The sequence below is a fragment of the Crocinitomix algicola genome (assembly GCF_001661595.2).
GTDB lineage: Bacteria > Bacteroidota > Bacteroidia > Flavobacteriales_D > Crocinitomicaceae > Crocinitomix > Crocinitomix algicola.
Genome location: NZ_LYPF02000019.1, coordinates 1 through 57,671, shown reverse-complemented (window position 1 = coordinate 57,671; position 57,671 = coordinate 1). Strand labels below are relative to the sequence as shown.

At 35.0% G+C, this 57,671-nt stretch carries 55 protein-coding genes and 1 tRNA gene (1 of these 56 running past the window's edge); 33 read left to right on the top strand and 23 right to left on the bottom strand.

Going from position 1 to position 57,671, the window contains the following annotated elements:
• The 7 genes from A8143_RS12605 to radC form a co-directional block, all read right to left on the bottom strand.
• A protein-coding gene (locus tag A8143_RS12605) for a GSCFA domain-containing protein (protein ID WP_070138273.1) crosses the window boundary here: on the bottom strand, window positions 1-616 show its 5' portion. It extends 317 nt beyond the left edge of the window; 616 of the gene's 933 nt are visible here — the first part of the coding sequence; the start codon lies at window positions 614-616; its stop codon lies beyond the left edge, outside the window.
• Window positions 613-1,332, bottom strand: a complete 720-nt coding sequence (locus tag A8143_RS12600; RefSeq protein WP_070138272.1) for an ABC transporter ATP-binding protein — start codon at window positions 1,330-1,332, stop codon at window positions 613-615. Before A8143_RS12600 ends, A8143_RS12605 begins: the two co-directional genes overlap by 4 nt.
• The gene (locus A8143_RS12595; protein ID WP_070138271.1) at window positions 1,319-2,332 is read right to left on the bottom strand and encodes an iron ABC transporter permease; all 1,014 of its coding nucleotides are present in this window, start codon (window positions 2,330-2,332) and stop codon (window positions 1,319-1,321) included. The genes A8143_RS12600 and A8143_RS12595 overlap by 14 nt, the downstream gene beginning before the upstream one ends.
• Before the next feature lie 16 nt (window positions 2,333-2,348).
• Window positions 2,349-3,461 carry an ABC transporter substrate-binding protein gene (locus tag A8143_RS12590; RefSeq protein WP_070138270.1) on the bottom strand — a complete coding sequence of 371 codons (1,113 nt, stop codon included), beginning with the start codon at window positions 3,459-3,461 and terminating at the stop codon, window positions 2,349-2,351.
• A complete protein-coding gene (locus A8143_RS12585; RefSeq protein ID WP_139134349.1) occupies window positions 3,458-4,711 on the bottom strand; it encodes a polysaccharide deacetylase family protein in 1,254 nt (417 codons plus the stop codon). Before A8143_RS12585 ends, A8143_RS12590 begins: the two co-directional genes overlap by 4 nt.
• Window positions 4,705-5,853: a non-hydrolyzing UDP-N-acetylglucosamine 2-epimerase gene (wecB, locus tag A8143_RS12580; RefSeq protein WP_070138268.1), complete on the bottom strand. Its 1,149-nt coding sequence runs from the start codon at window positions 5,851-5,853 to the stop codon at window positions 4,705-4,707. The genes A8143_RS12585 and wecB overlap by 7 nt, the downstream gene beginning before the upstream one ends.
• Window positions 5,854-5,936: 83 nt before the next feature.
• Entirely contained in the window at window positions 5,937-6,632 is a 696-nt protein-coding gene (radC, locus tag A8143_RS12575) for a RadC family protein (RefSeq protein ID WP_070138267.1), read from the bottom strand.
• 102 nt (window positions 6,633-6,734) lie between these two features.
• Here radC and A8143_RS12570 point away from each other — a divergent pair, with 102 nt between their 5' ends.
• The 3 genes from A8143_RS12570 (at window position 6,735) to priA (ending at window position 10,314) form a co-directional block, all read left to right on the top strand.
• Window positions 6,735-7,340 carry a hypothetical protein gene (locus A8143_RS12570; protein ID WP_070138266.1) on the top strand — a complete coding sequence of 202 codons (606 nt, stop codon included), beginning with the start codon at window positions 6,735-6,737 and terminating at the stop codon, window positions 7,338-7,340.
• Window positions 7,337-7,765 carry a rhodanese-like domain-containing protein gene (locus A8143_RS12565; protein WP_245676509.1) on the top strand — a complete coding sequence of 143 codons (429 nt, stop codon included), beginning with the start codon at window positions 7,337-7,339 and terminating at the stop codon, window positions 7,763-7,765. Before A8143_RS12570 ends, A8143_RS12565 begins: the two co-directional genes overlap by 4 nt.
• A 65-nt stretch (window positions 7,766-7,830) precedes the next feature.
• Window positions 7,831-10,314 carry a replication restart helicase PriA gene (gene priA, locus A8143_RS12560; RefSeq protein WP_070138265.1) on the top strand — a complete coding sequence of 828 codons (2,484 nt, stop codon included), beginning with the start codon at window positions 7,831-7,833 and terminating at the stop codon, window positions 10,312-10,314.
• A 71-nt stretch (window positions 10,315-10,385) separates the two neighbouring features.
• Here priA and dnaA read toward each other — a convergent pair whose 3' ends face one another.
• Window positions 10,386-11,822, bottom strand: a complete 1,437-nt coding sequence (gene dnaA / locus A8143_RS12555) for a chromosomal replication initiator protein DnaA (RefSeq protein ID WP_070138264.1) — start codon at window positions 11,820-11,822, stop codon at window positions 10,386-10,388.
• A gap of 228 nt (window positions 11,823-12,050) precedes the next feature.
• On the opposite strand from dnaA, the gene A8143_RS12550 reads away from it, so the two are divergent.
• The gene (locus A8143_RS12550) at window positions 12,051-12,461 is read left to right on the top strand and encodes an acyl-CoA thioesterase (RefSeq protein ID WP_070138263.1); all 411 of its coding nucleotides are present in this window, start codon (window positions 12,051-12,053) and stop codon (window positions 12,459-12,461) included.
• A gap of 16 nt (window positions 12,462-12,477) precedes the next feature.
• Here the strand turns inward: A8143_RS12550 and A8143_RS12545 are convergent, their stop codons facing one another.
• Entirely contained in the window at window positions 12,478-12,789 is a 312-nt protein-coding gene (locus tag A8143_RS12545) for a hypothetical protein (RefSeq protein ID WP_070138262.1), read from the bottom strand.
• A 33-nt stretch (window positions 12,790-12,822) separates the two neighbouring features.
• Between A8143_RS12545 and mnmD the strand changes: the two genes are divergently transcribed.
• From mnmD to A8143_RS12485, 12 genes are all read left to right on the top strand, one after another.
• Window positions 12,823-13,500, top strand: a complete 678-nt coding sequence (gene mnmD, locus A8143_RS12540; RefSeq protein WP_070138261.1) for a tRNA (5-methylaminomethyl-2-thiouridine)(34)-methyltransferase MnmD — start codon at window positions 12,823-12,825, stop codon at window positions 13,498-13,500.
• A 42-nt stretch (window positions 13,501-13,542) separates the two neighbouring features.
• Complete coding sequence (locus A8143_RS12535; RefSeq protein WP_070138260.1) at window positions 13,543-14,433, top strand: TerC family protein; 891 nt, start codon at window positions 13,543-13,545, stop codon at window positions 14,431-14,433.
• Window positions 14,414-16,435: an NAD-dependent DNA ligase LigA gene (gene ligA / locus A8143_RS12530; protein WP_070138338.1), complete on the top strand. Its 2,022-nt coding sequence runs from the start codon at window positions 14,414-14,416 to the stop codon at window positions 16,433-16,435. Before A8143_RS12535 ends, ligA begins: the two co-directional genes overlap by 20 nt.
• 3 nt (window positions 16,436-16,438) lie before the next feature.
• A complete protein-coding gene (locus A8143_RS12525; RefSeq protein ID WP_070138259.1) occupies window positions 16,439-16,936 on the top strand; it encodes a DUF6913 domain-containing protein in 498 nt (165 codons plus the stop codon).
• Entirely contained in the window at window positions 16,923-17,813 is an 891-nt protein-coding gene (dapA, locus tag A8143_RS12520; protein WP_070138258.1) for a 4-hydroxy-tetrahydrodipicolinate synthase, read from the top strand. Before A8143_RS12525 ends, dapA begins: the two co-directional genes overlap by 14 nt.
• 115 nt (window positions 17,814-17,928) lie before the next feature.
• Window positions 17,929-18,825, top strand: a complete 897-nt coding sequence (locus A8143_RS12515; protein WP_070138257.1) for a hypothetical protein — start codon at window positions 17,929-17,931, stop codon at window positions 18,823-18,825.
• Between the two features lie 6 nt (window positions 18,826-18,831).
• A complete protein-coding gene (locus tag A8143_RS12510) occupies window positions 18,832-19,359 on the top strand; it encodes a hypothetical protein (RefSeq protein WP_070138256.1) in 528 nt (175 codons plus the stop codon).
• 70 nt (window positions 19,360-19,429) lie between these two features.
• Window positions 19,430-20,458 carry a DHH family phosphoesterase gene (locus A8143_RS12505; RefSeq protein WP_070138255.1) on the top strand — a complete coding sequence of 343 codons (1,029 nt, stop codon included), beginning with the start codon at window positions 19,430-19,432 and terminating at the stop codon, window positions 20,456-20,458.
• Between the two features lies 1 nt (window position 20,459).
• Window positions 20,460-20,987, top strand: coding sequence for an FKBP-type peptidyl-prolyl cis-trans isomerase (locus tag A8143_RS12500; RefSeq protein WP_139134348.1), 528 nt, complete (start codon window positions 20,460-20,462; stop codon window positions 20,985-20,987).
• Window positions 20,980-21,888 carry an FKBP-type peptidyl-prolyl cis-trans isomerase gene (locus A8143_RS12495; RefSeq protein WP_070138253.1) on the top strand — a complete coding sequence of 303 codons (909 nt, stop codon included), beginning with the start codon at window positions 20,980-20,982 and terminating at the stop codon, window positions 21,886-21,888. The genes A8143_RS12500 and A8143_RS12495 overlap by 8 nt, the downstream gene beginning before the upstream one ends.
• 107 nt (window positions 21,889-21,995) lie before the next feature.
• Window positions 21,996-22,556, top strand: a complete 561-nt coding sequence (locus A8143_RS12490; RefSeq protein WP_070138252.1) for an RNA polymerase sigma factor — start codon at window positions 21,996-21,998, stop codon at window positions 22,554-22,556.
• Window positions 22,549-24,120: a hypothetical protein gene (locus A8143_RS12485; protein ID WP_070138251.1), complete on the top strand. Its 1,572-nt coding sequence runs from the start codon at window positions 22,549-22,551 to the stop codon at window positions 24,118-24,120. Before A8143_RS12490 ends, A8143_RS12485 begins: the two co-directional genes overlap by 8 nt.
• On the opposite strand, the gene A8143_RS12480 is transcribed toward A8143_RS12485, so the two are convergent.
• Together A8143_RS12480 and alaS are read right to left on the bottom strand one after the other, a co-directional pair.
• Window positions 24,115-24,321, bottom strand: a complete 207-nt coding sequence (locus tag A8143_RS12480) for a hypothetical protein (protein WP_070138250.1) — start codon at window positions 24,319-24,321, stop codon at window positions 24,115-24,117. The genes A8143_RS12485 and A8143_RS12480 overlap by 6 nt on opposite strands.
• Before the next feature lies 1 nt (window position 24,322).
• Window positions 24,323-26,941, bottom strand: coding sequence for an alanine--tRNA ligase (gene alaS / locus A8143_RS12475; protein ID WP_070138249.1), 2,619 nt, complete (start codon window positions 26,939-26,941; stop codon window positions 24,323-24,325).
• Window positions 26,942-27,072: 131 nt separating this feature from the next.
• On the opposite strand from alaS, the gene A8143_RS12470 reads away from it, so the two are divergent.
• The 3 genes from A8143_RS12470 to A8143_RS12460 all read left to right on the top strand — a co-directional run bounded on the left by A8143_RS12470 (window position 27,073) and on the right by A8143_RS12460 (window position 29,435).
• Entirely contained in the window at window positions 27,073-28,044 is a 972-nt protein-coding gene (locus A8143_RS12470; protein ID WP_070138248.1) for a M23 family metallopeptidase, read from the top strand.
• An 84-nt stretch (window positions 28,045-28,128) separates the two neighbouring features.
• Entirely contained in the window at window positions 28,129-29,184 is a 1,056-nt protein-coding gene (locus A8143_RS12465) for an endonuclease (protein ID WP_070138247.1), read from the top strand.
• Entirely contained in the window at window positions 29,181-29,435 is a 255-nt protein-coding gene (locus A8143_RS12460) for a hypothetical protein (protein WP_070138246.1), read from the top strand. Before A8143_RS12465 ends, A8143_RS12460 begins: the two co-directional genes overlap by 4 nt.
• Here A8143_RS12460 and A8143_RS12455 read toward each other — a convergent pair.
• Window positions 29,416-30,063 (bottom strand): MBL fold metallo-hydrolase, encoded by a 648-nt coding sequence (locus A8143_RS12455; RefSeq protein WP_070138245.1) that lies wholly within the window; start codon window positions 30,061-30,063, stop codon window positions 29,416-29,418. The two genes, A8143_RS12460 and A8143_RS12455, sit on opposite strands and share 20 nt — an antisense overlap.
• 148 nt (window positions 30,064-30,211) lie before the next feature.
• Here A8143_RS12455 and A8143_RS12450 point away from each other — a divergent pair, with 148 nt between their 5' ends.
• The 7 genes from A8143_RS12450 (at window position 30,212) to A8143_RS12420 (ending at window position 39,496) form a co-directional block, all read left to right on the top strand.
• Window positions 30,212-33,415 carry a TolB-like translocation protein gene (locus A8143_RS12450; RefSeq protein ID WP_070138244.1) on the top strand — a complete coding sequence of 1,068 codons (3,204 nt, stop codon included), beginning with the start codon at window positions 30,212-30,214 and terminating at the stop codon, window positions 33,413-33,415.
• Window positions 33,415-33,837: a sulfite exporter TauE/SafE family protein gene (locus tag A8143_RS12445; RefSeq protein ID WP_070138243.1), complete on the top strand. Its 423-nt coding sequence runs from the start codon at window positions 33,415-33,417 to the stop codon at window positions 33,835-33,837. The genes A8143_RS12450 and A8143_RS12445 overlap by 1 nt, the downstream gene beginning before the upstream one ends.
• Window positions 33,838-33,849: 12 nt before the next feature.
• Window positions 33,850-35,028: a M20 metallopeptidase family protein gene (locus A8143_RS12440; protein ID WP_070138242.1), complete on the top strand. Its 1,179-nt coding sequence runs from the start codon at window positions 33,850-33,852 to the stop codon at window positions 35,026-35,028.
• A gap of 1 nt (window position 35,029) precedes the next feature.
• A complete protein-coding gene (locus tag A8143_RS12435) occupies window positions 35,030-35,737 on the top strand; it encodes a hypothetical protein (RefSeq protein ID WP_070138241.1) in 708 nt (235 codons plus the stop codon).
• Between the two features lie 61 nt (window positions 35,738-35,798).
• Complete coding sequence (locus A8143_RS12430; protein WP_070138240.1) at window positions 35,799-37,034, top strand: 4-hydroxy-3-methylbut-2-enyl diphosphate reductase; 1,236 nt, start codon at window positions 35,799-35,801, stop codon at window positions 37,032-37,034.
• Window positions 37,027-39,048, top strand: a complete 2,022-nt coding sequence (gene uvrB, locus A8143_RS12425) for an excinuclease ABC subunit UvrB (protein ID WP_070138239.1) — start codon at window positions 37,027-37,029, stop codon at window positions 39,046-39,048. Before A8143_RS12430 ends, uvrB begins: the two co-directional genes overlap by 8 nt.
• Before the next feature lie 43 nt (window positions 39,049-39,091).
• Window positions 39,092-39,496 carry a hypothetical protein gene (locus A8143_RS12420; protein WP_070138238.1) on the top strand — a complete coding sequence of 135 codons (405 nt, stop codon included), beginning with the start codon at window positions 39,092-39,094 and terminating at the stop codon, window positions 39,494-39,496.
• An 8-nt stretch (window positions 39,497-39,504) separates the two neighbouring features.
• Here the strand turns inward: A8143_RS12420 and A8143_RS12415 are convergent, their stop codons facing one another.
• Window positions 39,505-40,023, bottom strand: coding sequence for a hypothetical protein (locus A8143_RS12415; RefSeq protein ID WP_070138237.1), 519 nt, complete (start codon window positions 40,021-40,023; stop codon window positions 39,505-39,507).
• 28 nt (window positions 40,024-40,051) lie between these two features.
• Window positions 40,052-40,531 (bottom strand): hypothetical protein, encoded by a 480-nt coding sequence (locus A8143_RS12410; protein ID WP_070138236.1) that lies wholly within the window; start codon window positions 40,529-40,531, stop codon window positions 40,052-40,054.
• A 149-nt stretch (window positions 40,532-40,680) separates the two neighbouring features.
• Between A8143_RS12410 and A8143_RS12405 the strand changes: the two genes are divergently transcribed.
• Window positions 40,681-41,913, top strand: a complete 1,233-nt coding sequence (locus A8143_RS12405; RefSeq protein WP_070138235.1) for a DUF1015 domain-containing protein — start codon at window positions 40,681-40,683, stop codon at window positions 41,911-41,913.
• Between the two features lie 6 nt (window positions 41,914-41,919).
• A complete protein-coding gene (locus A8143_RS12400; RefSeq protein WP_070138234.1) occupies window positions 41,920-42,585 on the top strand; it encodes a YggS family pyridoxal phosphate-dependent enzyme in 666 nt (221 codons plus the stop codon).
• Here the strand turns inward: A8143_RS12400 and A8143_RS12395 are convergent.
• The 7 genes from A8143_RS12395 to hisS all read right to left on the bottom strand — a co-directional run bounded on the left by A8143_RS12395 (window position 42,582) and on the right by hisS (window position 53,737).
• Window positions 42,582-43,592 carry a pirin family protein gene (locus A8143_RS12395; RefSeq protein ID WP_070138233.1) on the bottom strand — a complete coding sequence of 337 codons (1,011 nt, stop codon included), beginning with the start codon at window positions 43,590-43,592 and terminating at the stop codon, window positions 42,582-42,584. The two genes, A8143_RS12400 and A8143_RS12395, sit on opposite strands and share 4 nt — an antisense overlap.
• 56 nt (window positions 43,593-43,648) lie before the next feature.
• The gene (locus A8143_RS12390; RefSeq protein ID WP_070138232.1) at window positions 43,649-46,048 is read right to left on the bottom strand and encodes a TonB-dependent receptor domain-containing protein; all 2,400 of its coding nucleotides are present in this window, start codon (window positions 46,046-46,048) and stop codon (window positions 43,649-43,651) included.
• A gap of 138 nt (window positions 46,049-46,186) precedes the next feature.
• Window positions 46,187-49,528, bottom strand: a complete 3,342-nt coding sequence (locus A8143_RS12385) for a T9SS type B sorting domain-containing protein (RefSeq protein ID WP_083261371.1) — start codon at window positions 49,526-49,528, stop codon at window positions 46,187-46,189.
• 170 nt (window positions 49,529-49,698) lie between these two features.
• Window positions 49,699-50,376 carry a hypothetical protein gene (locus tag A8143_RS12380; RefSeq protein WP_070138230.1) on the bottom strand — a complete coding sequence of 226 codons (678 nt, stop codon included), beginning with the start codon at window positions 50,374-50,376 and terminating at the stop codon, window positions 49,699-49,701.
• Window positions 50,377-50,412: 36 nt separating this feature from the next.
• Entirely contained in the window at window positions 50,413-50,886 is a 474-nt protein-coding gene (locus A8143_RS12375) for a hypothetical protein (protein WP_070138229.1), read from the bottom strand.
• A 3-nt stretch (window positions 50,887-50,889) separates the two neighbouring features.
• Window positions 50,890-52,371, bottom strand: coding sequence for a histidine ammonia-lyase (gene hutH / locus A8143_RS12370; RefSeq protein WP_070138228.1), 1,482 nt, complete (start codon window positions 52,369-52,371; stop codon window positions 50,890-50,892).
• Window positions 52,372-52,375: 4 nt separating this feature from the next.
• Window positions 52,376-53,737 carry a histidine--tRNA ligase gene (gene hisS, locus A8143_RS12365; protein ID WP_070138227.1) on the bottom strand — a complete coding sequence of 454 codons (1,362 nt, stop codon included), beginning with the start codon at window positions 53,735-53,737 and terminating at the stop codon, window positions 52,376-52,378.
• A gap of 144 nt (window positions 53,738-53,881) precedes the next feature.
• On the opposite strand from hisS, the gene A8143_RS12360 reads away from it, so the two are divergent.
• The 4 genes from A8143_RS12360 to A8143_RS12345 all read left to right on the top strand — a co-directional run bounded on the left by A8143_RS12360 (window position 53,882) and on the right by A8143_RS12345 (window position 56,631).
• Window positions 53,882-54,760 (top strand): cation diffusion facilitator family transporter, encoded by an 879-nt coding sequence (locus A8143_RS12360; protein ID WP_070138226.1) that lies wholly within the window; start codon window positions 53,882-53,884, stop codon window positions 54,758-54,760.
• A 65-nt stretch (window positions 54,761-54,825) separates the two neighbouring features.
• Complete coding sequence (locus A8143_RS12355) at window positions 54,826-55,554, top strand: hypothetical protein (RefSeq protein ID WP_070138225.1); 729 nt, start codon at window positions 54,826-54,828, stop codon at window positions 55,552-55,554.
• Window positions 55,555-55,557: 3 nt separating this feature from the next.
• A complete protein-coding gene (locus A8143_RS12350) occupies window positions 55,558-55,857 on the top strand; it encodes a rhodanese-like domain-containing protein (RefSeq protein ID WP_070138224.1) in 300 nt (99 codons plus the stop codon).
• Between the two features lie 198 nt (window positions 55,858-56,055).
• Entirely contained in the window at window positions 56,056-56,631 is a 576-nt protein-coding gene (locus A8143_RS12345) for a hypothetical protein (protein WP_070138223.1), read from the top strand.
• Here A8143_RS12345 and A8143_RS12340 read toward each other — a convergent pair.
• Window positions 56,628-57,152, bottom strand: coding sequence for a shikimate kinase (locus A8143_RS12340; protein WP_070138222.1), 525 nt, complete (start codon window positions 57,150-57,152; stop codon window positions 56,628-56,630). The genes A8143_RS12345 and A8143_RS12340 overlap by 4 nt on opposite strands.
• A 202-nt stretch (window positions 57,153-57,354) precedes the next feature.
• Between A8143_RS12340 and A8143_RS12335 the strand changes: the two genes are divergently transcribed.
• Window positions 57,355-57,430 (top strand) — tRNA-Lys (locus A8143_RS12335).
• Between the two features lie 100 nt (window positions 57,431-57,530).
• Here the strand turns inward: A8143_RS12335 and A8143_RS12330 are convergent.
• A complete protein-coding gene (locus A8143_RS12330) occupies window positions 57,531-57,671 on the bottom strand; it encodes a transposase (RefSeq protein WP_245676510.1) in 141 nt (46 codons plus the stop codon).

Here is a 57,671-nt window from a genome sequence, read left to right as displayed (position 1 = left end):
ATAATAAAGTAGATTTACTGATGTTGTTCTCATGCAAGCCGTTTTTAACATGTCTTACAGGACTGACTGTCAAAACAATATTCAAACCGGGATTAAATTCAAGCAGTCGTTTAAATAAGTCTATAAATATACTCTTTAGCTGCTCAAGTTTGAGACCTATTTTTTGAAAATGAAATTGAGGGATTTTATGACAATTTGCTACAATTTCCTGAGTATTCAGTTCCTTATAAACCCATGTCGTTCCAAATGTAATAACGAGAAAATCAGTCTCCTTAATGTTTTTTACAAACTGTTTTTGAATATTTTGAATATTTTCGAGTAATTCCTTTTTATTCGAACCGAAAACGCTCGAGTGAAAATCGTAATGAAAATGAAGACCATCCCTTTCTACAAACAATTTGTCATTTTCATGATGATCTAATGCATTATGAATGTTTTTTGAGATTGAAAGAGGATTAAATAAAATGCCAAAAGGGTTATGAACAGTATGAAATCCACCTTTTTCTAAAAAGGAATAAAGATGATTTGCAAAGCATGAGCCAATTGTCATTATTCGGTGGCTATGCTGGATATCTTTATCCTGCTTCCCTATTATTACTTCTGTTCTAAATTTCATATTTCGTCACTCTTTAAACCAAAACTTGACAAAATTGTTGATTCAAATTGATGAGGATCGTTCAGCATTATTAACTTCTTTTGCGTGATCAATAAAACATGGTTCACCTGAGATTCCAATCCTTGGATATCGTGAGTTGAATACAATATCAGTTTTCGTTGTTCAGTCGCAATCCTTTTAATGAGTGCTTTCAGTTTGAACCGATTCACAAGATCCAAAAATGCTCCAGGTTCATCTAATAGAATAACCTTAGTTTCTTGGGCAAGTGCTTTTCCTATCATTATTAATTGTTTTTCACCATCACTTAAAGAGCTAAACTCGAGATCAGCAATTGATGCTAGGTCAAGTTCTTCTATTATTTGATTTACTATACGAAGGTCATCTTTCTTTGTTTTTGCAAAAACATTTTGATACGGCAACCTTCCTAATAACAAAACATCTCTCCCACTATGATTTCCAAAGATATTATTCTTTGCGTGTACAATAGAAATTTCTTTCGCTAATTCATTTCGTGTATACGCATTAATAGGCTTATCATTGAGCATAATTTTTCCTTCAAACTCCTTATGCAATCCGGTGGCTGTTTTCAATAGAGTAGATTTTCCAACTCCATTTCGACCAACTAACGCAATAACTCCTCCTTTCAGTTCGAAATCTTGCGATTCGAAAAGAAGACGTCCCCCTACTTTTATTTTTAAATCTTTAAATGCTAACATTTTTACGATTTAAGTTTATAATTACCCAAATAATTATGGGAGCACCTATTATTGCAGTGACGGTATTTAAAGGTAATGCGTTACTTGACATTCGTACAGTAAAATCGGCTAAGATTGCTAAAAAGCCTCCTCCTAGAAAAACCAAGGGTAAGACAATTGCATGATTTTTTGACTTAACGAGAACACGAATAAACTGAGGAACGGCAATTCCTATAAACCCAACAGGACCGCAATAGACAGTTACAATTGATGCTAAAACCCCTGTGATTAAGATAATTAAGTTACGAGTTTGTTTAATATTAATTCCAAGTGAGGCAGCGGCATTATTCCCAGCTACAAGAGCGTTCAGAGGTTTAATCAATAAAAACGTCAAAATAAATCCAAATCCAATGATACTCGTAAATAGCCCCACTTCAAAAGAAGAAAGCCCTTCAAAACTACCCAAACTCCATACATTATAATCCCTGGTCTCTGTTTTATCAGCCCATAGAATAAGCACATTTATAAAAGCCGATGTAAAATATCCGAACATTATACCTGCCACTAAAAGGGTGACTGAATTTTGGATAAAGCGAGCAATAATTAGGAGTAAAAATAAAACCCCTAGAGCACCTACAAGTCCAGCAATTACAATACCAATATTTCCCCAAGTTGAACCAAAACTTGCTCCGCCTAGAACGATAATAGCTACTCCTAAAGAAGCTCCAGAGGTTATCCCTAGAACACCTGGACCGGCCAATGGATTACGAAAAAAAACCTGCAAAATTAATCCCGATACACCCAAGGCTCCACCGGCAAAAACTGCAACAATAGAACGATTTAGTCTATTTTCAATAATGTAAGACCACGAAGGATTATCTACAGCTCCACCAGACAATAATTTGATGACATCGTGCAATCCAATTGCAACATCTCCATTTAAAATATTTAACAAGCACAACAATATTACCCCGCAAAACAGAATGATCAAGAGAAATATATCATTTTTCCACTGTTTCATCTTCAAAAACTTACTGCTACTTTAATCGTTTAAAATAAACTGGAGTGTGATACTCAATTTGTTTTGTCGCATATAGCAAATCTTTAAGGATTATTTGGGGCTCAATAATACCTTTTGCAAAATAATCAACATCTGCTGTATTGCAAAATATGACCTGCTGGTTTTTAACCGACTTAAACGTTTTATAAACAGGAGACTCACTCAACAGGTCATTTAATGAAAAATTAGGTTTACGATTTGCGATAATAATCCAATAGTCAGCTTTGGTACCGACATCCCAAATAGCCTCTTTTGAAAATACCTCATTCTCTGTACCTCCGGCTTCTTTGAAATAATAGGAAATTCCAACATCCTCAACCATCCGTACACCAACTGATTGGGCTGAAGGCATAAACCATTGATCTTGAAAAGGTAAGTTCATAATAAAACTTTTCTCAATGGGCTTCACTTGTCGCTTTAAAGCTTCATATTCCTCATGGATTTTATCAAAATAAAAGTTCGCTTCTTCCGCTCGATTAAGTAGTAAACCAAATAACTTTATCCATTCTAAACGTGCAATTTGAGTTTCTTCTAAGTATTCTCCAATAAGCAAAGTATTTATTCCCTTTTCCTTATAATTATTATCTTGAGAACGTCCAAAAGGGTAGATTAAGAATAAGTCAGGATTTGCCTCTAATAATGCTTCATCCTGTATCTGGTCCGTCAAACATAATTCAACCACGCCGTTCGAAACCAATTCAGCTTTTAGACTATCTTGATTTACAAACTTAATTCCACAAAGTGCTTTCACCATATCCAACGCTTTGAAAGCATCAAAAAAAGCTAAGTAAGTTGAGGATTGACAAGCAAATTCAGTTTTCTCGGCTGTAAGTCTTTTAACGTCTTTGGGCAGATTATTATTTAAATCAGTTATTAAAAACAAGCTATCCTTAAACTGTGAATTACTGGAATGAGATTGGGTTGTAATTTTGATATACCCCTGGTGATAAGATACCTCAAACCCCTTGGCGTACTTTACCTCCACTCTATCTTCAGCAGTAAATACATTCTCCTCAACTGACGTTTTATCTTGGTGTTCGACACAAGAAATTAATAGGAAGCAAATGCTTAAAAAAAAGATATTCTTCATGCTATATTGTTTCCTATTTTAACTGTTTCATCGAGCACCATTCGCCAATCTTTCCATTCCCCTAAATTGTTGATAGAGCTATTATGCCAGATAAAAGAAAATACTCCACCAACTTCCTTTACTTCATTTATAAGCTGTTTAACCTCTTGAATAGCCTGATTAGGATTATATTTTAAATAATCTTTCAATGCGCTATCCATATACATGAACGGAAAAAGTTTTAGGGGTTTAGCATTGTTTTCTTTCAAATCAAAAAAATAGAAAGGAAAGGCTGTTCCAGCTTTAAAACCTATTTGATCAGCAAATCCAACTGAATAATCCTCTTCGATACCTATATCACATAGCACTTGATAAGTATGTGGTAATTGAACGCGCATAAAATGTTGACGGCTCGCTGTTATATTATGTCCCGTAATTTCAACTAGCCGTTTTTTTTCTTCAGCTACTTTTGATCGCTTCAAAAATGAAGCATAAGATGGATGAATTCCGACCTCACCTTCTAAATTTAATCCTCGGATTAACGAGCCGTATGCATTATTTTCCCAATGAATATTTTTATCATAAGGACCATAATCACCAAGTAGAACAAAACAGTATATACCATCAGTTTTTGTGGCAATATCACGTATGACATCGTATGTATCGTAAGGATCTTTTCGAATACCCGCTCCTACTTTAATTCGATCTATTAATTGCCCCCCTTTAATTGCCGCCCCAATCGAGCGAACAAACGATCGTTGCTTATATGCCCAGGCAATATCAATATCAAAAGTTGGTAAAAATGAATAATTCTCACGAATCGGTTCATAGTCTAATTCTAAATCATTCCATAAGTCTTGAACAAGACGATCAACTACAGCTGTTTTATTGAGTTTTAATCGTACAAGTGATGAATGTGAGCTTGGCACTCTACCGTGCTGATCAACATCCTCACAGAAATAATCTTCATATTGAGTTAAAAAATAGAAAATCAACCCAAGATGGTCTTCAACACCATCTAGTAATAAACAATTATTAACACGTTCAATTTGTTTATTAGGGTATATTTCGCTTTCAAACAAAATTCCTTCAGGTCTAATTTGTTTGGCTGATTCAATTGGCAAACCGGAATAATTAAGGTGTTTACCTTTAAGTAACTGCCAATCATCAACCGAACTCATCAGCTGATAGTCAGCCCCTTTAGATTTAAAGCAAAAATCAAGGACATAAGTTAACCGTGTCGTGATATGTTCAGCGAATATTTTTAGCAACGAATTTGATTTAATATTTCTTGGCAAATAAACTCTGCTGCTTTACCATCACCAAATAGATTTGGATATGTTAAATTTTGATTTTTATATAACTGTTCAAAAGCCCTATGAATTTTATTTTTATCGGCATCACAACAAATGGCATTACCATTCTTAACGATCTCAATCCATTCGGTTTCCGGTCGAAGAATAATGCACGGTTTTTGAAAAAAGAACGCTTCCTTTTGTACTCCCCCACTATCCGTAATCACGAAATCAGCATTTTTTTCTAAGGCGATAACGTCTAAAAATGAAACTGGTGGTATAATTTTAATGAACGCTGAATTTTTAATCTTACCGAGCAATTCTACTGATAAGTTAACATCCATCATTTTTTTTGTTCTTGGATGCAATGGCAGAACAATTGGCGTTTGACTCTTTGAGCCTATTTCTAACAATGCCTCAAAAATTGCGGTTAACCGTTTTGGATCATCAGTATTATCATTTCTATGAACTGTCGATAAAATAAAAGGCTTATCCGTCAAATCTAGTTCTTGAATCAAAGAAGATTTATCATCTGACACTTTCGAAAAGTACAAGGAATTATCATACATTATGTCACCACAATGGTATACTTTAGGGTGGTCAATATCAACTTTTATGGCGTCATCCTGCCTAAAACCCTCTCGTTTTAAGTTCTCAACACCTTGTTTAGTCGGTGAAAATAGCAATGTTGAAAGATGATCGCATAAAATCCGATTTTGTTCTTCTGGCATTCGCTTATTAAAAGATCTCAAACCTGCCTCAATATGCACTACCGGTATGTATATTTTTGATGCTGCTAAACCTCCAGCAACAGTTGAATTTGTGTCACCATAAACAACCAAGGCATCTGGCTTTTCTTCTAGTAAAATTTTCTCAATTCCTGCTAACATTTTCGCCGTTTGCGCACCGTGACTACCTGAACCAACATTTAAGTTATAGTGAGGTCTAGGGATGTTTAATTCATCAAAAAAAACAGCCGACATATTTTCATCGTAATGTTGTCCTGTATGTACGATAATTTCTTCTAATTCATCAGAATATTTTTCTCTAACAGCCCTGCTGATAGCAGCTGATTTTATAATCTGAGGTCGAGCACCTATTATGGTAATTATTTTCATTTTTCTTAAATTCTAAACAAATATAAGATTTCATAACTTCCTAGGTAAGCTGTGCATAGAAAAAACAAAGGATTCGAACAAAATTAAAAGACACCTTCATCGGCAAAACTATAATAACCATCATCAGTTATAATTAAATGATCGAGTACAGGAAGATCAATCATGTTTCCAAAAGATTTCATTTTTTTGGTTAATTCAAGATCCGCTCGACTAGGTGTGAGATTTCCTGATGGATGATTATGGCAAAGAATTATAGCAGATGCGGTTTGCTCAAGTGCTTTCTTAAAAACAATTTTACCATCAACAATCGTTCCGCTTATCCCTCCTTTCGAAATTAATTCAATTGATTTTACTTTATTCGCTCTGTTTAGGATAACAATATAAAACTCTTCATGATTTAGATCTAAAAACCGTTCTCGTACATATTCGAAAATATCCCTTGAAGATCGAATTTGAACGTCTTTACTTCTTGTTGTATTTTGCTTTCTACGTCCCAATTCAAGTGCTGCAGCAATACTAACAGCTTTTGCCATACCTATGCCTTTAAACTTCATCAAATCATGGATGCTCAATCTTGCCAAACGATCTAAATTATTTTCAACGGATTCAAGAATCTCACGACTTAATTCAACGGCTGACTTTTCACTCGAGCCCGAACCTATTAAAATTGCGATGATTTCACTCGTTGATAGTGTTGAACGACCATTTTCTATTAATTTTTCGCGTGGTCGATCGTCCTTTGACAAATCTTTTATTGAAAGTGATTTTGGGTTAATCATACTTAAAGATATCAAATAAAATTTTAGCTCCAATCATTTTTTTTAATCATAAACAGAAAATTAAACTAAGAATATCTTTATTTTTGAATTAAGAATGACAAGATGCCAAAACTAATATTGATATTCTTCTTTTTTGTAAACTTGGGTTTTTCGCAAGTCTATAACCGTCTAACGCAATTGAATTTAGGTTTTAGTCATGAAGAGTTTACATACAAACAAAACATCTCAGCATTCAATGATTCCAGCACACATCATTTTGAATTTGTTTCACATTCTCCGCTCGTTAGTATCAACCACAATATAATTATTGGCGATATTTTTGCGGTTTCAGGAAAAATAGGATATCAATACATGAATATTTTTTATGACCACAAACGCTATGGCGCCTCCTTTGCTTATTTTACTTTAAGCCCAATTCTTACTGTATTTTATCGAAAAGGATTTGAATACTATGTGAAATTAAACGTTGGCGCCAATTTTTGGTTCAATAACCCTAGTCTTCTAAATGATCAAGCGAGAAGAACATTTCCTGAAAAGGCGATGGTAATTACAGGTTTTACTCCAATTGGTCTGAACTATTTTCTAACAAAAAAAATTGGATTTAACTTAGAATTAAGCATTTGGACGCCAGAATTACTTACTTTTGGGTTAAACTATCGGTTCCATCGAGGAGACAAACCTTCAATTCAAAAAATGCAAGCCATATGAAACAATTAAAGATTTATTTAACCGTAATGATTGCTGCTTTTTTCATGAGCAGCTGTAATTCTCAAGAACAATCAAACGGAGAAAACGAAGATAATGCACCTAAAAGTCAAATTAGTCCTTTACAAATTGTTGAGGATATTAATGTAAAAGATTTTCGTGAAAAACTAGCAAAAGATCCTAATGCACTGGTACTGGATGTTAGAACTCCCAGCGAATTCGCAGAAGGCTCGATTGAAGGAGCTATTAATGTTGATTTTTTAAATGAAAATTTTTCAACGGAATTAGATCAACTAGATAAAAACAGAACCATTTACCTTTATTGCAAATCTGGAGGTAGATCAGGTCAAGCTAAAAAAATACTTGAAGATAAAGGCTTTACAGCTATCTATAATTTGGAAGGTGGATATATGGCTTGGCTCCGCTAGTTTTAACTTCCTTTTAAAAAGAAACATCACATAATATTTCGAATAAAATCTGCTAACTTCGTTATATGACAGAGCGGATTACTTATTTTGTTGATGTAATTTTACCCTTAAGTATACCTAATACCTACACGTATCGTGTCCCATATGATATGAACGATTTATTGGGCGAAGGTAAACGCGTAATTGTACCTTTTGGAAAGGCTAAATATTATACAGCCATAATTAAAAGGATTCATCAAGAAATCCCACAAAAATATACCGCAAAATATATTGAAGGGGTCTTAGATGATCGTCCTATCGTTACCCCCCAATTATTTAAACTTTGGGATTGGATTTCTGATTATTATATGGCCGATATTGGCGACGTGATGAATGCTGCTTTACCCAGTAATTTCAAACTCGCTTCTGAAACTAAAATCTCCCTTCATCCGGAGTATGATGGAGAGGATGAACATCTAACCGATCAAGAATTCTTGATACTAGAATCACTCCAAGTACAAGAAGAACTTACGCTGAAAGAAGTTTCTGAAATTGTAAAGATCAAAACTATACAGCCAATTATTAAACGCTTAATAGAAAAACGAGTTGCAATTGTAACTGAAGAGTTAAACGCTAAATACAGTCCCAAATTCGCCTCGTTTGTTGAAGTAAGTGAAGAAATTAAAACGGACGAACAACTTTCGGGTCTTTTAAATGAACTTGAAAACTCAAGTAAAAATCACAAGCAAGTCAATGCTCTATTAAAAATTGTTGATCAAACCGGATGGAGAAATGGAACACAAATTCCTGTCCTAAAAAAACAAATTGTTACAGAGGATATTTCAGTCTCATCTTTAAACACCCTAGCTAAAAAGGGTATCATATCGATATTTACTGCTGAAATATCTCGGCTGGGAGATAAAGAACAATTGGTGGAAGCAGTAAAAGAATTATCGCCTGCACAAACCCAAGCTCTATCAGAAATTCAGGAATTTTACAAGAAAAAACCTATCGTACTGCTTCACGGTGTTACCTCATCTGGTAAGACAGAACTTTACGTTAAACTAATTCAAGAACAAATAGAATTGGGTAATCAAGTACTGTTTTTACTCCCAGAAATAGCACTTACTACTCAGTTAATAACCAGGTTAAAAAAATATTTTGGTAACCTCGTTGGAGTATACCACAGTCGTTTCAATCAAAATGAACGCATTGAAATTTGGAACAAGGTGTTAACCAATGACCTAAATGAATTTAGAATTATACTAGGCGCAAGATCTTCCGTATTTCTTCCATTTCAAAAATTGGGATTAATCATAGTTGACGAAGAACATGAAAACTCATTTAAACAGTACGATCCAGCTCCACGTTACAATGCTCGTGATACGGCATTAATGATGAGTAACCTGTACAATTCGAAAGTATTGTTAGGTTCTGCAACTCCATCTATTGAAACCTATTACAACGCAAGCGAAGGAAGATATGGACTGGTAAACCTTCACGAGCGATTTGGTGGTGTACAAATGCCTGAGATTTTATGTGCCGATTTAGAAAAAGAAACGAAGCGAAAAACAATGAAGTCTCATTTTTCCTCTTTCCTTATGGAAGAAATGGAAAATGCTTTTGAAGAAAAAAAACAGGTTATCTTATTTCAAAATCGAAGAGGCTACAACCCGGTATGGTCGTGCGAAATGTGTGGTTGGACCCCTCAGTGTAAAAATTGTGATGTTTCGCTAACCTATCATAAATCAAGCAACGCTTTAAAATGCCATTATTGCGGATTTTTCGTATCTCCTCCTTCTTCTTGCGGAGGTTGTGGTAGCAGAAAATTAAAAATGTTAGGATTTGGAACGGAAAAAATAGAAGACGAACTTTCAATTTACTTTCCAGATATTGTAATTAAAAGAATGGATCTTGACACTACACGCGCTAAAAATGCTTATCAAAATATTATATCCGACTTTGAAAATCGAGAAATTGACGTTTTGATTGGCACGCAAATGGTAACGAAAGGCTTAGATTTCGACAATGTTGGATTAGTAGGTATTTTAAGCGCTGACCAAATGCTGAATTTCCCAGATTTCAGAGCCTTTGAAAGGTCTTACCATTTAATGTCACAAGTTGCAGGTAGAGCAGGAAGAAAAAAAGAAAGAGGAAAAGTTATCATTCAAGCCTTTGATCCTAACCATTGGATAATTCAAAAAGTAATGGCACATGACTATTTAGGGATGTATAAGCAAGAAGTTATTGAACGACGTAACTTTCATTACCCACCATTCTTCAGAATTGTAGTACTCAAATTAAAACATCGAAAAAAAGATACCCTAGAATTTGGCGCTAATGTTTTAGCAAAGAAATTGCAAGAAGTCTTTAAGGACCGCGTCTTAGGTCCAGAAGTTCCCCCAATTGGTCGTGTCAGAAATTTTTATTTAATGAATATTCGGTTGAAGTTTGAACGTGATGCTTCGCCGTCGAAAGTAAAGAAAATCATCAAAGATAAAATTGATGCGTTTCTCACTGATCATGATTTTCGTTCAATTCGTGTGGATATTGATGTCGATCCGCAATAGGTAAAATTGCACGATCAGAAGGAATTATGAATCAAAAAAAATCCCCAACTTCAACAATTGGGGATTTATAATTAATTAACGTTTAGTTTCTTTTCAAGGTCTTCGAGATAACCTCTGAATTGCTTATCTGTTTCTGCTAAATTATTCACTGTTCGACAAGCATGCAATACTGTTGCGTGATCTTTACCTCCGCATTGAGCTCCAATACTCGCCAACGACCATTTTGTCATTTTCTTTGCGAAATACATTGCAATTTGTCGGGCTTGCACCACTTCACGTTTACGTGTTTTGGATTTAAGCAATTCAATCGGCAAATTGAAATAATCACAAACTATTTTATGAATATAATCCATTGAAACTTCGCGGGCTGTATTTTTGACAAATTTGTCAATCATCTTCTTAGCCAATTCAATGGTAATGGATTTTTTATTTAAAGAACCTTGCGCAATTAACGATGTCAAAGCCCCTTCCATCTCACGAATATTTGTATTAATACTGTACGCTAAATATTCGAGAACATCAGCTGGTAAATCCACACCGTTTCCGTAAATTTTCTTTTCAAGGATAGCTATTCTAGTTTCTAACCCAGGTGGCTGAACATCAGCAGACAATCCCCATTTAAAACGAGATAATAAGCGTTGCTCAATCCCTTTCATTTCAACAGGCGCCTTATCAGCAGTTAAGACTAACTGTTTACCAGTTTGATGTAAGTGGTTAAAAATATGAAAAAATGCATCTTGCGTTTTTTCCTTTCCTGCAAAAAACTGTACATCATCAATTATTAAAACATCCATCAACTTATAAAAGTTAATGAAATCATTTGTTGTATTGTTCTTTATTGAATCAATAAACTGACGTGTAAAAGTTTCTGCTTGAGTATAAAGCACGGTTTTGTTTGGAAATTGATTTTTAATTCCAATTCCAATAGCATGCGCCAAATGAGTTTTTCCTAATCCAACTCCCCCATAAATTAATAAGGGATTAAAAGCCGTTCCACCTGGCTTATTTGAAACAGCAAATGCAGCTGATCGTGCAAGTCGATTACAATCTCCTTCCACAAAATTATCAAACGAATAAGTTGGATTCAAATTTGAATCAACGTTCACCTTTTTCAATCCCGGAATTATAAAAGGGTTGCGTATTTGGTTTTCACCAACATTAAGTGGCATCGAAACCGGTGTGTTTGATAAATTTTTCTTACTTGAAGTGGGCAATTTAACTGTATAAGGTGTCTTTTTATCAACACTCTTATCCATAATTATGGAATACTCCAACTTCGCATCCGCTCCAATTTCCTTTTTAATTACCTTTTTAAGTAGATCAATGTAATGCTCTTCCAACCACTCGTAGAAAAAGTGAGATGGCACCTGTAATGTCAAAACCTTTGATTTGAATTTAATTGGAACGATCGGCTCAAACCAAGTCTTATAGCTCTGTAGGCTTATATTATCCTTGATTACTTTTAAGCAATCTTCCCAAATCAATTCATGGTTTTTTGTATTCTTCATTCAGGTAGGGGTATATTATATTGTTTATTATCTTTTCTAATCAGCTTTTCAACTTGTCAACAAATATTCACATAAAAAAGTTATAAAAAAAATTCATTTGATATTGTTTTTTCACTTTTTTTTACTTCTGTAATTTTTTGCTTTTTTTCTTTTTTTTTCACTCCCAATTCGGAAAAATAAATTAATTTATCACGGGAGAAAATTGACCGAATTACGAATATACATAAAATGTATACACATCAGACAAAATTAAGAGTTAGATACGGTGAAACGGACCAAATGGGTTACGTTTATTATGGAAATTATGCACAATTTTTTGAAATTGGTCGAGTAGAGATGCTTCGCTCGTTAGGGCTTAGCTACCGTGCGATGGAAGAGAAAGGCATCATGCTCCCCGTGATGGAATATAACGTTAAATACATTAAACCAGCTTTCTATGATGACGAGATTATTATTCACACAACTATCTCAGAATTACCTGGCATAAAAATTAAGTTTGACTACGAAATTTTTAATGAAAAAAACGACCTTTTAACCAAGGCGCATACCACGTTAGTCTTTGTTAAAAAAACAGATATGAAACCAACAATTGCGCCTCAAGATTTACGCGAACAACTCGAACTCAAAGGCCTTAAATAAGAAACGTAAAAAAGAATTAAAGCTCGTAGCAATCGTATTCGAAATTATCCAATTCCGTTTTAGATTTTTCAAGCTCATAATAATTCTCAATTGTAAATGGATTCGCTCCGTTTTTAAACTCTCCTCTTTTATAACACTCCTCACCAAACGCATCTCCGTCTGAATCCAATAAAATCTTTTCTTCGTAGGTTACCGTCTGTTCTTCTTCTCCGTCTGGAGTTTCCACGATAGTTGTTTCAGTGTAAGAATACGTACACTTCATGCATCGTTCACAACCCGTGTTAAAAACTAATAGCCCTAAAAAAGCAAACACCCCAATTCGAATCATAGATTTGTATTTTTGTTCAAAGATATAAAACTAATGGATAGGAAAATTATTGTAACTGGAGACAATTCAAAAACTTTGTTAATTCCACATTTAAATGAAACGTATCATTCGACGCATGGCGCTTTTAACGAAGCTATGCATGTTTTTATCCAGCATGGGTTAAGGTATGCAGAAGGAAAAGGTGGCACACTAAAAATTTTAGAGATGGGACTTGGCACTGGGTTAAACGCATTGTTAACGTCCATTCACGCAAAAAATTCAGTTGAATATACGGCTCTGGAAAAGTATCCATTAGCAATAGCAACTGTAAATGAATTATCCTTCAAAACAATTATTAATAACAATGAGGTTGAAGAATTTTTAACCGAGTTACATAATGCACCTTGGGACGGTTTAACGAAAATTAATTCTACTTTTCAACTAAAAAAAATAAATGCTGATTTAATCGAAATTGACTTAAAACCAAAAGAATATGATTTGATTTATTTTGATGCGTTTGGACCAAGAGTACAACCTGACTTATGGACAAAAGAAATAATGGTAAAACTGTACAAAAGTCTTAAATCCGGTGGTACTTTGGTCACTTATTGTGCTCAAGGTCAATTTAAGCGGAACTTAAAATCTGCAGGTTTTATTGTTGAGTCATTACCAGGTCCTCCCGGCAAAAGAGAAATGACTAGAGCGATAAAGACTGAAAAAAATAATCACTAAATTGAAAAACTAACTAATTTTAATCTTTAAAAACAAATTCAAATGACTGAACTTTTGACCTGGCACAACGTCTTTACCTTACTCATGTTAATACTTTTGCAGGCAGTTTTAGGTTTTGACAATCTTTTATACATCTCATTAGAATCCAAAAAAGCTCCTGAAAAGAAGCAATCTTTTGTACGCAAATCAGGAATAGGAATAGCAATTGTTTTAAGAATAGTTCTCTTATTTATTCTAACCTCAGTAATTTCTTTTTTTCAAGATCCGATTTTTAGTTTTAGTTGGGGGGATATAATAGAAGTTACTGATGGACATTACGAAGGTCAAACGATTCACAGCATTCTGGATGCTACTTTTAATATACATAGTTTAATTGTTCTTGTTGGGGGTGGTTTTATAATCTACACAGCCGTTAAGGAGATTTGGCATATGATTTCTCACCATGATTTTGAAAACGAGCTGAATAACGGTCAAAAATCAGCTTCAGCAAATAAAGTAATTGCGATGATTGTTGTAATGAACCTTGTTTTTTCTTTTGATTCTATTTTAAGTGCAATGGCATTAACCAATCATATCGGTAATCAAACTGTCGAATTAATTTTAATGTCAATCGCTATTGTTGCTAGTGGTGTTTTAATGATATTATTAGCAGATAAAGTGTCGAAATTTTTACAGAAAAATAGAATGTATGAGGTATTGGGTTTATTTATTCTTTTTATAGTTGGAATAATGCTTTTATCTGAAGGGGGGCATTTAGCTGGAATAAACATTCTAGGAAGCCCTGTAGAACCCATGAATAAAACAACATTTTACTTTGTGATTGCTGTCCTTGTATTAGTTGATATTGTACAAAGTAAATATCAAAAAAACCTCATTAAAAAGAAAGAAGCATTATCAAAACAAGTCGCTAAAAATGACAGAACAGGAAGCTAAAAAAAGAATTGATGATTTAAGTCGGGAAATTGAATCTCACAACTATAATTATTACGTTTTAAGTCAACCGTTAATCGACGATTATTCATTTGACCAATTATTAAAGGAACTTGAATCATTGGAAGCAAAATTCCCTCAATTTGCTTCAGATAATAGTCCTACGAAAAGAGTTGGTGGAGATATTACTAAAAAATTTACCACAGTTGAGCATGAATATCCAATGCTTTCGCTTTCCAACACTTATTCGGAAGAAGAAATTATTGAATGGGAAAATCGAGTTCAAAAACTCTCCCCTACTCAACCCGAATATGTCTGCGAGTTAAAATATGATGGAGTTGCGATAGGAATTAGGTACGAAAATGGAGCTTTAAAACAAGCGGTAACGCGAGGTGATGGAACCAAAGGTGAAGATGTAACAACTAATGTCAGAACCATTAAAACCATCCCTTTAAAACTAAAAGGTGATTTTCCTGAAAAATTTGAAATTCGAGGAGAAATTTTTTTCCCTTTAGAACGCTTTAAACTTTTGAATGAACAACGAGAAGAACTTGGAGAAGAGCTATACGCAAATCCGAGAAACACTGCATCTGGCACGCTAAAACTGCAAAATTCGGCCATAGTAGCAGACCGCGGTTTAGATTGCTTTTTGTATGGTGTTTATGGAGAAAAAATAATAGCAGAAAGTCATTCGCGAGCAGTTGAACAAGCTGGTGAATGGGGCTTTAAAATTCCGAGTTATCAAAAAAGAATGATTGCCAAATGTCAATCTATTGATGAAATAATGGAGTTTATTGCTCACTGGGATAAAGAACGCCATCATCTACCTTTTGAAATAGATGGAATTGTCATCAAAGTCGACCGATACGAAACACAAGAAAATTTAGGTTATACAGCTAAAAGTCCAAGGTGGGCCATTGCCTATAAATTTAAAGCGGAGCAAGTACAAACCGAATTGAATGAAGTAACCTATCAAGTAGGCAGGACAGGTGCAATAACACCAGTTGCAAACCTAGCACCTGTTTTGTTGGCCGGAACAACTGTAAAACGAGCATCTCTCCATAACGCGGACCAAATTGAAAAACTTGATTTGCATGAAGGTGATTTCGTATATGTCGAAAAAGGTGGAGAAATAATTCCAAAAATTGTAGGTGTAAATTTAGGAATGCGAAAAGACAACGCCGTAAAAATTGATTTTATTAATCATTGCCCGCAATGTAATACCCTTTTGTTAAGGAAGCCTGGAGAAGCACAACATTATTGTCCAAATTACAATGGGTGCGCTCCACAAATTAAAGGGCGAATCGAACACTTTATTTCGCGTAAAGCCATGGATATTGATGGACTAGGACCAGAAACAATTGACTTATTATTCAAACAAGGCCTCGTAAATAATTATGCTGACCTGTATGAACTCACTTTCCATGATATAGTCGAGCTTGAGCGCATGGCTGATAAATCGGCAAACAACGCAATTAAAAGCATAAAATCTTCAAAAGACATCCCTTTTGAAAGTGTTTTATTTGCCATAGGAATACGTTATGTTGGCGAAACAGTAGCAAAAAAACTGGCCAAGCATTTTAAGAATATTGAATCGTTGATGAATGCCTCTTTCGAAGATTTAATTAATGTAGATGAAATTGGAGAAAAGATTGCTCAGAGCATACGTCTATTTTTTGAAGATCACGAAAACAAACAATTAATTGAACGGCTCAAGAATTATGGTTTAAAATTTGAAATTGAAGAAGCTGAAGGATCAAGTGAAATATTATCTGGTAAGACATTCGTTGTTTCTGGGGTATTTGAAAAAGTAAGTCGTAAAGAACTAAAGGAACTCATAGAGATAAATGGAGGAAAAAATACAGGATCAATTTCAGCTAAAACATCCTACTTAATTGCAGGAGAAAAAATGGGTCCTGCTAAACTAGCCAAGGCAAATGATTTAGGGGTGAAAATAATTAATGAAGGAGATTTTTTGAAAATGATTAATCATCCGAACGCATAACGCATGAAAAAAATCATAATAAATCAAGCGAAGATTAAAAAAAGACTCGAACGAAAACCAATTCTCCGAAAACTCGATGTTTACAGAGAAGTATTGGTGGTAGCCGATGAAGATAAATCACAACTGGAAAGCTTTATCAACGCTATATTTCCAAGAGCAAAAATCTACTTCTTATTTCCTCGAAATGAGAAAGAAGATCAAACTAAAACTGATGTATTTAGCTATCATATAAGTGATTTGAATTTAACGGGAAAGGTAAAAAATGATAAATTGAAAAAAGTCCTCGATAACCGATTCGATTTAGTTGTAGATTTGTCAAAAAATTTGCCGTTGAATAATTTCATCCTCGCCCGCCTAAACCACACATTTATGGTAGGTAGTGCATCTAATAATAAGTCTCTTTGGTACGATTTAATTATTCCTGAAGCGAAAAACGATAAAGAATTATTTGAACATATAAAAACACAAATTAACCTCTTAAGTCAAAATGGAGCAAAATAAGTTTAAAGGATTAGGTGTTGCAATGGTAACGCCTTTCACAAGCAACGGAGCTGTTGATATAAAGTCGCTAGAAAATTTAACGCACTATTTAATTGCTGGTGGCGTTGATTACCTTGTAGTTCAAGGCACTACCGGAGAGTCTCCTACCCTATCAATTGCGGAAAAACAACTGACCTTAGACACTGTTGCCGAAGTAAATCAAGGAAAACTGCCCTTGGTCTTTGGAATTGGAGGCAATAATACGCTAGCCGTGGTGAACGATTTTAAAAATTATGACCTTAGTCAAGTTGATGCGATTTTATCAGCTTCACCATACTATAATAAACCTACGCAAGAAGGAATTTTTCAACATTATGCAAAAATTGTTGAAGGAACAGATTTACCGATTATCGTTTACAACGTTCCTGGTAGAACATCATCAAATATATTACCCAATACTACATTAAGGTTAGCTAATGAATTTGATCAAATAATTGCTGTAAAAGAAGCTTCAGGAAATATTGAACAAGTCATGAATATAATAGCCAATAAACCAGACAATTTTTTGGTAATTTCTGGTGACGATGCTATTACAATGCCTATCATGGCTGCTGGTGGAGACGGTGTTATTTCTGTGGTAGGAAATGGTTTCCCCAAACAATTTAGCACAATGGTTAATGCTTGTTTAAAAGACGATATGAATACTGCCCGTCATTGGCATTATAATATCTTACCAATCATTGATCATTTATTCGCTGAAGGAAATCCTGCAGGAATAAAAGAAGTTCTCACGCACAAGAACGTGATGTTAAACAATGTCCGATTACCCCTTGTTAACGTGTCGGATGAACTCAAAAAGAAATTAATTGATTTAACAGATCAAATAGAAAAACTATAACCTTTTTGATTAGTGACCGTAACAAAAGAACAACTCATGCTTTCAACCTAAACTTCTGATATTATGAGTTGTAAAAAAATACTATATTTGAAACCACTTGTTTAATCAAAATCGAATGAAAAGAAAAAAAATTATCATCGGTATCTATTGTGCAGCTGCTGCAATTGCATCCGTTAGTTGTTCGGGTTCATCGGATGAAAATGAAATCCAACATATTGAACTTGCTGATACCACCGCGGTTGATACTGTCGTGGAAATAGCATCGATTGATTATTCTGTTCCTACTCCAAATGAACTTTTTGAGATCATTAAACTTCAAGGAGGTGAGCAGAAATTGGAATTAGTTAACCCAATAGAAAATGCGGAAAACTATGTAGATGTAAAATCGAAATCCATCAATTTTGGTGTTTATTCGGCTGACATTGCTTATTTAAGTTGTTTTGGCATTGGTGTTGATTTCTTGAAGTATTTCAAAAAGATTGAAGAACTAGGTGAGGAACTTGGGATTGCTGGGGCATTTGATGAAGAAATGATGGATAGAATCGAAAATAATGAAGGTGACTCCGATTCGCTATTTGCTATTTCTAACGACACATACTATGACAGTTATTTGTATTTAGAAGAAAACGAGAAAGGCAAGGAACTTTCTCTAATAATGGCGGGGGGATATATTGAATCTCTTTATATCATCACAAATCTTGTAGAACAATATGCTGACAATGATCCTGTAGTTAAAAAAATTGGAGATCAAAAAGTAGTACTTGAAAACTTAATTGACTTCATTTTTGAATATTCCGATGATGAAGACGTTAATAATATCATTCTTGACCTTACTGATTTAGCAGATGTATTTGAAAGCAATATGGATTTAAAAGAATCTGAAACGAATGTTGCTAATGACCAAGATGGAACATTATTAATTAGTGGTGGAGGTTCGTACCACATGACCGCAGCCGCTTTTGACGCAATTAAGGCAAAAGCAAACGAACTTAGAGTTAAATACACAAACTAGAATAAAATGAAAAAAGTAGTACTTGCAGGAGCATTTTTGTTCAGTATAATTGTTATCCAAGCTTTCGCCCAATGTAATAAAACGCATTATAGATGCACCGATCAATTTTCAAAAGAACAAAGAGGTGCATATTGGAATTTAAATAATCAATCTCGTAGCGCCGCTTTTGAAAAAGGAAAGGTATACGAAATGAGCTTTATTGCATATGAAGGTTTCGAATACCGTTTGTCAACTTGCTCAGACGTTGAAAGTGCAAATAGTGTAAAATTTGAACTGTCAAAAGATATCGTTGTTCGTGTTAAAGATAAGGATGGCAATACAAATATTAAACGTCAACGAGAAGTAATTTTCGACAACGAAGATGATGGCATGACACCATACGTATTGTTTACAACGGATAAAACAACCAAATTCTATGTTGCTGTCAACGTTCCTGCAACAGGTAGCAGCGAGAATAAAAAACTAACCAATACCGATAATGTTTGTGTAGGTGTATTACTCGAGCATCGTAAAACTGAAAAATTAGGTTTTTAAAAACCTTAAAACAATAACAATCAATCTAAACCGTCTTAGCTAGTGCTTGGACGGTTTTTATTTTTAAACTATGACATTTACTCCAGACAAAATTGAAGAATTTAATCACTTAGTTACCGCGGCTTCAAAAATTATTATTACCGCACACAAATCTCCTGATGGAGATAGCATCGGTTCTTCACTAGCCTTATACCATTATTTAAAAAATGAACATGAAAATGTGGTAATTTGCCACCCGGATAAGGCTCCGCATTTCTTGAATTGGTTAACTGGTTTTGACGAAATCGAAACCTATGAAGAATCTCCTGAAAAAATCGAGAATCATTTCATCGAAGCTGATTTAATCTTCTGTCTTGATTATAATTCACCAGGCAGAATTGGTAAAATGGACGATTTACTCGAAAAATCATCTGCGAAAAAAATTATGATTGACCATCATAGAGACCCTAATGTTGAATTTGTTGACTTAATGTTCTCTGATCATACTATTTGTTCCACTGCTCAGATGATTTTTGAATTAATTGAAGCAAGACAAACATTGTTTCAAATTGACCAGGCCATTGCTGAAAGCATTTATACCGGAATTATTACTGATACGGGTTCGTTTCGATTTTCATCCGTAACGCCAAAAACACATGAAATAGGCGCCTTTTTAATAAACAAAGGACTTAGTCATTCAAAAATTCATGAAGCCATTTTTGATAACAATAGTGAAAACCGTGTAAAATTAACAAGCTTTGCAATGCTCGAAAAGCTAGTTGTTTTAAAAGAATTTAATGTTGGTTACATTTCGCTTTCTGCTAATGACTTAGACCGTTTCGATGCCAAAAAAGGAGATACAGAAGGTTTGGTGAATCAGGTTTTATCTTTAGAAGGTGTTAAAATGGCCGTGTTTTTTAAAGAGTCCGACGGAATTATTAAAATATCGATGCGTTCACAAGGAGAAATTCCAGTGAATAACCTTGCTAGAAACAATTTTCACGGAGGTGGACATCTTAATGCTGCGGGCGGTAAATTTGTAGGAAAATTGGAAGATGCAATTCAAAAATTTGTAACTATTTTACCTAAATTCGTTGAAGAAAATAAATCCGTTTTTTAAAATGAAATACCTCCTCCCTGCTCTTATTTTAGTTGTAGTTGCCTGTAAAAACGACAATCCCAAAATGGAAGTTGCGAATCCTAATTGGTCAAAAGATGAATCAATTAAAATGAATAGTGAATTTGCTGCTGAAGAGGACAATGAAATCGATGTGTTTTTAATGACACGACCTGACTGGAAAATGAAGGAAACAGGAACGGGTTTACGCTACATGATATACAAAAACGGGATAGGAACCGACTCTGCAAAAGTTGGCGATGCCGTAACCGTAGACTTTGAAATCACATTACTTTCTGGAGAAATTTGTTACTCGTCAAAAGAAAATGGTGCTGAAACGTTCCTGGTTGAAAAATCAGACATTGAAAGTGGTTTACACGAAGGCATTAAATATTTAACTGTCGGCGATAGAGCAAAATTTATAATTCCTAGTCGAGCTGCACATGGACTTATAGGAGACACCGATAAAATTCCCCCGTTAAGTCCAGTTATTTACGATATTGAACTCTTAAAAATTGACAAAAATGATTAAATATTTCTCCCTGATTTCTTGTACTCTCTTACTTTCTTGTAATTTGGATGGAGTACAATCTGCAGATGAAGAATCAAGTGATATTGAATCTACTACAATCGATTCATCTCAATTAGTGAACAATGTGAGTGATAGTTTAGCTAGTTTAGAAAGAGAGGGCGATCAACCATTTTCGTTATTGAAAGATTCTATCGATGGTAAAATAAATGAAATGGTCTATAACGGTGAAGGTGGTTTAAGGGTTGAATGGACTAAAAAAAACACTAATCATCCTATTGCATTAAATGATGTTGTGCTTGTTAATTACTCAGCACGGGTAGCTGCGGGAGAAGAATTTGATTCGAACCAAGAAATTGGACAACCTGTGCCACTTAAAACTAATATCGGAATGTTGATTGAAGGCTGGGAAAAAGGGCTATTAAAAATGCATGTTGGTGACATTGGTCGAATTATGATACCAAGTGCTATGGCATACGGAGACGCAGGATATTTAAATATTGTACCACCTAAAGCAGATGTAATTGTTGAAATTGAAATCGTTGAAAAAATTAAGCCTATCGTTCTAGAAGAAGGAGTAAAAGTATACAAATGGAAAATAAATCCTGAAGGAAAGTCTCCCTCTAAAAATCAAAAAATTACATTTGACTATTTCGCCTATACCAAAGGTGAAAACGGTAAACGTTACGATAATTCTTTCAAAAACAGTGAACCTTTTAGTTTTAAATTTGAAAATGACAATGTCATTGACGGCCTACATCAAGGAATGTCAGTATTAAAAACCAAAGAAAATGCCTTTATTGAAATACCAGCAAAATTAGCATATGGTAATGCTGGACTTGTTGATTTAGTTCCAAAAAATGCTGACATCGTATATGATGTTAGGGTCCAAACAATCGATTAATTTCCTTTTCTAGACAACCTATTAAACTTTACGCCTGTATTGTTTGAAAATGAACGCTACCAAAGCGATATTTTATCGTCTTTAATTTGAATTTGAATAGGTAAGACTTGGACCAAGATAAGCTGAAAAAGCAATTCATAAAGGGAAATAAAAAAGCCTTTGATATCATTTATCGTGATTATTCTCAGGCTATGTATACCGTATGTCTAAGATATACCAAAAACACTGACAAAGCAGCTGATATCCTTCAAGAAGCGTTCATTAAAATTTATCGCAAGAGAGATTTGTTTAATCCCGATTACGAATTAGGCGGATGGATTAAACGCATTGTAATAAACGAAGCAATTAATCAATACAGACAAGAAAAAAGATTCGAATTTGTTGAAGAAGAGGCTTATTTTGAAGCTGAAGATGAGTTAGAGCTTTATATTGAAGATGATCAAGTTGATCTAAAAAAAATTCTTCATGAAATACTTACAGAACTGCCTGATGGTTACCGTACAGTTTTTACGATGTATGTATTAGATAACTTAAAACATCAAGAAATTGCTGATTATTTAGGAATTTCTATCAATACTTCAAAAACGCAATTATCAAAAGCAAGGAAGATAATTCGTAAAAAACTTGAAGCGAAACAAATTACCAGAAATACCGTGCTGAATGGGTAAAGAATTTAAAAATATCGATGATTTGTATCAAGCCGAACTTGGTGGTGAGATGCATACGGTTCCTGAGCATATTAAATCAAATATTGATGAGTCTCTAGGCTTTAATACTAATCGCAAAACCGCCTTTATATGGTTGAGTATTGTTTTTATAGGTGGGATAATAACAATTCCCTTTATAAACCAAACTGATACACAAACACCCTTAGTTGATACGGCAATAACCGCTCCTCAAAATTTTTATAGTGATGCCGCAGAACTCGATCTTGAATCAACAGATATTAACACTTTAGTTGAAACTCCGTCGTCACAAAAACATCCAATCAATTCAAAAAATAACGGAACAACTCAAAACACGATCCAAATTAGCGAGCAAAAGAATGTTAAATCCAAGAATAGTGTAGTCAATAAAGGCAAAAAATATACCTCCACACCGTTAAAAACGAAAGAAGTACAAACTAACTCATCCGAATCAAAAGTAAACTCAAGTAGCGCTAGTATAGTTAATCAATATCGAACAGAAGAACAAGTTGAAAACAAGCAAATTAACACATCAAAACAAGTAAACCATAATAGACAAATCAAAGCTGAACTTGATGACACTAATACTCCATTAAAAGAAACGATAGACTCCTCTTCAATTACGGCACAAGTTCCTGAAAGTTCAATAGATACAAAAAAGCAAAATTTGAATAAGGATAAAAATGCGGATATTTCCAAAATTGCGGAACTAGACAGCACTCATATTCCTGCAATGATTCCAATTGACCCCAATTTAAAAAAGATTAAATCCCAACCATGGATGCTTACCTTAACTACAGGATTCAACAAAGTTAACTCCTCTTATTCGGCTAATACCCAACATGAAAAAACAATTTATGAAAATGCCGGCACTGACCAAATTGGAAAACAAACTAACTTTGATTTTACATACCGATTAAATAATGGACTTACATTTGGTTCTGGACTTGGTTATACAAAGTTTGAAGAAGAATTTAATTTTAAGCGATCGATACAAACTACACGGGCCATTGAAAGCTATGAATATGAATACGGATATAATTATGATTATGAAGAAGAAATAATTTATGATGAAGTTTCTGGTGCGGTACTTGACACTATTTTGGTGGCAGTTGATTCTACCTATGGATTATTAGATACAAATTCCGTGTATTCAGTCGAGAAATCGATTCATCAACGAGATGTTAGAGGAACAAATAAAGTAACTTATGTTCACATCCCTATTTCATTCGGCACGCAAATGAATTTTAATCGCATACAATTGGATTTATATGCAGCCTTACGATTTAACTTTCGAACAAATTCTGAGGGAATTTATCAAAAAAACGATGCCTTTTATTCTTTTACTGACCGAAATAGCATTTACAGAAAGTTTTACACGGACATTGCTCTTGGTGTTCGCTTACACTATAACTTTTGGAGCAATCTATACTTAAGTTCAACACTCCAATATCGTCCTGTAATTGGCAAATCGCTTGGGACATCTACTTTTAACAAAAGCTTTGACTATACCCATATAGGCATTGGATTGGGAATTAGGCTATAAAAACCCTTCTCTTTTCCTTTTATTACTATGATCGTCAGCAGAATCACCACTTTTTCGACCAAAATAAAAGCCAAGTCCAAAAGCGGCTAAACCGACTAAAGAAGTCACCCAAAATTTTAGCATTAATAAAACAATAAATAGCACGATGATAATTCCTGCTATCCAATACGCCATTCGTTTTCGTTCTTCAGTCCATTCCATCTTAAACTCCTGTTAATTCAATCACTTTATTAATTGCATCATCAAGCCCACTACTATCACTACCACCAGCTGTTGCAAAAAATGGTTGACCGCCTCCACCACCTCGAATAAGTTTAGCTGATTCCCTAACCAGATTTCCTGCATGCCAATCCTTTTCTTTTGCTAATTCATCCGAAATTACAATGCTCAAGGTGGCTTTACCATTAGATTTACCACCAATAACAGCAAATAAACGATCTACTGATCCTTTCAACTGAAAACAGATATCTTTAATAGAGCCTCCGTCTAAATCTAAAATCTCTGAAATAAACTGAACGTCACCACGTTGACTTATTTTACTGAGAATTTCTTTCTTAATCTGTGCGACTTGCGCATTTTTCAACCCTTCGATTTCTTTGGACAATGCTGTGTTTTTATCCAACAATTCTTGAATTGATTTCACCAGGTTTTTGGGTTTTTTAAGTAGTTTTTCTATGGCTTCAAATTGGGCCGTTCGCTCTGCATAATAAGCTTGTGCCACATCCGAAGTTATGGCTTCAATCCTTCTAATTCCTGAAGCTACTGAACCTTCGCTCGTTATTTTAAACAAACGAATTTCTCCTGTTGAATTAACATGAGTACCACCACAAAGTTCAATCGAATCCCCAAACGCAATCACTCTTACTAAATCACCATACTTTTCACCAAACAAAGCCATAGCTCCCATCTCCGTAGCTGCCTCCATCGGTATTGCACGACTTTCATTTAATGCAATATTCGCGAATATCGCATCATTGACCTGTTTCTCTATAACTTCTAATTCTTCATCACTTACTTTTGAGAAATGAGAAAAATCAAAACGTAGATATTTGTCATTAACAAGCGACCCTTTTTGTTCGACATGACTTCCCAAAACAGTTCTTAATGCATGATGTAGAAGGTGCGTTGCAGAGTGATTTGCTTCTGTTAACCTTCTTTTTTGTCCATTGACATGAGCTTTAAAATGTGCGCTCGGATTTTTAGGCAATTCTTTTACGAGATGAACAATTATATTGTTTTCTTTTTTTGTGTCGAAAACAACTACCTTTTCATCTTCAGACTCAATATAGCCACTATCCCCTATTTGTCCACCTCCTTCTGCATAGAATGGCGTAATGTTAAAAACTAACTGGTAAAATTCTTTTTTATTCTGAACGACTTTTCGATACTTTGTGATTTTAATTGAAGTTTCTAAATAGTCATACCCAACAAACTCTTCTACCTCATCCTCTATTAGCTCCACCCAATCATCCGATTCAATAGCCGTCGCCGCTCTTCCTCGATTTCTTTGTTCTTCTAACAAACGATCAAATTCGATTAAATCTGCCGATAAATCATGCTCATGTACAATTAATGAAGTTAAATCCTTAGGAAAACCAAAAGTATCATACAACTCAAATAAATCTGCCCCTGAAACCTGGTTTTTTCCAGCGGCTTTTGTGTTCGAAACGATTTCTTCAATCTTTTTTAATCCATTTTCTAATGTCCTAAAAAAACTATTTTCTTCCTCAAGAATAACTTTGGTTATCAATTCCTCTTGCTTTGACAGCTCAGGAAAAGCATCACCCATTTCCTTCGTTAATGTTGCTACAAGCTGATTCAGAAACGGCTCTTTCAAATCCAATGTTTGATAACCATACCGGACTGCTCGTCTTAATATTCTACGAATGACATAACCGGCTTTGTTATTTGATGGCAATTGTCCATCAGCGATGGAAAAAGCGATTGCCCGCACGTGATCCACAATAACGCGCATGGCAATATCTATTTTTTCATTCTCCCCGTATTTCTTATTTGATATTCGCTCGACAAATTGAATTAAACTCTGAAACAAATCAATATCATAATTCGATTGTTTACCTTGTAAAACCATTGCCAAACGCTCTAACCCCATCCCCGTATCAACATGAGTAGCAGGTAATTTTTCTAACTGTCGATTTGCTTTTCGGTTATATTGCATGAAAACCAAATTCCAAATTTCTATCACTTGCGGATGATCTTTATTGACCAAATCCTTACCGTCTATTTTTTTACGGTCATCTTCATTTCTTATGTCGACATGAATTTCCGAACAAGGACCACAAGGCCCCGTATCACCCATTTCCCAGAAATTATCTTTTTTATTTGCTAATAAAATTCTATCTTCAGAAATGTACTTTTTCCAAATATCTATTGACGCTTGATCAACATCCAACTGATCTTCTTGATCACCTTCAAAAACCGTCACATAAATTCGATCTACATCCAATTTATACACATTCGTCAATAAATCCCATGCCCAAGCAATTGCCTCTTCTTTAAAATAATCACCAAAAGACCAGTTGCCAAGCATTTCAAACATTGTATGATGATAAGTGTCTACACCAACCTCTTCTAAATCATTATGCTTACCAGACACACGTAAACATTTTTGGGTATTGGCAACGCGCTTATCTTTTGCCTCATTATAGCCAAGAAAAAAATCTTTAAATTGATTCATTCCAGCATTTGTAAACATCAAAGTTGGGTCATTTTTGATAACCATTGGCGCAGATGTTCCAATTTCATGGCTTTTAGCTTTGAAATAATCCAAAAATACTTGTCGTATGTCGTTGATTTTCATTAAAGTAATTTGTTAACGATTGTTAATTGTATTGCAAATTTATTGTTTATATGTAAATTTGCGCTTTTGAAAGTAGAATTTTTATGTCTACTCAGCTCAAAAAACATGATTATTAGATTTAATTAAACTGAATGAAAAGACAAAAATTTAGATATAACCCACAAACACTATCGTATGAAAAAGTGGAATTATCTACAAAAGAAAGAATTTTACGTTCTCTTCTTGTTATTGCTCCGGCAGTAGTACTTGGATTTTGTTTTTACCTCGTATTCTCATCCTTTTTTAAATCGGCACACGAAGTTAGTTTAGAACGAGAATTAGCCATGCTAGAGCAAGAAATGGCCGAAGTTAGTGAGCAATTAACATTAATGACAGCTGTTCAAGATGACCTTGAAAAAAGAGATAATGAAATTTATAGAGTTGTATTTAATGCCGAACCTTTCCCAGAGCACATGCGTGAACTTGGTACTGGTGGAATGGATGAATATGCTGAATTAAAAGGGTACAATCACTCCAACCGAATTATAGAACAACGACAACAATTAAAAGCGTTAGAAAAACGTATCTACGCTCAATCAATCTCGTTTGATGAAGTGATTGCATTGGCGAAAGAAAAAGAAAAGATGTTAGCGAGTATGCCCGCAATACAGCCCGTTTCTAATGAAGATTTAACACGAGTCGCTTCTGGATATGGATTACGAATAGATCCTATTTACAAAACAAAAAAAATGCACTGGGGGTTAGATTTTACTGCAGATGTAGGAACCAATGTCTATGCCACTGGTAACGGAACTGTAGTTGAAGTTGAAACTAAAATGTGGGGATACGGAAAAAGTATCGTAATTGACCATGGATTTGGATATCGTTCCCGATACGCACACCTCAGCGCTTTTGACGTCAAAAAAGGAGATAAAGTAATGCGTGGTCAAATTATAGGAAAAGTTGGTAGTACTGGAAAATCAACCGGACCGCATCTTCATTATGAAATTGAGAAGAATGGTACAAAAATAAATCCCGTGCACTTCTTTCATTCGGACATCTCTGCTGATCAATATGAGCGATTGTTAGAAATGGCGAATAATGCGAATCAATCTTTTGATTAAGACTGAAATTTACAGCGTTTATGACGACCGCATTTTCATTTCGAGCAGCATTTTGCTAACTTTGTGAAAAATAAAGGTATCGTAATGAAGAAATCTATACTGCTTCTCTTCGGATTTTTATTCCTAAGACTAAGTGCTCAAATTCCCACCTATTATTCTCCTGTAAATTTTGATTTAACAGGACTCGCCTTAAAGGCAGAATTAAGTGATTTAATTACAAGCACACACACTTCCCCTACCTCATACTCCGAAGTATGGGATGTTTTAAAAGTAGCTGACTTAGATCCAGAGAATGACGATGTCGTGCTGCTAATTTATGGTTATAATGACGCAGACGGCGATAATGAAACAGATAGAACTCGCGATAAACATGCCAATGGAGGGTCTCCTCCTGGTGAATGGAATAGAGAACATGTTTTTCCAAAGTCACTCGGTAGTCCTGATCTTGGAACAACAGGACCTGGATCAGACCCCCATCATTTAAGAGCTGCTGACATCGATGCAAACGGTCATCGTAGTAATCGAAAGTTTGCAAATGGAGCAGGAAACGCAGGAACAGTAGGTGCCAACTGGTTTCCTGGTGAAGAATGGAAAGGTGATGTTGCACGAATGTTAATGTACATGTACGTTCGATATAATTCAAGATGTTTACCAAATGCAGTTACAATAGGAACTTCAAACGCTATTGATGCCAACATGATTGATTTATTGCTTGAATGGCATGCAGCAGATGAAGTGTCTCCTTTCGAAGTAAACCGAAATAATGTGATATACGAGGAAATTGGAAATAGAAATCCATTTATTGACAATCCCGCAATTGCAAATCGAATTTGGGGTGGCCCTGAAACTGAAGATACTTGGGGTGTGCTTTCAGTTGAAAACTTTTCAACGTCGACTTTAAATATTAATGTTTACCCTAATCCCACTGAATCTGGTGAGATTAACTTAGCCATTCCAGCCTCTCAAACAATCAATAAAATTATAATGTATAGCCTTGATGGACGCCAAATAATTCAAGCAAAACCAGCTCTTGCTACAAACCAATATGCATTAGATGTTAAGGATATTCCATCCGGTTTATACCTGATTGAACTTGAAGTTTTAGGTCAGTTACACATTCGTAAAATTTGCATTCAATGAGCCGTTACATAAGATTAGTCTGGGATTTTTTTGGAGAAACAGCTGATGGAACAGCAAAACATCACCTTATCCACTTAGAAGAATTTATGACCAAAGAAAAAATTGAATATTTCAATCAAGGAGTAGATTCAAAAGGAGAACTTCACGCTTTGGCATTTATAACGGTTCAGGAAACTGATGTGAAAATTCTTCGTGACGCTTTAAAACCACACCGCGCTTTTGTAGAGAAACTTAAAATCCCGTCCGAATAGGGTTGGTTAGTTTTTCCTGTCCAATGGTTGTTTCTGGACCATGACCACAATAAACAACCGTATGTTCCGGTAGCATAAACATCTTATCTAGAATTGTTTTTTGTAAATCCTCAAAACTAGCTCCAGGTAAGTCATACCTACCAAACGACCCTTTGAATAAAATATCTCCATTAATCACGAAGCTTTCTTCCTCCGCATAGAAAGCAATATGCCCAGGCGCATGTCCAGGTCCAAAAATTACTTTTAATTTACTCTTTCCGAATTCAACAACATCTCCTTCTTCCAGAAAAACAGTAGGTTCTGGAGATAATTGATAGCCTGGTATACCATACATTTGGCAAGACTTTGGAACTAACGCCAAAGTCGGTAAATCTAAACGATGACACGAAAGCTGTAAATTATATGTTTGACTGACAAAATAATTCCCAAAAACATGATCAACATGACAATGGGTATTGAGTAAATGAACGGGCTTAAGGTTGTTTTCTTGAATAAATTGACTTAATGTTTCTCGTTCATGCGATTCATAACAACCCGGATCGATAATTACACATTCCCCTGATTCGTCGTATAATACATAGGTGTTTTCTTGAAATGGATTGAATGTGAATTTCTGAACCTTAATCATAAACTGTCTTGTTTTGTTCACAAAAATAGAAAGACTTTTTAATACAATCCATCCAAATCTTGGGAGCAATTGAATAAAGGGTGGATTTTCTTTATCGAAAGGTTCGACTTATGCGACTAATATCATTATCTTTACCTTTAATCTTAAGATGAATAAAAGAACTCTTATACTATCCATTATTTTTCTACTTTTCGGGGTAGATAATGCTATTGGGCAATTTTATCAAGGCTCAATCCAAGAATTTGGAAAAAACAGGGTTCAGTATAATTCTTTTGGATGGAAATCGCACAATTACAAACGCTTTAAAATTTATTATAGCGGTATAAACGAAGACATCGCTAATTATACAGCTCAAACGATGCACCATTATTTAGAAATGGCTGAAGTTCGTTTAGACTACACCATTCCTGAAAAATTAGAAGTAATCGTTTACCAAAGTCAATCAAAGTTTCGTCAAAGTAACCTCGGTCTTACGAATGATGAGCAATCGAATGTTGGGGGTACAACAAGAATAATAGGGTCGAAAATATTTGTTTTCTATGAAGGCGATCATCAACAGTTTAATGACAATATAAAATCTGCTGTTTATGAGGTGCTGTTAAAGCATTTATTTTTTGGTGGGGATTGGAAGGATCAATTGAAATCAAGCGTGAGTTCAGGAATTCCGACTTGGTTAGAAGAAGGTCTGGTGCGCTACTTTGTACATGAATGGAATTCTGAAACTGAAAGTCGTGTAAAAGACCTTATCTTAACTAAAAAGATAGATAAATTCAATAATTTAAATGAGCAAGAAAAATCATATGCTGGCCATGCTCTTTGGAATTATATTGCGGAAACTCATGGTCCTACCATAATTCCAAATATTTTATACGTAACGCGAATCTCTAAAAATGTTGAACGAGGATTCTTTTCGCTTATGGGAATGGACTTTCCAACGATCACACGAAATTACATCTCCTTCTACCGCTCCAGGTACATAAAAGAATATGAGCGTCAAAATGAACCAGATGGGGATAATGTGAATTACAAAATCAAAAAAGAATCGGATTATTATGGTGCGAAACTTAGTCCTGATGGCCGTTCTATCGCTTATGTCGAAAATCAACTTGGGCGATACCGAGTAAAAATTTATAACAGCGATACGAAAAAAACAAAAAAATTATTTGCAGCGGAACCTAAAATGGATCGTTTACAAGACCATACTTACCCTGTCATTGGTTGGCATCCATCCGGTCAGGCTTTGGCCTTTTTCTCAGAATTGAAAGGTGAATTATTACTGTTTATTTATGATCTAGAAAATGAGACGATGGTACGTAAACCGATGAAAAACTTGGATAAAATTTTAGACTTTAGCTATTCAAATGATGGAAAAAAAATTATTTTTTCTGGTGTCGTAAAAGGACAAGCTGATTTATACCTTTATGAGGTCTTGGGTGGAAATACAACTCAAATTACAGACGATATTTATGACGATTTAAATCCACGATTTTTGGAAGATGATAAGAAAGTTATCTTTGCTTCAAACCGTGATAACGACACAATTTTTAAGAAACCCGCTATTAAATTTATCGATCGTAAAAATGATATTTTTATCTATGACCTAAGTCAAATAAACCATACCTATAAATACTTAGATCGAATAACAAACACGCCAGACGAAAACGAAATACAACCCTACGCTTTAAACGAAGGAGGTTATATTTATTTGAGCGATAAAAATGGAATTTACAATCGTTTTATCGCCGCTAAGGACAGCGTAATAGCTTTTATCGACACTACAATTCACTATCGCCACTTTGTTACCACTTCTCCACAAACCAATTATGTCACCAGCATCAATGAACATCATATTAATGAAAACATGGAAATGGTGTATGGTGTATACCAAAACGGAGAAAATAAATTCTTTACCACTCAAGCTGATACGAGTACAATTAGCGATTTATGGAACACCACTTACATTGAAAAAAGAGTACGTAAAAAAGCGAAAGCACAAAAGCGAGAAGAGATAAAAAATGATACGGTACAGGTTGGAAATCACCTCTACCAAAAAGAAATCGTGTACATTGGCGGTAACATTAAAACAGAAAATACCGAAGACAGTGATACCGACAGCTTGATTACAAAAAAAATCCAAGATTTTGAACCTCCAAAGTACCAAGTTTACAAAATTAATTTTGCTAAAGATTTTATTTTATCTCAATTTGACAACAATTTTCTATTCCAAAATTATCAACCCTATTCTGGCCCTGGCTCCGTTTATTTTAACCCCGGAATTAACGCTATTCTAAAAGTTGGGGCGAGTGATTTATTTGACGATTTTAAATTATTAGGAGGAGTTAGAATTCCAGCTCGAATTTCGAGTGGCGGAGAATTTATGTTTATGTTACAACATTTAAAAAACAGAGTTGATCATCGTCTTATTCTCTATCGTCAAAAGATGGTAGTAGAAAGCGGATTTTATCGTCTGCTGACACACGACATAAGATATCGAATGAACTTTCCAATTTCTGAAACGTGGAGCTTTCGTTCAACAATAAATCTAAGAAGAGATAATCGAGTGGATATTCCCGTGTCAGATATTTCCCTGACCATTGATCCTGTTGCTCGATATAACTCTGGGTTAAACCTCGAACTGGTCTTGGATAATACCATACCAATGGAACTTAATATTAGAAGAGGCACAAGATTTAAAGTTTTCGCAGAATACCTCCAAGAATTGGGAGGAAATTATGACCCCACATTTAATTTAGGCATGGACTTAAGGCATTACACTCGAATCAAAAGAAATTTTATTTGGGTTAATCGATTGGCAGGAGCTACATCTTTGGGTGGTCGAAAATTACTTTATTATATGGGGGCTGTCGATAGCTGGGTTCTACGACCAAACACAGATTTTGATAATTCTATTCAAGTTGATCCTTCGCAAAACTATGCATTTCAAACTATTGCAACTCCAATGAGAGGATTTATTCAAAACGCCAGAAACGGAAATAGTTTCGTTGTCTTCAACTCAGAATTAAGGTTGCCGATCATCTCTTATTTTTCAAGCTATCCCATAAAAAGCGAATTTTTAAGACATTTTCAAATCGTAGGTTTCACAGATGTTGGTACAGCTTGGACTGGTCCCCACCCTTTTAGTCCAGAAAACTATTTCAATACGCAAATAATAAACGACAAGCCTGTTACAATCAATGTGCAAAACTTACGTGAACCAATTATAGGCGGTTTAGGCTTTGGTCTTCGTTCTAAAATATGGGGGTATTTCGTTCGTCTTGACGTCGCATGGGGAATCGAAAATCTCGAATTTCAAAAACCACAACCATATATTTCTTTGACAAAAGATATTTAATGACTTTTCAAACTTTATTATTATTAATTTTCATTGGTTTATTTGCTGGCGCTATGAGTGGGTTTATTGGCATAGGAGGCGGTGTCATAATGGTACCTGCACTGGTCTACATCATGGGATTAAGTCAATTGGAGGCGCAAGGTACAAGTCTCATTCTTATGTTACCGCCAATAGGAATTTTAGCTGTTATGAACTATTACAAGGCTGGTGAAATAAATGTTACTTATGGTATAATAATCGCAATTGCTTTCATTGTTGGCGGATATTTTGGATCAAAACTGGCATTAAGAATGAATGAGGATTTGATAAAAATAATCTTCGGTATATTATTACTTTATATTTCATTTAAATTGATTTTTAGCGGAGTAAAAAACATGCAGGGAGATAAGAACAATCCTAAAATTGAGAATACCACTGAGTAATACCTATTATTTATGGACTTAAAAAAACTCATTAAAACAGAATCGGAAGCGATATTTGAAGAAGTTGTAGCGATTAGAAGGCATATCCACTCACATCCTGAACTATCTTTTAAAGAATTTGAAACTTCCGCGTTTATCGCAAAAAAGCTGAGTAGTTGGGGAATAGCATTTGAGGATAGAATAGTTGAAACTGGTATCATAGCTTTAATTGAAGGGCAAAATTCCGAGGATCACTGCATAGGCTTAAGAGCAGATATGGATGCGCTTCCAATTGCGGAAGAAAGTAATGCCAGTTACAAATCCCAAAACGAAGGAATTATGCACGCTTGTGGTCACGATGTGCATACCGCAATACTTCTTGGCACGGCAAAAATACTTTACGGTAACCGTCATTTATTGAAAACCAAAGTAAAATTAATTTTTCAACCGGGTGAAGAACAGTTACCGGGAGGTGCGAATTTAATGATCAAAGAGGGAGCTTTAGAAAATCCTAAAGTTGATGAAATTTACGCCTTACATGTTTTTCCCGAGCTTGAAGTAGGCAAAGTTGGTCTAAAAGAAGGCATGTATATGGCTTCATGTGATGAAATTAGAATAACGGTCAATGGTAAGGGTGGACACGGTGCAATGCCACATCAAAATATCGATCCCATATTAATAGCGAGTCACTTAATTGTTTCTTTACAGCAAGTTGTGAGCAGAAATTGCCCTCCAACAATTCCTTCTGTACTGTCCTTTGGAAGAATTGAAGGTTTAGGTGCTACGAATGTAATTCCAGACACTGTTTCAATAGAAGGAACTTTCCGAACAATGAATGAAGAATGGCGGAAAGAGGCACACGTTAAAATCAAAAGGATTGCAAATCACCTAGTAGAAGGTATGGGGGGAACAGTTGATGTAGATATTCAAGTTGGTTATCCTTATCTGGAGAACGATGCAGCAGTGACTAGAAAGGCTAAAGAGAAATGCATCTCATTTTTTGGAGAAGATAATGTTGTCGACCTCCCGCTGAGAATGACTGGTGAGGATTTCGCCTATTATTCACAAAAAATCCCTGCTACTTTCATTCGAATTGGTGTTAGGAACGAAGCAAAAGGAATTATATATCCCGTTCATAATAAACGTTTTGACATTGATGAAAATGCTTTAAAAATAGGCATCCAAACTCTACTCTCTCAAGTATTTATATAGTATGAATAACTTAGGTTTTGTTTTGATCGGTCTAGTATTTATTTCGATTTCTTTAATACTATCAGCACTATTCAACTTGGTTTTATTTGAGGTGGTTGAGCATACTTGGTTCGGTTGGAGTGTATCCACTTTAATTATTCGTTTAATAACAGCAACCTGCATGGGATTTGGACTTGTTTTTTCAACGAAAGGAATTATCAGGTTAAATTTAAAGAAATGGCTCTTTTTCATCATTGGGTTTCTAATTGGTTTTTCAATAAATTTTGCGTTCACGCCCATCTATGATGTCGATTACTTCATGCATGCTGATAAAAAAGACTTTAAACATCTCAATAAGCTAGGAGAACAAACAAAATCATCTTATCGTTTTGATGAAACTTATCAAGTTCTCGCATTCTTGGATCTAGGTTGTGGCCATTGCATGGAAACGGCACAACGTTTAGGTGTAAATTATTATGCCGGTCAAAAAGTTCCTGTACACCTCTTTTTTAATGGCGACGAACAAAACATTAATCATTTTAGAACAACTTTTAATGTCGAAAATTATCCTTTTCATAGGATTGAAAATGAACATGAATTTTTATATTATGCAGGGTTTGAATTTCCGTCGCTTTACTTGGTCGAACCTAGCGGTGAAGTAGCTTATCATTGGGTAGGAAAAAATTTCAATTATACAGCACTCGATTATTTATTATCACTCGAACAATAAGCTGAGATATTCGTTATCTTTGTAATAAGAACGATTGATTTTCAACATTAAATAAAACAACTTGAAGACCTTTGATATTCCAACGTATTACCGATCTCCCATCATAAGTCGTGTAAAAGCCATTAGAACTAAACAGGATAAAAGGAAAAAGGACTTTTCACCAAGTCGTTTAAACTTTGAAGGTATTAACTTTATCCTTGCTCGTCATTTTGGATTTTGTTTCGGTGTTGAAAATGCGATTGAAATTTCCTATCGTGCAATCGAAGAAAACCCGAACAAACGAATTTTCCTTCTCAGCCAAATGATTCATAATCCAGGAGTTAACGGTGATCTTGAAGCGCATGGCATAAACTTTTTACAAGATACCAAAGGAAATCAACTAATTCCTTGGACCGAACTCAATGCTGACGATGTTGTAATAATTCCTGCTTTTGGAACGACTTTAGAAATTGAGGATCGCCTAAAAAAAATTGGAGTTAGTACCAATAAATACGATACTACATGCCCTTTTGTAGAGCGCGTTTGGAAGAAGTCAGAAAAGTTAGGTGCCGATAATTACACTGTAATTATTCACGGAAAAGATCAGCATGAAGAAACGCGAGCAACCTTCTCTCATGCTCAATCAAATGCAAAATCGATTGTCATAAGAGACATTGAAGAAGCGAAAATTTTAGGTGATATTATATTGGAGAAACGACCAAAAGAAGATTTTAAAATCGTTTTTAATGGTCGATATTCTGAAAGCTTTAACCTTGAAGAAGACTTTAACCGAATAGGCGTCGTAAATCAGACAACCATGCTAGCTTCTGAAACGCAAGAAATTTCGGATTTCATGGCTCAGATTATGGAAGAGAAATTTGGATCCGACAGCCTTTCAGAACATTTTGCGAACACCAGGGACACCTTGTGTTATGCTACTAATGATAATCAATCGGCTACCATGGCACTGCTTAAAGAAGAGGCTGATATTGCGCTAGTGATTGGAGGATATAATAGCTCAAACACATCGCATTTAGTTGAATTATGTGAAGAAAAATTTCAAACATACTACATTAAAGACGAGACAGAACTTATCAGTCGTGATGAGATTCAGCATTTTGATATGCACAGCAATACAATCACACGAACGAGTAATTTTCTAACGAATAAAAAACCGATAAATATCATTATAACAAGTGGAGCATCTTGTCCAGACGCAACTGTTGATCGCGTGATTCAACGAATCGCTGAATTGCTAGATGAAGAATTAAACATCGAAGAAGCACTCACTGAATTAAAATCGAATTTTGATGCGTGAATTTGAACTTAATTCCGAATTTGATCCAACGGGAGATCAACCCGAAGCCATTCGTCAATTGGTTGAAGGACTAAATGACGGTATTGATTTTCAAACTTTATTAGGAGTAACGGGAAGCGGTAAAACATTTACCATGGCCAATGTTATTAAAGAAATCAATCGACCAACTTTAATACTCTCCCACAATAAAACCTTAGCCGCTCAATTATACGGGGAGTTTAAAAGTTTTTTCCCAAATAATGCGGTTGAATATTTTGTATCATATTACGATTATTATCAACCTGAAGCCTATTTACCTACAACAAATACGTTCATTGAGAAAGACATGTCAATCAATGATGAAATTGAGAAACTTCGTCTAGCTGCAACTTCATCTTTATTATCCGGAAGAAAGGATGTGATTATTGTAGCATCAGTATCATGTATTTATGGTGTAGGGAATCCAGCCGAATTTGAGAATAGTATTATTGAAGTTCATACGGGAATGACTGTCTCACGGAATAAGTTTCTCTTGAATCTTGTCCAAAATTTATACTCTAGAAATGACATTGACCCGCAACGCGGAAATTTCAGAGTAAAAGGAGATACTGTTGATATTTTTTTAGCTTATGCCGATTACGCTTTAAGAATTATTTTTTGGGGGGATGAGATTGAAGAATTATACACTTTTGATCCGGAAACAAACAAAAAAATTGAATCATACAAAACAATCAACATTTTTCCAGCAAACATCTTTGTTTCTTCTCAAGACACCATTAATCATGCAATTCGACAGATTGAAATTGATATTGGAAAACATGTTGAATTCTTTAAACGCGAAGGTAAATTAGTAGAAGCTCAACGGATTGAAGAGAGAGCAAATTATGACCTAGAAATGATTCGTGAGCTAGGTTATTGTTCGGGAATTGAAAATTATTCTCGTTATTTTGATAAACGTGAACCAGGATCACGACCATTCTGTTTATTAGATTATTTTCCGAAAGATTTTGTTTTAATGGTCGATGAAAGTCATGTCACCATTCCTCAAATTAGAGCAATGTATGGTGGAGACAGGTCAAGAAAAGTGAATTTAGTTGATTTTGGTTTTCGATTACCTGCTGCACTTGATAACCGACCTTTAAAATTTGAAGAATTTGAAGCAATCACAAATCAAACGATATACGTAAGCGCTACTCCAGCAGACTATGAGCTTGAAAAATCAGAAGGTGTTGTAATTGAACAAGTAATTCGCCCAACAGGTCTATTAGATCCTAAAATAGATGTACGTCCAAGTGAAAATCAAATTGATGATTTAATCGAAGAAATACATATTCGTAAAGAAAAGGATGAACGTGTTTTAGTGACGACATTGACCAAAAGAATGGCGGAGGAATTGCAAAAATATCTTGATCGACTTTCGATTCCGTGCCGATATATCCATTCTGATGTGGATACGCTTGAAAGGGTGGAAATTTTAAGACAATTAAGGTTGGGGGAATTTGATGTATTAATTGGGGTAAACTTATTGAGAGAAGGACTTGACTTACCTGAAGTTTCGCTTGTTGCGATAATCGATGCGGATAAGGAAGGATTTTTAAGGTCAGAAAGGGCGTTAACGCAAACTGTTGGTCGAGCAGCTAGAAATGTCAATGGTGCTGTTATCATGTACGCGGATCAAATTACCAAAAGTATGCAATTAACCATCGATGAAACGAATCGAAGACGCGCCATACAAGAAGCGTATAACAAGGAAAATAATATTGTTCCAACTCAAATTAAGCGAACTACTGAAAGCATTCTAAATCAAACAAAAGTTGCAGATAAAGACGGGAAAGAAAAAATTTATGACAACCCTGTTGAAACAGCAATGGCTGCCGACCCCGTTGTTAGTTATATGTCGAAAGAGCAATTGGAAAAAAGTATTAAAAAGACGAAATCAGACATGGAAAAAGCAGCAAAAGCATTGGATTTTATCGAAGCTGCTCGTTTAAGAGATGAAATGTATGCTTTAGAATCTCGCATAAAATCCTTGTAAATCCTACAGAAAGAAATATACTTGCATAAAAATTAATTGCGCCATGAATGAAGAATTAGAGAATCTCCTCAAACACTGTGTTGAATATGCTTCAGACCTTTTAGTAGAAACAGGCGAATCGTATCCGTTTGGAGCTTTTATAGATACTATAGGAAATGTTCATCCTTTAGAAATGGAAATCGATACGAAAAACGTCCCTACAATTGGTCAAGTTATTGAAAATTTAAAAGGATATTGTGAAGGGGAAATGAAAGCTTCAAAAATGAATGGCTATGCCTTAGCGTATGAAGTTGCTTTACAGTTAGAGGAAGGTCAGGATAAGATTGACGCAATTTCAATTGATATGAAACACATCGAAAATGAAGAGCCTCCTCTATTCTATCTGCCGTTTAAACTTATTGAACCTAAAAAAGGAGAACCCGGCGAAATATTTGGTGTTAAAAGATAATCACAGGCCTAAAAACTGTAATACAACCCACACTCACCAATAATGGTGCCTGTAATTGAATTTGTGATATCTACCAAACCATAACCCGTTTGTAAATTAAGTTTCACGACCTTCCAGAGCGAAAATTCAAGTCCCATCCCGACACCAATGTTGAAGGTTTCTCGGGTATATTTTGAAGTTGTATACTCTCCCGTCATTTGGTCATAGTTATAATTCAAACCTGTTCTAAGCATAAGGTGATTTGATACATAACCGTATAAATCTACGACCTTATCATCCCTTAATTTTGCTAAGAAAGATAAGCCAAAACTATAAAAAGAATTATCATTTTCGAAGAAAGGAATACCTGTAACTTGAAATCCTAATTCTTTTGGCCAATAGCGATAAGAAAAACCTATTCCAGAAGTCACGCCTGCATGTAAACCAACATGATGCACTTCCTCAAATTTATTTTCTATTTTTTCTTCTTGTCCAAAAATAGGTAAAGCTAAAATCAATAGAATCACAAATAATAATTGCTTTTTCATTTTTTCCCTTTTTTAGGTTAAACTAATTTTATAAATTATAATACAATCCAACTTCTCCAGCTAATCTCGTTCTTACAGTTTCGGTCATATTATAAACGCCATAACCGGCTTGTAAATTGAAATTTAAAACTTCCAAAAAATCAATTTTTAACCCGATACCAATACTTGCGTTATAGGTTAAATTAGTAGAGTTATTATAACCATATGTTCGATGAAGTAAATGATTCCCCACATAACCAAAAAAATCAACAACCTCATTATCATTGAATTTGTAAAGAAAAGATGCACCCGCACTTACAAATGAGGAATGGCTGTCAAAAATTGGAACACCCGTTAATTGAAAACCTATTTTTCCAGGCCAAAAACGATACGAAAAACCTAACCCCGTTGTTGTTCCAGCATGAAGTCCAATATGGTGTGCCCCCTCCGATGGTTCCGTTTTGGTTCCGTTTTGAGCGAATCCAAAGATTGAGCACATTAAACTGATTATTAAAAGAAAATTTTTCATCTAAGAAGTTTTAGTCAATATAAGAATTATACGCAAAAATTAGAAATTTATTGGATTTACGAGCGGACTAAGAAATTCAAGAAAAAATAGAAAATCGAATCATTTCTCCTCACAACTTCTTAATTTCGTAACTCTAAAAAATTACAGCATTGACAGTCATTAAACCATTTCGAGCAATTCGTCCGACTAGAGACAAAGCATATTTAGTTGCCACTCGACCATTTTATGCTTACAATAAAACTGTACTAAAGGCAAAGTTAGAGCATAATCCTTACACGTTTTTACATGTTATAAATCCAGAATTTAATACGGAAGATAAAACACGTCCAAATTCACCGGAACGATTTCAGAAAATTCGAAATAAATTTGATGAATTCATTCGTGAGGGGATTTTTATGCAAGATGAAGAGAATTGTTTTTATTTATATCGACAAACTCGTGAAGATCATGCCTATGTAGGAATTATTGGAGGTGCATCTATTGACCAATACAATTCAGGTCATATAAAAAAGCATGAAGATACTTTAAGTGAGCGAGAAGAAGTTTTTTCTAACTTTCTTAACATTGTTGCTTTTAATGTTGAGCCTGTACTTCTCTTTCACAAACAACATGAAGGTTTGGATGATTTATACGATCATATCATGAATATTCGTCCTGAGTATGAATTTAGTTCTTGGGATAAGGTTAAACATGAAGTTTGGGTGGTTAGGGATGCAGATCAAATTGAACGTATTCAACGCTATTATCACGAGATTGAACGCGTTTATATTGCTGATGGACATCATCGTTGTGCTTCTTCTGCGCGGTATCACGAAAGTATTGAACATAAAACCAGTCCGAATCAAGATTTATTTTTAGCATGTTTTATCTCTGAAGAGAAATTACAAATCCTTGATTTCAACCGATTAGTTCGTGATTTAAATGGTTTAACGACAGCAGATTTTTTGAAGCAAGTATCGGAACATTTTCTAGTTACAAAAATAATAACGGAAGAAGTTGCCCCTTTAGGTTTACATGAAATTAGCATGTACATCGATAAGCAATGGTATAAATTAACGGTAAAAGAAGGAAGTTTTGATCGTTTTCATGCAGTTCATCGATTGGATACCCATATCCTTACACAAAATTTATTAGATCCAATATTGGGAATTTCCGATTTGAAAACAGATAAAAGAATTAATTTTATTCAAGGTAGAAAAGGCATGGAAGGTATAGAAGAAGCTGTAAATAGTGGTAAATATGCTGTAGGATTTGGTTTATTTCCGGTTACAGTGGAACACCTAAAAAGAGTTTCAGACGAAAATTTAATAATGCCTCCAAAATCAACATGGATTGAACCAAAATTAAGAAGCGGGTTAACTATATTTCCATTAGACGAATAATAGAATATTATGATTGAAGCAAACCTACAAGAAATAAGTGCGAGTATTCCCTCATCTGTAACTTTAGTAGCTGTATCAAAAACTAAAGCTCAAGAATTATTGGAAGAGGCTTATAATGCAGGTCAACGACATTTTGGAGAAAATAGAGTACAAGAATTAGAATGGAAGTTTGAAGCCCTGCCTAAAGATATTAAATGGCATATGATTGGACATTTACAATCTAAAAAGGTAAAAAAAATTGCCCCCTTTGTCCATTTAATTCATGGTGTTGATTCATTTAAACTGTTAAAAACAATAAATAAAGAAGCTGAAAAATGTGATAGAATTATTGATTGCTTGATTCAGTTTCATATTGCGGAAGAGAGTACAAAATTTGGATTTAGTATAGAAGAGGCTGAAGAGATGATTAATTCGCCAGAATTTTTTTCGCTAAAAAATGTGCGAATTATTGGTGTTATGGGAATGGCAACTTTTACAGAAAATACAACACTGATTCGTGAAGAATTTACTCACCTGCATGAAATTTTCAATCAACTAAAGAGAAACCAGTTTAGACATGCCTCGTATTTCAAAGAAATATCAATGGGCATGAGTGGGGATTACCAAATAGCGATTGAGGAAGGTAGCACCATGGTGAGAGTTGGAAGTGCTATTTTCGGAGCTCGTAATTAACTCTTTACTTCTTCGGTTCCATCAGCATGTAATGCAAATCGTCCTTTTGACTTGGCATGCACTTTCTCTCGTTCTGTCCAAGGCCAACCTCCAAATTGTGTCCGCTGATAATCTTGAATTGCTTCTTGTATTTCTTTTTGCGAATTCATGACGAAGGGTCCATATTGAACAACAGGCTCGCCTATCGGTTTTCCCTCGAGAACAAGTAAGTATCCAGTTATATTCGAATTATTTTTAATTGCGATGGCTGCATCTGATTTCAATTGAATATGATGCAAACTTTCAACTTCAATATCATCAAATTGCAGTTTATCTCCTTCATAAAAAAAGACACTTCTGTTTGTCCCATCAGGACACCCATCTAAAAAAAATTCGGCGCCCAATTTTAATTCTACGGTCATAACGCGTACACCATTTTCTGGACTTGCAGCCCATGAGTCAGGCGTTGGTTTTAATGCTTTGATTCCTTTATAGGCTCCAGCAATTATGGTAACCTTTAAATTTTCTTCTTCAATTACCGGAATATCTTCTTTCCAAAGCATTTTAAAATGCGGTTCGACAAATTTACTTGCCCGAGGTAAATTGAGCCAAATTTGAAAAATTTCTAGTTTATTCGGCTTATCATCGTGTAATAGCGGAAACATTTCAGAATGCTGAACTCCTTTTCCTGCTGTCATCCATTGCACATCTCCTTCCATAAAGCGTCCAGCGGCGCCTAATGAATCGGAGTGGTCAACTGTACCTTGTTTATTAATTGTAATTGTTTCAAACCCTCTATGCGGATGATAAGGAAATCCTGGGATAGTTTGTCCATGATACATACGCCACGACAAATTTGGATTAAAATCTTGTCCCATATTGCGTCCTCTTAAATCTGCTTGGGAAACCGTCATATTTCCATTTTTACCTTGCGGATAATCATCATTATGATAAGCACAAAATAAAAACGGATCCTGCGTTTCAAATGGAAAACTAAGGGGCAATATAGTCTTTATCTTTTCACTCATAACTTTGAACCTTTAGTACAAGATAATGATTATTCAAGGGAATTAAATCATTTAAACTAAAAATCATCTAAATTCTCATTTGCCTTATAAACCTTCTCGTAATTGTTCAATTTTAGCGATACTGATAACATTAACATGGGTGCCAAAGGCTTAGAAATAGAATTAATATAAACATTATCCGTATAACGTATATTTCCTCTCCTATCCGTACCTAAGATATTTCTTCCTTGAAGTGTGACCGATAGTTTTTTATCCAAAAATGAACGCTTTACGGAAATATCTTGTGTAAAAGAATCTAAACTTTCCCCTTGTGCAGTTACAGATCCACTTCTGTATGAAGATACCAACTGGACGATAACCCCTCCTTTTAAATTAAAAGTATTTGTGATTCGCCCATTATAATTGAATGATTCGGCACTATAATCAACATCGTTTAATGCTCCGGTTAGATTAAAGAAATAAGAATTAAAACCAGCATTTATTTTCCACCATTTCGCAAAATTATAGCTCACTGCTCCTTCTAATCCATAAGATTGCGAAGTTCCAATATTAAATGGTTGTGAAATCAAAATTCCATCGTCATATACCGTTGAAATTCTATTTATTATTCCGTTGCTTTTACGGTAATATACTTCTGCACTAAAAAATCCTTTTTGCGCAAGCGGCTGAATGAAACTAAATTCAAAAGCATTAATATATTCAGGGGTTAAATTCGGGTTCCCTGTTCGTACGTTAAAAGGATCTTCCCACGTAATGAAAGGTTCAAAATAATAACTTCTCGGTCGTTCTATTCTTCTTGAATAACTCAATAATAGCTGACTTTTGTTTGCGAGATTATAGGAGAAATGAGCTGAAGGGAAAAAGTCCATTCGATTTATCGTTGCAAAATCAGTTGCGGCAGTTGAAGAAATTGTGCGATAAGTATACTCCGCTCTTAACCCAACTTGATACCCTAAACTTTTTACCTTACCGCCTAATAAAGAGTATGCAGCGTGAACATCTCGAACATATTCAACATCTGAACTGAATAACTCGTTAAAATCAAATTCACCAGTACCGGTATTGTACACATAATTTTTTCCAACATCTCCACTCATTCCAAATTGTGACTGCAATCCAGCTTCAAATTTATGACCCTTTTTGAGTGGGAGTTGATAATCTACGTTAAAGCGAGTAAAATTTGACGGACCAGTTTCAGTATATAAGTTTCCTGAACGAATGGAACCATCACTTAAATAAGACAAAGTAGTGTCTGATTGCACGACATCTCGAAAGTTTGCAATGGCTGTAAAACTGATACTGTGCTCTTTATTTCTTTTTATATTATGTTTATAAAATAAGCTGGTATTACTGCTGAACATGTCGATATAATTATGTTGTTCGTTGTAAAATTGAGAAACTAAAGAATCGTCATCATAACTCCAATAATTATAATCTGAATAGGGTTTCATTAAGTTAGATCTAAAATCTGAATTTAACACGACAACATGGCTATTATTCGGCGCCCATTGAATTCCACCGCCAGCTCCCCAACTTGACATCGCCCAATTTCGTTCACCTTCAGAATGCAAACGATTCACTAAAGTATCGTAAGTAGTAATTCGATCTGTGACATTATCATTGGGGCGGCTACGTTGATTGTAATTTGCATTAATATCAAAAGTGAATTTATTTTTTTTAATATTTAAAGCAATATCTCCGCCATAATTCCCAAAACTTCCCGCATTACCATTAACTAAAAGGCTTACCCCTTGAAGCTTACTTTTTTTAGTAATAATATTAATAATTCCGCTTGTTCCTTCTGCTTGGTAACGAGCAGATGGATTAGTGATAATTTCAATGTCTTGAATAGAGCTTGCAGGTAAAGTGGCTAATGCATCACTGGCATCTAACAATGTTGGTACCCCATCAATAAGCAGCGTAAAACTTGACGAACCTCTCAAACTAACCGTACCATCCGGGTCTACATTTATAGAAGGAACATTTTGTAAGACTTCCAAAGCAGATTGTCCTTCTGCATTTATTTGATCTTCTACATTCACTACTTTTTTATCTATTTCATAAGAAATATCTGGAACACCTCCAACAACCTCAACAACATCCATCACAAGAGGGGCAAGCGTTAAAGACTTGAACTGTTTTGTCATTTGGGATTCGTTAATCTCAATATTCTCAATAAAATGCACCTTATATCCAACAAAAGAAACTTTTAATTTATAGGTTCCCGCGGCTAAACCGGCAATCGAAAAACTTCCATTATCTTCGGTGATAGAACCAGCAACAATTTTATCTTCTGGTCCACTCAAAGCCATCACGGTTACATAGGCCATAGGATCTCCACTTACAGAATCTATGACAGTTCCAAAAATTTCACCTTCTACCCGATTTCCATTAGGTTTTTGTGCGAAAACATTAATCGTTAATAATGCAATGATGATTGATAGTGTAATTCTCATTTCCAATATTTTTGCACAAAAATAAGGTTTTTAAAAGGAAAGCTAAAGGAAGTTTTACCGAATACATGTTTGAACTTATTTGTGGTAAGAATGATGATTTAAACGGAATATAACACCGGTAAATGGGGACTTATTTCTTTATCCCCCAATGAGCAGAGCGACGGTTCCTCGATATTCATAATCATTTCCCTCACGATCTTTAAATGTGAGATGATAAACATAAATACCCTCTTCATAAAATTCATTATCCTTTTCATTATAACCATTCCAACCTTCAAACCTATCTAAAGTCTGAAAAATATTTTCTCCCCAACGGTTATAGATATTCAATTGATAAGAATCAAAATCATATCGCGATAAAACAGGCAAGAATATTGAATTTTCCCCATTTATCATAAAGGCATTTGGAATGTATACCAACGGATCGATTACGGCACAAGCTGTATTTGAGAACGACGATTCATTAAACCCAAATTCATTCTCTGTTTCAACAGCTTCAATTCGATAACAAAACTGACCTTGAGAATTGTAATATTCTGAAACATCATCGACATACGATCGCACTCCAGGTAGGGTCGTTGCGATTGGGTTAGCATCAAAAACGCCATTTTCTCCTCTAAAAATATTATAGGATTGAATATCACCATTAAAATCGGCATAAGATGACCAATCTAATGTGTGAATCATGCGTACATGATCAGTAGTGACCTTTAAAAAGGATGGTTTACCAATGTTTGAAACTTTACCTACACGACCACAAGTATCAATTAAATTAACACGGTACTGGTATTCGCCTCGCTCCGGAAAAACATTCTCGTCAAGATAATAAATGAAAGGTCCAATTGGTTCATCCTCTGTTCCAATAACTGTATAATCTGTGTCGTATGGACCTTTTACCTCAATTTCATAAAGATCTACGGCGGCAGTTTCATCCGTATAACAAATCACCTCTATTCCTACACCTAATTGATGAGTTGCGGTAGTTAAATAATGAAAAGCCGGCTGAGACGGTCGTTCGGCCAATTGACAAACTTTATTTGAAATTGAAATTGAATCGCTCACTGAAATCGCCCTAACATAATAACAGTATTCCGAATCATAATTAAGGTGAGTATGATTAAAATTTAGTGCCGCTGTCTCAATCGTGCCAATTAATTCAAAAGCTCCTCCGTTTTCGCTTGCAAATACCTCATAACGTCTCACTTCTTCAATCCAACCAATGTATGGAGACCATTCGAGTTGTATTGATTTTGCACAGAGATCATACTCTTGTTCTAAAAAAATTGTTCGGTGTGCTTCACTTCGCGCTGACGTTTGATAAGTTGGTGGATCAGTAGCCGTAAAACAAGAGTCAAATGCAGCTATTCGATAACCTTCCGAACCTAAATCCGCCTCTGTATCTACGTTAGTCCATGACGTATTTTCTCGACCCCATACGGTATCTTTTGCTATCCAAAATCCCAAATCATCTTGAATAAAAATAATATACCCATAGGTATCTAAAGCTGGGTTTACGTTCCATAATACGTCAACAAATTCTGTCTCGGGATTAACCGTCACCCAGCTAAGTTCGGGAATAATCGGATTTATAATATCCGACAAATTATCACCAATTTTATTAGAAGTAGATACACATCCGGCCTCGTTTTCAATTCTGATTTCATAGCTCAAAAAAGCATCACAAACATCGATCGTATCAATGAATAAATTCTCTCCATAAGGCACTTCTCCTCTTTTTGTCCAAGTTCCAATTGGAAACTCACGATAAATTCCATGCATAATGTCGTCACCATCGTTTGAAGGAACCGCGGTATTATTCCATTTCACTGAAATTCGGCCATCCATTAAATTAGTATACTCCATCAAAATACTCGAGAGGGTGTCCGAAGAAGCTATGGATCCACCTTCACAGCCAAACTTGGCCAATAGAAAATAATTCTTACTCACAACATCTGCTCCAGCACCAACCACTGTATAAGTATCGGTTGTAACATCAAAAATATCAGCAATAAAACCGTCTTCTAAAGAGTGTACTTCATAACGGTCAAATGAACCATCAGTATCCACACTCGGCGTCCAGCTGAGTGTTACACTACCATCATCTAATACATCAACACAATTTAAATTAGGAGGTGTTATTGGAGCCTTATTCTTAAGGGTAATTTTTATCGTTTCATAAGTTCTACCAGGTACGGAACAATAATCATCTTGAGCGTTTAAAACAAATGTGTAAACTTGTTCGTTTTGTTGCGTACCACAGGCATCCAATAAATGATCACAAGCCGTTTGCCATTCAAACCTCGTAGTTACCCCCTGCTCACCTTGAATTAAAGGAGGTGTGTCCAATGTTGCGCATGGTGTATAATCACAACCAGAACCATCATCCACCAACCCCGATCCAAAATAATTTCCCGTCGGTATAAGTGTTACCGTTTGCGGTGAACCATCTTGCAACACTTCCAAATCTTCAATCTCGATATCAAAACTAATTAAATCACCCGCGAAAAATTCAGCCTCAAAGGAAGTTCCTCCCGCAAATGGAGGTTGTATTATTGGTGGATTATTATCATATCCAACACAAGGTATTACAATTAATTGTGATTCTCTATTAATTGTTGCAATCAACACCCCATTCCTGTAGCAATCAATCCTCTGAGCAAATCCAAAATTTCCTACCGTATTCGATTTAAAAGTGATTTGACCCGATGTTGGATCCATGGAAGCCGGAATATTATCGGGATTAAAACTTTCATCCGGCGTTGGATTACTGTGCGAATAACCTGGTGTAAACGGAACAGGTGAGGGATTCGTTGGAGGATTAAAATCTCCTGATGGGAAATAATCAAGTGGAATACCCCAAGAAAAAACTAAAGAGTCATTATCTGGATCAAACGCATTAGAATTGAATTGAAAATCGCTGCCTTCACAGAGTAAAACGTAAGGATCTTGAGCAAACGCAGGAGAAGAATCTAAGCAATCATCGTCCACGTTGTACATGATAGACGACAATGTTAGCCCGTAGGCATAAGGATCTGCAATATTATCCAAGTCAACATTTCGTGAAAAGGAATCATAAGTAAACGCCCAACCTTCTGCAGGTGGTGAACCTGCTAAAGTGATTGGATTAGAGCGGTAAACAAATTTTTCGACTGCCCCCGGCCCTGATCCTCCACCTGCACCAACGCCACAATCCAATTCGGCTGGCCCGCCAAACACAGGTGTACATGAAGGACTTAAGTCGGTTTGAGAGATAAAGTTCACGGTGATGTCAGAAACCACATCATGACGCCAGACTCTGAGGTTTAGGCTAGGATCAATAATATCTAACCCATTGCAATCCCTGTATATGACAAGAGTAAATTCATAATCATTCCCTCCAAGAGCACGCCACGTTATTTCTCCTCCCATTAAATGCTCCGCATTCGCCATCTTGCTCCAAAGGAGTACACTAAAAAATATGAATATAAAACGTAGCTTCATGTACAGTGATAACGTCAAAAAAGTCCTTTTATTGAATACGTTTAACAGGCTTTTAAGTTGCCTTTTTACCAACTGAATTCTTTGATTTAACAGGGTTTTAACAGTTCGGTTCCAAGAAAATTAGGTTTACACTTTTTTCATTAGTAACCTAGTCAATCAATTTCATGGATTTATTCAACACCATAATCAACCAAGGTATAGGTAATTTCCGGTCCTTTTTGAATATCCAAAGTGTCTGCGTTATCAATTTCGAGCACTTTGTATACGGATTTAATTATTCCGATATTTTTGGCATAAACATCATACTGTCGACGGTAATCAATAAAAGATGAAAAATTTTCCTTTTCAACTATAACGGTCGAGTCAAATTCAACTGCATCAAGTTGATAGGGTTCATATATTTCGTCATAATAATATTCAAGTCGATCTAAATTATTAAGAGCATTTCCATCCCAAGAACGTTCGTAAGCGATAGCAAATATGAGCTTAATCATTCTTTTATTTTCCTCCAGTACTTCCCCGGTTGTTTTGGTCCTTTTTTGGGTCCAAATATCCTTAATTTCCCAAGCTAACGTATCCGATTCCCTCCAATAACGTCTAATTTTTTGAATTGTATCTCCTTCGCCATCCACCAAGTTTTCAGCAATTACCTCTTTTATTTGATAGCGACTTGTATCGTGTTGAGGATCCAATGCGACGTCGTGAAAAATATCAACCACATCATACACACGAAAATGACCTTCATGAACAGGAAAAAACTCATAGCCATAATAGATTGATTTAGGTTCATCTTTTTTACAAGCTATTAACCCAAATGCAATAATGAATATGACAGAAAATAATTTCATTCAATTTAAATACGTGTACTAACCTTCAAAGGTTTACTAAGTCATTTTTTTTGATTGAACGTAATAAAGTCCAACGAATAATATTCCAAATAAAATACTCAGTACGATTAGTATAGTTGCCAATCCAATTCCCGAAAACAGAAACGTCCAATAGAAAATAGAAATCAAGGTGTAGATGATGTATAAATGAAAGCCTATTTTTCTCATTTGTAACATCAATAAAACTGCAATTAATCCGATTAAAATTGACAATCCTTCCAAACTAAGCATTAAAGAAAAATTCTCTTGTTGAACTTTTGTAATTTGCATTGCATCTTCAATCATTCCACGACTTGCTTCTAACGTTTCGGGAGTTTGACCTTCAAGCAAAGTAATTTTTTGTTGTTTAATTTGTTCATCTGTAGGTCGACCATTGGACAAACTCATGGACAAACTAAATGCTTGATACGCCAAAGAAATAAAGGACATAACACATAAAGCAATTAGAATATTCGATTTTTTTTCTTGCATGATTTAAAGACTTTTAACGAAGTTAATTGATTTTTCAATTTCTGGTTGCATAAATTTATCATTCTCAACAAAAGGAACATTTTCTCGGTATCTAACTAGCATTTTTTCGATTACCGGACTTGATTTAAGCGGTCTTCTAAAGCTGATGGCTTGGGCAGCATTAAACAGTTCAATACCCAGAACTTTCTCAAGGTTTTCGATAATTTTAAATGCCTTAGTCGCTGCATTTGCTCCCATACTTACATGATCTTCTTGTCCGTTGGATGATTCAATTGAATCGACAGAAGCTGGAGTTGCTAGTTGCTTGTTTTGACTTACAACAGAGGCAGCAGCATATTGTGGTATCATAAATCCAGAGTTTAAACCAGGATTTGCAACTAAAAACGCCGGTAAACCTCTTTTCCCACCGATTAATTGATAGGTTCTTCTTTCCGAAATATTTCCAAGTTCTGCTAAAGCTATTCCCAGTAAATCCAATGCAATCGCTAAAGGTTGACCGTGAAAATTTCCTGCAGAGATAATTTCATCAGTCTCTGGGAAAATAGTTGGATTATCTGTAACAGCGTTTATTTCTCTTTCAAACACTTCATTTGCATATTGAATGGCATCTTTACTTGCTCCATGGACTTGCGGTATACAACGAAACGAGTAAGGATCTTGAACATGTTTTTTCTCTTGACTAGCAATTTCACTGCCCTTTAAAAATTCACGCATATTTTTAGCCGTTTCAATTTGTCCTTTTTGATTACGAATGACATTAACATTCTCAAAAAATGGATTCGTTCGTCCGTCAAAAGCATCAACGGAAAGTGCACCAATTAAATCTGCGTTCCTGGTAAGTTTATTCGCTTTCATAAGAACCCAAATCCCATATGCACTCATGAATTGCGTTCCGTTTAACAAAGCTAAACCTTCTTTTGAACGCAAGGTTAGTGGTTCCCACCCCCTTTTATTCAACATTTCTTTAGCCGATATTCTTACACCATTATCATCTACAAACCCTTCGCCAAACAAGGGTAATGACATATGTGCTAAAGGAGCTAGATCACCTGAAGCCCCCAAAGAACCTTGTTGATAGACAACAGGAGTAATATTCTCATTATAAAAATCTAATAATCGTTTTACCGTTGCTAACTGCACGCCAGAATGTCCATAAGAAAGTCCTTGCACCTTTAGAAGAAGCATCAAGCGTACAATTTCAGTTGGTACCTCATCTCCTATTCCACAAGCATGCGAAATAACTAGGTTTTTCTGCAATTTACTAAGATCCTCACGCGGAATTACAGTATCGCAAAGTGACCCAAAACCGGTATTGATTCCATAAAAAACATCTTCGCCACTCTTTAGTTTATTATCTAAATAATCACGACACACTTGAATGCGGTTTGCTGCCGATTCAGACAATTCTACTGACGCTCCTGATGTAATAATTTCTTCAACCTTTTGGATTGATAAATGTTCGTTATTAATTTGGTGTATTGACATTTATTTAGTGCTTTAAAAATTCTTCAACTGATTTAGTAACCTGATTACCAGAGGTCATATCTTTAATCGTTACAACACCTTCTTCCATTTCTTTTGAACCGATTAAAACTACATTGGGAATACCCCGATCATTAGCATATTTCATTTGCTTTTTCATCGCCTTAGATTCTGGATAAATTTCGCATGAAATATTTTCAGCCCTTAATTTATTAGCTAACCCCATACAATACATTTGCTCTTTTTCACCGAAATTGATGAATAAGTAAGAAGTTGTACGTAATAATTCATTTGGAAATAAATCCAATTCCGACATCACATCATAAATTCGATCTGCGCCAAATGATATTCCAACTCCAGACATTCCCTTTAATCCAAATAAAGCGGTTAAATCATCGTACCGACCACCTCCGCAGATGCTCCCCATATTTACATTGTTTGCAACCACCTCAAAAATAGCCCCGGTATAATAATTTAACCCTCGTGCTAATGTCACCTCTAATTCTAACTTTGCCTTTTGAAGCCCCAAGTTGTTGATAGCGTCAAAAACGAACTCCAACTCTTCTATTCCTTTTAAACCTGTATCTGATTCAGCCAAAAAATCTTTAAGCACATTTAGTTTGTTCTCATTATCCCCTGATAACTCAAAAAGGGGATCAATCTTTTGTATCGCTTCATTACTAATGCCTCTATTCTTTAATTCTTCTATCACTCCCCCTTTGCCAATTTTATCCAGTTTATCTATAGCAACTGTGATAGGAATTAAATTCTCGCTTTCACCGCAAACCTCTGCAATACCGGATAATATTTTTCGGTTATTTATTTTTATGCTAAAATCTGGCAATCCAAGTCGCGTTAATACTTCATCAAAAATTTGTACCAATTCTACTTCAAAAATTAACGAGTCGCTACCAACCACATCAGCATCACATTGATAAAATTCGCGATACCTCCCTCTGGCAGGACGATCACCTCGCCAAACCGGTTGAATTTGATAACGTTTAAACGGAAAACTTAATTCATTTTGATTCTGAACCACAAACCTTGCGAAAGGCACTGTTAAATCATAACGTAAGGCTTTATCAGAAATTGAATTCGAGAATCGACCAATATTTCCATCTTCTAGCGCTTTTAAATCGGCTTTTTTTAACGATTCACCTTGATTCATAACTCTAAAAATCAAACGATCTCCCTCTTCTCCATACTTCCCTAGTAATGTCTCCGTCTTTTCAATGCAGGGTGTTTCAATGGGAAGAAAACCAAACTTTTGAAAAACAGTTTGAATCGTATTAAAAATGTAATTTCTCTTTACCATTGTATCTGGTAAAAAGTCTCGTGTTCCTTTTAAAATTGAAGGTTTGGTACTCATGATATATTTGAAATTAGGGCAAATTTAAACTTTTGAACTAAAAATAGATTGAAATGATAGGATAAAGATAATATTGATTCCATAGTATTACAGTTAATTTACCGTATATTTGAAGTAGTGGTTAAACAAGGTTAATTCATATCCATGGGGCATCATCATGAACATCATGCAGTTAAGAATTTGAGGCTCGCCTTTTTTCTCAATCTAGCCTTTACTGTATTTGAGATTTTTGGGGGAATATATACGAATAGTATTGCTATTTTATCCGACGCGGTGCACGACCTCGGAGATAGTTTATCATTAGGAACAGCTTGGTACTTACAAAAGAAATCTAACCGTAAGAGCGATGCTAAATTTTCTTTTGGATATCAACGTTTTTCATTACTCGGTGCATTGATTAATAGTGTAGTCTTGGTAGGAGGCTCAATTTATGTGATTTATGCCGCTGTTGAACGAATTATGTACCCAGAATCTTCGGATGCTGAAGGAATGATTTTTTTTGCAGTCGTAGGTGTTCTAGTCAATGGATATGCCGCTTGGAAATTAACCAAGGGAAAAACGATGAATGAAAAAGTTATTGGATGGCATTTAATAGAAGACGTATTGGGTTGGGCGGCAATTTTAATAGTTTCAATCATCCTATATTTTAAAGACATTCCATACTTAGATCCTATATTATCCTTATTAATTACGTTGTATATTTTATATAATGCTTTTAAACGTTTGCGAGAAACCCTCTATTTATTTTTGCAAGGAAACCCGACAGACATCAATAAACAAGAGATAGAAAAGGAACTAGTGAATCTTTTGGGTGTCCAATCAATTCACCAAACCGCAATTTGGTCCTTAGATGGTGAACATCATGTCTTTAGCACACATATTCGAATGAACAAAAATGTAACCGCTCAGGAATCATACCAAATTAAAAAGAACATTAATCAGATATTAGAACGTTATAAGTTTGAATATTACACGGTTGAAACAGAACTATCGAACGAAGATTGTTCCATGTACAAGCAATAATCACATAAGTTAAACGTCAATATCTAAGAATTGAAATTTGGTTAACTTTGCGAAAAAAATGGAGCATGGATAAGTTAAAGAATAGAATTAAATACTATCTAATCGGCCTTTCTTTAGGGGTAATCGTTGTCTATTTTATGTTTGGAAACCGTGGTTGTGCATGGTTACCAGGAAATAGAGTGAAAAATATGATTGGTGAAAAAGAAATTATTGCAGGTGATAGTATTCTTCAAGCTTTAAAGTGTTACGATCTTAATAATGACGATATTTATGCTTTATTAAAGAGTGAAGGTAATGTAGAATTTACCCTAAGTTCTACTGACACTTATCCAAAAGTCTATTACATAAAAGGTGAGAAAGAAAATGAAATGTATTGGATTAATTTTTCGCTATACGATGATAAAGATTTCAGTGAAGTGGTAGGAGTAGGAAGAGCTAATCAATCGGATTGTGATGTCAAAAATTCTAATCAGCGGAAATCTACTATCCCTCTTCCTCATAAAGATGTTATTGCCATTTTAGAATCGCAAGAATTTAGAGTTTTAAATCAAGCCCGATGCGAACAAGAATTCTATCAAATAGGTGAAGAAAATCTTCTAAACTTTCATAAAACGGCAACAATTGAGATTGATCAATCGGCACCTCGTTTAAGTCCAAACCCTTTTTACTTTTTAGCTGGTGAAATAAACGACGAACATTATCGAATTAAATATATTGTTGGTGAAAACAGAACCCGAATTGCTCGCATAATCGGTAAAGAAAAATCAGACTGTTCTTTAGAATTAAATGAATAATAAATGGGGATTTTTAGTCGTATATTCGGAGGTAAGCGCAAGTCGAAAGTAAAAGAATTACTAGAAAAAGGAGCAATCATAATTGATGTCAGAAATCCCGGAGAGTTTCAAAGAGGACATATCAAAGGATCAAAAAACATTCCTTTACAAGAAATAAAATCCGCGATGGGCAAAATCAAAGAATTAGAAAAGCCAATTATCGTTTGTTGCGCAAGCGGGGTTAGAAGTGCCCAAGCTAAAACCATACTTCTAAGAGCGGGGTTAGAAGTAGAAAATGGAGGTGGTTGGCGCTCGCTAAAATAGGAAGGCAATTGAATGAAAAAGATTATTAATTTTAAACTTACCCCTATCCGACTGATAAAATTGGGAATTAGTATTAGTTTAATCGCAACTTACTGTAAACACGAGGAATTATTTTTGGTTCTGGTTGGTATCTTTCTTATTATTCATACTATTTTTAGCAAGCAATGCGATGAGCAAAGCTGCTAAGAATCCAAAAACATGAATCAAGATCGAGAAACAATTGATAGTGATGAAATTACCCTATCAAATGCAGATATAAATTACCGGAACGGGTACTCTTTTACACCTGGATTAAGAATAACAATGAGTGTTTTAGCATTGTTTTCAGTATTAGCAATAGCTTCAGGTGGCAATGGATACATAATTGGTCCACCCTTACTACTTTTAGCTTCGTACATCGTTACTTCGACTTATGGTACTCAAATTTCATTAAAGAATAAATACATAAAACCATACACTTCCTCATTTGGAATAAAAAAGGGAAAATGGATATCAACTATACTCATGCCTGACATCACTGTTTTAAAAATGGGTAAATCAGTAGTATTGAAACACACATTCGGTGCAGCTGACCTTCATTTAGACAATGAAATTTTTGAAGTTTATCTACTTTCTAAAAACCACCGAAAAAAAATTCTATTGTTCGAAACAAAGTCTTACAATGAAGCTTACCTAGTTGCAAATGAACTAGCAGAGAAAATGAACAAAAATCTTAATAAATTCAATCCGGTTATTTCAGCTGCAACCCGGTCAAAAAGATATAACCGACATTAGAACAATCGTTTAATTTCTACTATTAATTCTTCCATACGTTCAGCATTAATACTTGCTGCTGAAAAAGTAATATCAGCATTAGAATAACAAGGTTTTCTTTCCTCTAATTTTTCTTGAATAAAAGAGTTTAATTCCCTCTCATTGGCTTTAAACGCAGAAATTAGTGGACGCGTATTTTTCGCATTCATTAACCGATTAGTCAAAATTTTTGAAGACATTTCCAAATAAATTGATACGCCCATTTCCTTTATTATCAATTGATTATTATTGAAACAAGGTGTCCCTCCCCCTAAAGCCACAACCGTTGATTTACCAGAAAAATTATTTAACCACTCCGTTTCTAATTGCCTGAAATAGTTCTCGCCATTTTCTTCAAAAATTTCGGCAATTGTCTTTTGAGTTTGCTTTTCAATCTCCTTATCGCTGTCGATAAATATCCACCCTAATTTACGCGCCAATTTTTTACCAAACGTAGATTTACCCGCGCCCATAAAACCATACAGGAATATATTATTTGCCATAAATCAAAGATAATGGAAAGAAGAATCAAAAGATTTATTTCTTAAACTTAAAAAAGAAGAATCAGTATTTTTTTGAAATTCATGTATTTAACATAAATAAGCTGTAATCTTTATTCTTTTACAAGAAGAAAACTTTAATTTTTTTTAAAGATAACCTTGTCAAATAAAATAAACCCTGTATATTTGCACCCGCAATGACGCAGATCTGGTAGCTCAGTTGGTAGAGCATCTCCCTTTTAAGGAGAGGGTCCTGGGTTCGAGCCCCAGCCAGATCACCAAACAGAAGTTCAATTATGGACTTCTGTTTTTTTTTTGCACAATAGTCAATAATAACGTCGGGGCGAGAAGTAGCATCGGATCAAGCACAAAAGTTGGGGATTAGGCATAAATTTTAGTTAATCTGAATAAAAAGAAAGCAACATTTTTTACTCCTCTAAATTGTGCCCTGAATGCTTTAATTTTAGCATTGAAGCTTTCAGCAGCGGCATTTGTGCTTCTATGTTCAAAATAGTTTAAAAT

Coding starts and splice junctions, on each gene's coding strand:
- A8143_RS12565 (WP_245676509.1), top strand. CDS start 7,337: ATGAAACAATTAAAGATTTATTTAACCGTAATGATTGCTGCTTTTTTC.
- A8143_RS12510 (WP_070138256.1), top strand. CDS start 18,832: ATGAAAAAAGTAGTACTTGCAGGAGCATTTTTGTTCAGTATAATTGTT.
- hisS (WP_070138227.1), bottom strand. CDS start 53,737: ATGAGTACCAAACCTTCAATTTTAAAAGGAACACGAGACTTTTTACCA.
- A8143_RS12420 (WP_070138238.1), top strand. CDS start 39,092: ATGAATGAAGAATTAGAGAATCTCCTCAAACACTGTGTTGAATATGCT.
- A8143_RS12515 (WP_070138257.1), top strand. CDS start 17,929: ATGAAAAGAAAAAAAATTATCATCGGTATCTATTGTGCAGCTGCTGCA.
- A8143_RS12595 (WP_070138271.1), bottom strand. CDS start 2,332: ATGAAACAGTGGAAAAATGATATATTTCTCTTGATCATTCTGTTTTGC.
- A8143_RS12545 (WP_070138262.1), bottom strand. CDS start 12,789: ATGATTCGAATTGGGGTGTTTGCTTTTTTAGGGCTATTAGTTTTTAAC.
- A8143_RS12440 (WP_070138242.1), top strand. CDS start 33,850: ATGGACTTAAAAAAACTCATTAAAACAGAATCGGAAGCGATATTTGAA.
- A8143_RS12470 (WP_070138248.1), top strand. CDS start 27,073: ATGAAAAGACAAAAATTTAGATATAACCCACAAACACTATCGTATGAA.
- A8143_RS12445 (WP_070138243.1), top strand. CDS start 33,415: ATGACTTTTCAAACTTTATTATTATTAATTTTCATTGGTTTATTTGCT.
- A8143_RS12450 (WP_070138244.1), top strand. CDS start 30,212: ATGAATAAAAGAACTCTTATACTATCCATTATTTTTCTACTTTTCGGG.
- A8143_RS12435 (WP_070138241.1), top strand. CDS start 35,030: ATGAATAACTTAGGTTTTGTTTTGATCGGTCTAGTATTTATTTCGATT.
- A8143_RS12550 (WP_070138263.1), top strand. CDS start 12,051: ATGTATACACATCAGACAAAATTAAGAGTTAGATACGGTGAAACGGAC.
- radC (WP_070138267.1), bottom strand. CDS start 6,632: ATGATTAACCCAAAATCACTTTCAATAAAAGATTTGTCAAAGGACGAT.
- A8143_RS12480 (WP_070138250.1), bottom strand. CDS start 24,321: ATGGAATGGACTGAAGAACGAAAACGAATGGCGTATTGGATAGCAGGA.
- A8143_RS12570 (WP_070138266.1), top strand. CDS start 6,735: ATGCCAAAACTAATATTGATATTCTTCTTTTTTGTAAACTTGGGTTTT.
- A8143_RS12455 (WP_070138245.1), bottom strand. CDS start 30,063: ATGATTAAGGTTCAGAAATTCACATTCAATCCATTTCAAGAAAACACC.
- A8143_RS12345 (WP_070138223.1), top strand. CDS start 56,056: ATGAATCAAGATCGAGAAACAATTGATAGTGATGAAATTACCCTATCA.
- A8143_RS12395 (WP_070138233.1), bottom strand. CDS start 43,592: ATGAGTGAAAAGATAAAGACTATATTGCCCCTTAGTTTTCCATTTGAA.
- A8143_RS12535 (WP_070138260.1), top strand. CDS start 13,543: ATGACTGAACTTTTGACCTGGCACAACGTCTTTACCTTACTCATGTTA.
- A8143_RS12410 (WP_070138236.1), bottom strand. CDS start 40,531: ATGAAAAATTTTCTTTTAATAATCAGTTTAATGTGCTCAATCTTTGGA.
- A8143_RS12385 (WP_083261371.1), bottom strand. CDS start 49,528: ATGAAGCTACGTTTTATATTCATATTTTTTAGTGTACTCCTTTGGAGC.
- A8143_RS12600 (WP_070138272.1), bottom strand. CDS start 1,332: ATGTTAGCATTTAAAGATTTAAAAATAAAAGTAGGGGGACGTCTTCTT.
- wecB (WP_070138268.1), bottom strand. CDS start 5,853: ATGAAAATAATTACCATAATAGGTGCTCGACCTCAGATTATAAAATCA.
- ligA (WP_070138338.1), top strand. CDS start 14,414: ATGACAGAACAGGAAGCTAAAAAAAGAATTGATGATTTAAGTCGGGAA.
- A8143_RS12340 (WP_070138222.1), bottom strand. CDS start 57,152: ATGGCAAATAATATATTCCTGTATGGTTTTATGGGCGCGGGTAAATCT.
- A8143_RS12485 (WP_070138251.1), top strand. CDS start 22,549: ATGGGTAAAGAATTTAAAAATATCGATGATTTGTATCAAGCCGAACTT.
- A8143_RS12355 (WP_070138225.1), top strand. CDS start 54,826: ATGGATAAGTTAAAGAATAGAATTAAATACTATCTAATCGGCCTTTCT.
- A8143_RS12495 (WP_070138253.1), top strand. CDS start 20,980: ATGATTAAATATTTCTCCCTGATTTCTTGTACTCTCTTACTTTCTTGT.
- A8143_RS12375 (WP_070138229.1), bottom strand. CDS start 50,886: ATGCAAGAAAAAAAATCGAATATTCTAATTGCTTTATGTGTTATGTCC.
- A8143_RS12500 (WP_139134348.1), top strand. CDS start 20,460: ATGAAATACCTCCTCCCTGCTCTTATTTTAGTTGTAGTTGCCTGTAAA.
- A8143_RS12350 (WP_070138224.1), top strand. CDS start 55,558: ATGGGGATTTTTAGTCGTATATTCGGAGGTAAGCGCAAGTCGAAAGTA.
- A8143_RS12505 (WP_070138255.1), top strand. CDS start 19,430: ATGACATTTACTCCAGACAAAATTGAAGAATTTAATCACTTAGTTACC.
- dapA (WP_070138258.1), top strand. CDS start 16,923: ATGGAGCAAAATAAGTTTAAAGGATTAGGTGTTGCAATGGTAACGCCT.
- alaS (WP_070138249.1), bottom strand. CDS start 26,941: ATGAAAATCAACGACATACGACAAGTATTTTTGGATTATTTCAAAGCT.
- A8143_RS12460 (WP_070138246.1), top strand. CDS start 29,181: ATGAGCCGTTACATAAGATTAGTCTGGGATTTTTTTGGAGAAACAGCT.
- A8143_RS12380 (WP_070138230.1), bottom strand. CDS start 50,376: ATGAAATTATTTTCTGTCATATTCATTATTGCATTTGGGTTAATAGCT.
- mnmD (WP_070138261.1), top strand. CDS start 12,823: ATGGATAGGAAAATTATTGTAACTGGAGACAATTCAAAAACTTTGTTA.
- A8143_RS12415 (WP_070138237.1), bottom strand. CDS start 40,023: ATGAAAAAGCAATTATTATTTGTGATTCTATTGATTTTAGCTTTACCT.
- priA (WP_070138265.1), top strand. CDS start 7,831: ATGACAGAGCGGATTACTTATTTTGTTGATGTAATTTTACCCTTAAGT.
- dnaA (WP_070138264.1), bottom strand. CDS start 11,822: ATGAAGAATACAAAAAACCATGAATTGATTTGGGAAGATTGCTTAAAA.
- A8143_RS12390 (WP_070138232.1), bottom strand. CDS start 46,048: ATGAGAATTACACTATCAATCATCATTGCATTATTAACGATTAATGTT.
- hutH (WP_070138228.1), bottom strand. CDS start 52,371: ATGTCAATACACCAAATTAATAACGAACATTTATCAATCCAAAAGGTT.
- A8143_RS12360 (WP_070138226.1), top strand. CDS start 53,882: ATGGGGCATCATCATGAACATCATGCAGTTAAGAATTTGAGGCTCGCC.
- A8143_RS12590 (WP_070138270.1), bottom strand. CDS start 3,461: ATGAAGAATATCTTTTTTTTAAGCATTTGCTTCCTATTAATTTCTTGT.
- A8143_RS12465 (WP_070138247.1), top strand. CDS start 28,129: ATGAAGAAATCTATACTGCTTCTCTTCGGATTTTTATTCCTAAGACTA.
- A8143_RS12525 (WP_070138259.1), top strand. CDS start 16,439: ATGAAAAAAATCATAATAAATCAAGCGAAGATTAAAAAAAGACTCGAA.
- uvrB (WP_070138239.1), top strand. CDS start 37,027: ATGCGTGAATTTGAACTTAATTCCGAATTTGATCCAACGGGAGATCAA.